At 53.5% G+C, this 57671-nt stretch carries 53 protein-coding genes, 1 other RNA gene, 1 pseudogene and 1 riboswitch (2 of these 56 cut by a window edge); of the genes and pseudogenes, 24 read left to right on the top strand and 31 right to left on the bottom strand.

Annotation, left to right across the window (positions count from 1 at the left end; genetic code table 11):
• From ccoG to KHS78_RS16625, 5 genes are all read left to right on the top strand, one after another.
• Window positions 1-887, top strand: the 3' portion of a protein-coding gene (ccoG, locus tag KHS78_RS16645) for a cytochrome c oxidase accessory protein CcoG (RefSeq protein WP_211829618.1). 538 nt of this gene lie to the left of the window's left edge; 887 of the gene's 1425 nt are visible here — the last part of the coding sequence; its start codon lies beyond the left edge, outside the window; its stop codon occupies window positions 885-887.
• An 80-nt stretch (window positions 888-967) separates the two neighbouring features.
• Window positions 968-1477: a FixH family protein gene (locus KHS78_RS16640; protein WP_211829617.1), complete on the top strand. Its 510-nt coding sequence runs from the start codon at window positions 968-970 to the stop codon at window positions 1475-1477.
• Between the two features lie 8 nt (window positions 1478-1485).
• Complete coding sequence (locus tag KHS78_RS16635; RefSeq protein WP_211829615.1) at window positions 1486-3939, top strand: heavy metal translocating P-type ATPase; 2454 nt, start codon at window positions 1486-1488, stop codon at window positions 3937-3939.
• A 4-nt stretch (window positions 3940-3943) separates the two neighbouring features.
• The gene (gene ccoS / locus KHS78_RS16630) at window positions 3944-4129 is read left to right on the top strand and encodes a cbb3-type cytochrome oxidase assembly protein CcoS (RefSeq protein WP_211829614.1); all 186 of its coding nucleotides are present in this window, start codon (window positions 3944-3946) and stop codon (window positions 4127-4129) included.
• A 76-nt stretch (window positions 4130-4205) separates the two neighbouring features.
• Window positions 4206-4961, top strand: a complete 756-nt coding sequence (locus tag KHS78_RS16625) for a sulfite exporter TauE/SafE family protein (RefSeq protein WP_211829613.1) — start codon at window positions 4206-4208, stop codon at window positions 4959-4961.
• 85 nt (window positions 4962-5046) lie between these two features.
• On the opposite strand, the pseudogene KHS78_RS22685 reads toward KHS78_RS16625, so the two are convergent.
• From KHS78_RS22685 to KHS78_RS16560, 14 genes and pseudogenes are all read right to left on the bottom strand, one after another.
• Window positions 5047-5676, bottom strand: a pseudogene (locus KHS78_RS22685) (protein kinase domain-containing protein); the annotation flags it as partial.
• Window positions 5673-9131, bottom strand: coding sequence for a type VI secretion system membrane subunit TssM (tssM, locus tag KHS78_RS16620; protein ID WP_211829612.1), 3459 nt, complete (start codon window positions 9129-9131; stop codon window positions 5673-5675). The pseudogene KHS78_RS22685 and the gene tssM, both read right to left, overlap by 4 nt.
• On the bottom strand, window positions 9128-10303 hold the full coding sequence (gene icmH / locus KHS78_RS16615) for a type IVB secretion system protein IcmH/DotU (RefSeq protein WP_211829611.1): 1176 nt from the start codon (window positions 10301-10303) through the stop codon (window positions 9128-9130). Before icmH ends, tssM begins: the two co-directional genes overlap by 4 nt.
• A gap of 37 nt (window positions 10304-10340) precedes the next feature.
• Window positions 10341-11663, bottom strand: a complete 1323-nt coding sequence (gene tssK, locus KHS78_RS16610; protein WP_211829610.1) for a type VI secretion system baseplate subunit TssK — start codon at window positions 11661-11663, stop codon at window positions 10341-10343.
• A 53-nt stretch (window positions 11664-11716) separates the two neighbouring features.
• Window positions 11717-12199 (bottom strand): type VI secretion system lipoprotein TssJ, encoded by a 483-nt coding sequence (gene tssJ / locus KHS78_RS16605; protein WP_211829609.1) that lies wholly within the window; start codon window positions 12197-12199, stop codon window positions 11717-11719.
• Window positions 12199-13239 carry a type VI secretion system-associated FHA domain protein gene (locus KHS78_RS16600; RefSeq protein ID WP_211829606.1) on the bottom strand — a complete coding sequence of 347 codons (1041 nt, stop codon included), beginning with the start codon at window positions 13237-13239 and terminating at the stop codon, window positions 12199-12201. Before KHS78_RS16600 ends, tssJ begins: the two co-directional genes overlap by 1 nt.
• A 124-nt stretch (window positions 13240-13363) precedes the next feature.
• Window positions 13364-14341 carry a type VI secretion system baseplate subunit TssG gene (locus KHS78_RS16595; protein ID WP_211829605.1) on the bottom strand — a complete coding sequence of 326 codons (978 nt, stop codon included), beginning with the start codon at window positions 14339-14341 and terminating at the stop codon, window positions 13364-13366.
• Window positions 14323-16137, bottom strand: coding sequence for a type VI secretion system baseplate subunit TssF (tssF, locus tag KHS78_RS16590; protein WP_211829604.1), 1815 nt, complete (start codon window positions 16135-16137; stop codon window positions 14323-14325). Before tssF ends, KHS78_RS16595 begins: the two co-directional genes overlap by 19 nt.
• A gap of 34 nt (window positions 16138-16171) precedes the next feature.
• A complete protein-coding gene (locus tag KHS78_RS16585) occupies window positions 16172-16579 on the bottom strand; it encodes a GPW/gp25 family protein (RefSeq protein ID WP_211829603.1) in 408 nt (135 codons plus the stop codon).
• Window positions 16580-16624: 45 nt separating this feature from the next.
• On the bottom strand, window positions 16625-18001 hold the full coding sequence (locus KHS78_RS16580; protein WP_211829602.1) for a type VI secretion system contractile sheath domain-containing protein: 1377 nt from the start codon (window positions 17999-18001) through the stop codon (window positions 16625-16627).
• Between the two features lie 23 nt (window positions 18002-18024).
• A complete protein-coding gene (gene tssC / locus KHS78_RS16575) occupies window positions 18025-19506 on the bottom strand; it encodes a type VI secretion system contractile sheath large subunit (RefSeq protein ID WP_211829601.1) in 1482 nt (493 codons plus the stop codon).
• Complete coding sequence (tssB, locus tag KHS78_RS16570; protein WP_211829600.1) at window positions 19503-20039, bottom strand: type VI secretion system contractile sheath small subunit; 537 nt, start codon at window positions 20037-20039, stop codon at window positions 19503-19505. The genes tssC and tssB overlap by 4 nt, the downstream gene beginning before the upstream one ends.
• A gap of 75 nt (window positions 20040-20114) precedes the next feature.
• A complete protein-coding gene (locus KHS78_RS16565; RefSeq protein ID WP_211829598.1) occupies window positions 20115-20639 on the bottom strand; it encodes an Hcp family type VI secretion system effector in 525 nt (174 codons plus the stop codon).
• A 44-nt stretch (window positions 20640-20683) separates the two neighbouring features.
• Window positions 20684-22084, bottom strand: coding sequence for a type VI secretion system protein TssA (locus KHS78_RS16560; RefSeq protein ID WP_211829597.1), 1401 nt, complete (start codon window positions 22082-22084; stop codon window positions 20684-20686).
• A 187-nt stretch (window positions 22085-22271) separates the two neighbouring features.
• Between KHS78_RS16560 and KHS78_RS16555 the strand changes: the two genes are divergently transcribed.
• The 3 genes from KHS78_RS16555 to KHS78_RS16545 are packed head-to-tail and all read left to right on the top strand — an operon-like array spanning window position 22272 to window position 25185.
• Window positions 22272-24302, top strand: a complete 2031-nt coding sequence (locus KHS78_RS16555; protein ID WP_211829596.1) for a type VI secretion system Vgr family protein — start codon at window positions 22272-22274, stop codon at window positions 24300-24302.
• A 2-nt stretch (window positions 24303-24304) separates the two neighbouring features.
• Window positions 24305-24892, top strand: a complete 588-nt coding sequence (locus tag KHS78_RS16550; protein ID WP_211829595.1) for a DUF6931 family protein — start codon at window positions 24305-24307, stop codon at window positions 24890-24892.
• Window positions 24889-25185: a PAAR domain-containing protein gene (locus tag KHS78_RS16545; RefSeq protein WP_211829594.1), complete on the top strand. Its 297-nt coding sequence runs from the start codon at window positions 24889-24891 to the stop codon at window positions 25183-25185. Before KHS78_RS16550 ends, KHS78_RS16545 begins: the two co-directional genes overlap by 4 nt.
• A 1-nt stretch (window position 25186) precedes the next feature.
• Here KHS78_RS16545 and KHS78_RS16540 read toward each other — a convergent pair whose 3' ends face one another.
• Window positions 25187-26887 (bottom strand): hypothetical protein, encoded by a 1701-nt coding sequence (locus tag KHS78_RS16540; protein ID WP_211829593.1) that lies wholly within the window; start codon window positions 26885-26887, stop codon window positions 25187-25189.
• An 89-nt stretch (window positions 26888-26976) separates the two neighbouring features.
• On the bottom strand, window positions 26977-27894 hold the full coding sequence (locus tag KHS78_RS16535) for a LysR family transcriptional regulator (RefSeq protein ID WP_211829591.1): 918 nt from the start codon (window positions 27892-27894) through the stop codon (window positions 26977-26979).
• Between the two features lie 217 nt (window positions 27895-28111).
• On the opposite strand from KHS78_RS16535, the gene KHS78_RS16530 reads away from it, so the two are divergent.
• The 3 genes from KHS78_RS16530 to KHS78_RS16520 all read left to right on the top strand — a co-directional run bounded on the left by KHS78_RS16530 (window position 28112) and on the right by KHS78_RS16520 (window position 31407).
• Window positions 28112-29251 (top strand): alkene reductase, encoded by a 1140-nt coding sequence (locus KHS78_RS16530; protein WP_343216929.1) that lies wholly within the window; start codon window positions 28112-28114, stop codon window positions 29249-29251.
• A gap of 267 nt (window positions 29252-29518) precedes the next feature.
• Window positions 29519-30190: an SDR family oxidoreductase gene (locus tag KHS78_RS16525; protein ID WP_211829588.1), complete on the top strand. Its 672-nt coding sequence runs from the start codon at window positions 29519-29521 to the stop codon at window positions 30188-30190.
• Window positions 30191-30213: 23 nt separating this feature from the next.
• Window positions 30214-31407 carry an MFS transporter gene (locus KHS78_RS16520; RefSeq protein ID WP_211829587.1) on the top strand — a complete coding sequence of 398 codons (1194 nt, stop codon included), beginning with the start codon at window positions 30214-30216 and terminating at the stop codon, window positions 31405-31407.
• Between the two features lie 140 nt (window positions 31408-31547).
• Here the strand turns inward: KHS78_RS16520 and add are convergent, their stop codons facing one another.
• Entirely contained in the window at window positions 31548-32570 is a 1023-nt protein-coding gene (add, locus tag KHS78_RS16515) for an adenosine deaminase (protein WP_211829586.1), read from the bottom strand.
• A gap of 446 nt (window positions 32571-33016) precedes the next feature.
• Between add and hemN the strand changes: the two genes are divergently transcribed.
• From hemN to KHS78_RS16495, 4 genes are all read left to right on the top strand, one after another.
• Window positions 33017-34399 carry an oxygen-independent coproporphyrinogen III oxidase gene (gene hemN / locus KHS78_RS16510; RefSeq protein ID WP_211829585.1) on the top strand — a complete coding sequence of 461 codons (1383 nt, stop codon included), beginning with the start codon at window positions 33017-33019 and terminating at the stop codon, window positions 34397-34399.
• 176 nt (window positions 34400-34575) lie between these two features.
• Complete coding sequence (gene fnr, locus KHS78_RS16505; RefSeq protein WP_211829584.1) at window positions 34576-35334, top strand: fumarate/nitrate reduction transcriptional regulator Fnr; 759 nt, start codon at window positions 34576-34578, stop codon at window positions 35332-35334.
• Between the two features lie 23 nt (window positions 35335-35357).
• Window positions 35358-35891: an adenine phosphoribosyltransferase gene (locus KHS78_RS16500; RefSeq protein WP_211829583.1), complete on the top strand. Its 534-nt coding sequence runs from the start codon at window positions 35358-35360 to the stop codon at window positions 35889-35891.
• Window positions 35892-35957: 66 nt separating this feature from the next.
• Window positions 35958-36458: a hypothetical protein gene (locus KHS78_RS16495; RefSeq protein ID WP_211829581.1), complete on the top strand. Its 501-nt coding sequence runs from the start codon at window positions 35958-35960 to the stop codon at window positions 36456-36458.
• Between the two features lie 23 nt (window positions 36459-36481).
• On the opposite strand, the gene KHS78_RS16490 is transcribed toward KHS78_RS16495, so the two are convergent.
• A complete protein-coding gene (locus KHS78_RS16490; protein WP_211829580.1) occupies window positions 36482-36811 on the bottom strand; it encodes a TraR/DksA family transcriptional regulator in 330 nt (109 codons plus the stop codon).
• Between the two features lie 361 nt (window positions 36812-37172).
• Here KHS78_RS16490 and ttcA point away from each other — a divergent pair, with 361 nt between their 5' ends.
• Window positions 37173-38105 (top strand): tRNA 2-thiocytidine(32) synthetase TtcA, encoded by a 933-nt coding sequence (ttcA, locus tag KHS78_RS16485; RefSeq protein ID WP_211829655.1) that lies wholly within the window; start codon window positions 37173-37175, stop codon window positions 38103-38105.
• Between the two features lie 44 nt (window positions 38106-38149).
• Here the strand turns inward: ttcA and KHS78_RS16480 are convergent, their stop codons facing one another.
• On the bottom strand, window positions 38150-38962 hold the full coding sequence (locus tag KHS78_RS16480; protein ID WP_211829579.1) for a DUF547 domain-containing protein: 813 nt from the start codon (window positions 38960-38962) through the stop codon (window positions 38150-38152).
• A gap of 44 nt (window positions 38963-39006) precedes the next feature.
• The gene (locus KHS78_RS16475) at window positions 39007-39840 is read right to left on the bottom strand and encodes a glucosaminidase domain-containing protein (protein ID WP_211829578.1); all 834 of its coding nucleotides are present in this window, start codon (window positions 39838-39840) and stop codon (window positions 39007-39009) included.
• 190 nt (window positions 39841-40030) lie between these two features.
• On the opposite strand from KHS78_RS16475, the gene KHS78_RS16470 reads away from it, so the two are divergent.
• Both KHS78_RS16470 and KHS78_RS16465 read left to right on the top strand, forming a co-directional pair.
• Window positions 40031-40633, top strand: a complete 603-nt coding sequence (locus KHS78_RS16470; RefSeq protein ID WP_246506591.1) for a Yip1 family protein — start codon at window positions 40031-40033, stop codon at window positions 40631-40633.
• Between the two features lie 142 nt (window positions 40634-40775).
• Complete coding sequence (locus tag KHS78_RS16465; RefSeq protein WP_211829577.1) at window positions 40776-41345, top strand: SprT-like domain-containing protein; 570 nt, start codon at window positions 40776-40778, stop codon at window positions 41343-41345.
• 7 nt (window positions 41346-41352) lie between these two features.
• On the opposite strand, the gene recQ is transcribed toward KHS78_RS16465, so the two are convergent.
• A complete protein-coding gene (gene recQ, locus KHS78_RS16460) occupies window positions 41353-43200 on the bottom strand; it encodes a DNA helicase RecQ (RefSeq protein ID WP_211829576.1) in 1848 nt (615 codons plus the stop codon).
• A gap of 175 nt (window positions 43201-43375) precedes the next feature.
• On the opposite strand from recQ, the gene KHS78_RS16455 reads away from it, so the two are divergent.
• Window positions 43376-43960, top strand: coding sequence for a YecA/YgfB family protein (locus KHS78_RS16455; RefSeq protein WP_211829575.1), 585 nt, complete (start codon window positions 43376-43378; stop codon window positions 43958-43960).
• 70 nt (window positions 43961-44030) lie between these two features.
• On the opposite strand, the gene KHS78_RS16450 is transcribed toward KHS78_RS16455, so the two are convergent.
• Window positions 44031-45401 carry a substrate-binding domain-containing protein gene (locus KHS78_RS16450; RefSeq protein WP_211829574.1) on the bottom strand — a complete coding sequence of 457 codons (1371 nt, stop codon included), beginning with the start codon at window positions 45399-45401 and terminating at the stop codon, window positions 44031-44033.
• A gap of 132 nt (window positions 45402-45533) precedes the next feature.
• On the opposite strand from KHS78_RS16450, the gene KHS78_RS16445 reads away from it, so the two are divergent.
• The 3 genes from KHS78_RS16445 (at window position 45534) to KHS78_RS16435 (ending at window position 47892) form a co-directional block, all read left to right on the top strand.
• Window positions 45534-46061 carry a hypothetical protein gene (locus tag KHS78_RS16445; protein ID WP_211829572.1) on the top strand — a complete coding sequence of 176 codons (528 nt, stop codon included), beginning with the start codon at window positions 45534-45536 and terminating at the stop codon, window positions 46059-46061.
• Between the two features lie 182 nt (window positions 46062-46243).
• Complete coding sequence (locus KHS78_RS16440; protein ID WP_425513972.1) at window positions 46244-46732, top strand: peptidylprolyl isomerase; 489 nt, start codon at window positions 46244-46246, stop codon at window positions 46730-46732.
• A gap of 158 nt (window positions 46733-46890) precedes the next feature.
• Window positions 46891-47892 carry a hypothetical protein gene (locus KHS78_RS16435; protein ID WP_211829570.1) on the top strand — a complete coding sequence of 334 codons (1002 nt, stop codon included), beginning with the start codon at window positions 46891-46893 and terminating at the stop codon, window positions 47890-47892.
• A 51-nt stretch (window positions 47893-47943) separates the two neighbouring features.
• Here KHS78_RS16435 and recR read toward each other — a convergent pair whose 3' ends face one another.
• The 7 genes from recR to KHS78_RS16400 all read right to left on the bottom strand — a co-directional run bounded on the left by recR (window position 47944) and on the right by KHS78_RS16400 (window position 54003).
• The gene (gene recR, locus KHS78_RS16430; protein ID WP_211829569.1) at window positions 47944-48546 is read right to left on the bottom strand and encodes a recombination mediator RecR; all 603 of its coding nucleotides are present in this window, start codon (window positions 48544-48546) and stop codon (window positions 47944-47946) included.
• Between the two features lie 13 nt (window positions 48547-48559).
• Window positions 48560-48886: a YbaB/EbfC family nucleoid-associated protein gene (locus KHS78_RS16425; protein ID WP_211829568.1), complete on the bottom strand. Its 327-nt coding sequence runs from the start codon at window positions 48884-48886 to the stop codon at window positions 48560-48562.
• Between the two features lie 71 nt (window positions 48887-48957).
• Window positions 48958-50892, bottom strand: coding sequence for a DNA polymerase III subunit gamma/tau (gene dnaX, locus KHS78_RS16420; protein WP_211829567.1), 1935 nt, complete (start codon window positions 50890-50892; stop codon window positions 48958-48960).
• 248 nt (window positions 50893-51140) lie between these two features.
• Window positions 51141-51237, bottom strand: an RNA gene (gene ffs / locus KHS78_RS16415) — signal recognition particle sRNA small type.
• Between the two features lie 85 nt (window positions 51238-51322).
• Window positions 51323-51877: a TMEM165/GDT1 family protein gene (locus KHS78_RS16410; protein ID WP_211829566.1), complete on the bottom strand. Its 555-nt coding sequence runs from the start codon at window positions 51875-51877 to the stop codon at window positions 51323-51325.
• Between the two features lie 96 nt (window positions 51878-51973).
• Window positions 51974-52100, bottom strand: a riboswitch (yybP-ykoY riboswitch).
• Window positions 52101-52132: 32 nt separating this feature from the next.
• Entirely contained in the window at window positions 52133-53311 is a 1179-nt protein-coding gene (pncB, locus tag KHS78_RS16405) for a nicotinate phosphoribosyltransferase (protein WP_211829564.1), read from the bottom strand.
• A 41-nt stretch (window positions 53312-53352) separates the two neighbouring features.
• Window positions 53353-54003 carry an isochorismatase family protein gene (locus tag KHS78_RS16400; protein ID WP_246506589.1) on the bottom strand — a complete coding sequence of 217 codons (651 nt, stop codon included), beginning with the start codon at window positions 54001-54003 and terminating at the stop codon, window positions 53353-53355.
• 148 nt (window positions 54004-54151) lie between these two features.
• On the opposite strand from KHS78_RS16400, the gene KHS78_RS16395 reads away from it, so the two are divergent.
• Window positions 54152-54862 (top strand): NUDIX hydrolase, encoded by a 711-nt coding sequence (locus KHS78_RS16395; protein WP_211829563.1) that lies wholly within the window; start codon window positions 54152-54154, stop codon window positions 54860-54862.
• A 4-nt stretch (window positions 54863-54866) separates the two neighbouring features.
• Here the strand turns inward: KHS78_RS16395 and KHS78_RS16390 are convergent, their stop codons facing one another.
• Window positions 54867-55811 (bottom strand): TIGR01777 family oxidoreductase, encoded by a 945-nt coding sequence (locus tag KHS78_RS16390; protein WP_211829562.1) that lies wholly within the window; start codon window positions 55809-55811, stop codon window positions 54867-54869.
• Window positions 55812-55911: 100 nt separating this feature from the next.
• Here KHS78_RS16390 and KHS78_RS16385 point away from each other — a divergent pair, with 100 nt between their 5' ends.
• On the top strand, window positions 55912-56247 hold the full coding sequence (locus tag KHS78_RS16385; protein ID WP_211829561.1) for a c-type cytochrome: 336 nt from the start codon (window positions 55912-55914) through the stop codon (window positions 56245-56247).
• A gap of 17 nt (window positions 56248-56264) precedes the next feature.
• On the opposite strand, the gene KHS78_RS16380 is transcribed toward KHS78_RS16385, so the two are convergent.
• Window positions 56265-57671: the 3' portion of a carboxypeptidase M32 gene (locus KHS78_RS16380; protein WP_211829560.1), read on the bottom strand. 90 nt of this gene lie beyond the right edge of the window; the window shows 1407 of its 1497 coding nt (coding positions 91-1497); its start codon lies off the right edge, out of view; it ends in the stop codon at window positions 56265-56267.

Genomic DNA, 57671 nt, shown 5'->3' with positions numbered 1-57671 from the left:
TCACCCCTATCCGTGAGCTTATACCGAATCTTTTGAGCCTGGATGTGCATCCCTGGGCATTGTTCTGGATCGGTTTCTTCACCCTGGCGACATACGGTAATGCGGGCTGGCTGCGTGAACAGGTCTGTATCTATATGTGCCCTTATGCCCGTTTCCAGAGCGTCATGTATGACCAGAATACGGCTACCGTCTGGTACGACCCAGCCCGGGGCGAGCCTCGTGGCCCAAGAAAAAAATCATCGGATCCAAAAACCCTGGGGCTCGGTGACTGTATTGACTGCAAGATGTGTGTTCATGTCTGCCCGACCGGCATTGATATCCGCGATGGTCTGCAATACGAATGTATTGGCTGTGCTGCCTGTATCGACGCCTGTGACAGTATCATGGACAAGATGGGATACGATAAGGGGCTGATCCGCTATAGCAGCGAAAACGAGATCGTCGAAGGCAAACCCGGCAAAATCATGCGCCCTCGCCTGATCGGTTACCTTCTGGCACTGATCATTATGACGGTCATGTTCCTGGTTACTGTCAGCAACCGCTCCATGATTGAGCTGGAAATCCTCAGGGATCGACAAAGTCTGTACACTGAGACCGTCGATGGCCTGATAGAGAACGTCTACACCCTCAAACTGGTCAACAAGGATCAGCAAACACACCGTTATCGAATCACTACCAGCGGTCTTGACGGACTACGTTATGAAGGTGACAAAACGGTTAAAGTCGCCTCTGGCGAATTGCTGAACATCCCGGTACGGCTGGTTGCTCCACCTGAAATATTAAAGGGTAAGAGAAACACAATCGTCATATTCACCGTCACTGCCGAGACTGCTACGATGCCCCCTGTCTCGACAGAAAGCCGTTTCCTTGCTCCGGCTCCCCGGTAATACCCAATAGAGGCCATGCTGTAATGCATCATCACCCGAACCAGACTGACACCTTCACCCCATGGCATAAGGAGCCATGGGTGTGGTTTATTATCACTATCCTGCTGGTGACCTTCACTTGGGGTGCCATCACATTGACCGTTGCATTGAATAACCGCGACACCGTGGTTGTGGATGACTATTACAAGGTCGGCAAGGTTATCAATGAAGACCTGTCACGGGAAAACCGTGCGGTAGAATGGGACGTCAGCGCGCTTATCAGTGTGGATGACCTGACCGGTGAAGTCCGCGCCAAAGTCACAGGCAAGCTGCCCGAGCGCCCTGAGGCCTTGCGTCTTCGCTTCTCCTCCCCTGTTTTCAAAAGCAATGACCGGGATATCATGCTGCGCCTCACCCCCTCTGGTGATTATATTGGCAACCTGACAAGCAGTGTCGGTGGACGCTATTACGTGCAACTGGAAACACTGGATGAACAAATTCCCGAGCAGGCCTACCAGACGGGCTGGCGCCTCAACGATGAGTTAGTACTTGAGCCTGGCGCGCCCGTCACACTGTCCGCTGGCACACCCGTTTCCGGTAGTGAGCAATAGAGATTTTCATGACTGTAAGCTGTTTTCACTGTCATTTACCCATTACCGATACACCGCGTTACTTCGCCATCATTGAAGCCGAGGAGCAGCCCATGTGTTGCCCGGGCTGCAAGGCTGTCGCAGAAGCCATCGTGGCCGGTGGCCTGGATAATTATTATCGTTTTCGCACCGAACCCGCGGAACGGGCTGAATCTGCCAACCAGGCCCTGCAAGCAGAATTGGCGCTTTATGACCGTGAAGATATGCAGGCAGATTTTGTCCGGACCCATCCGGATGGCACCCGGGAAGCGCGCCTGCTGATTGAAGGGATTACCTGCTCAGCCTGCGTCTGGCTGATTGAAAAACACCTGTCACACCTGACAGGCATCTCTAACGTTACCGTTAACCTGAGCCAGCATAGCGCAACTGTCAGCTGGGATCCTGAGAGCGTCAAACTCAGTGACATTCTGCTGGAACTGCACCATATCGGCTACAAGGGACACCCCTGGCGGGCAGAGCGTCAGGAAGCGCTGATGCAGCAGGAGCACCGGGTCTTCATCCGGCGGCTCGCCGTTGCAGGGATTGGCACCATGCAGGTGATGATGTATGCCGTCGCCCTGTATGCTGGCGCCATGCAGGATATGGAAGCTGAATATCGGGATTTTATCCGCTGGATCAGTGCCTTTGTGGCAACACCCGTCGTTTTTTATGCCGCCCGTCCATTCTTCACTGCGGCCTGGCGTGATCTGAAAACCCGACACCTGGGCATGGATGTCCCTGTCTCCATTGCCATTGGCGGGGCGTATGTTGCCAGCCTATGGGCGACCTGGCACGGCCATGGCGAAGTCTATTTTGATTCCGTCAGCATGTTTACCTTTTTTCTGCTGCTGGGACGCTATCTGGAATTACGGGCCAGACATCGAACCGCCAAGGCAGGTCGTGCTTTGCGTAACCTGCTGCCAGCCAGCTGCCTTAAACTCAGCGGAAACCAGACTGAACGGGTTCCCGTTACCGATCTTCAGCCCGGCGATCGAGTCCGCGTATTACCGGGCGACAGCGTCCCAACCGATGGCATGATCATCAGCGGCCATTCCAGTCTGAACGAATCAGCCCTGACCGGTGAATACATGCCGGTTGCCCGCAGTGCCGGGGAACGGGTGATCGCTGGCAGCCTGAATACCGAGAACGCCTTGGATATTGAGGTTACCCGCATTGGTGACGACACTCGGCTCTCAGCGATTGTCCGGCTGCTGGAACGTGCACAGAGTGACAAGCCTGCTATCGCCCGTATTGCAGACCGGGTCGCCGGATTCTTTGTTGCCGCCGTGCTGGTGACGTCTGTCGTCGTGTTCACCCTCTGGAGCCAGATCGATCCGGGACATGCATTCTGGGTGACGCTGTCCGTCCTGGTGGTCACCTGCCCCTGCGCCCTGTCACTTGCCACGCCTGCCGCCTTGACTGCCGCGACCGGCACCCTGCAAAAGCTGGGCATTCTCATCAGCCGCGGTCATGTTCTCGAAGGCCTCAACCAGGTGACCCATGTTATCTTTGACAAGACGGGCACACTCACCAAAGGCAAGCTGATTCTGCGGCAAGTCATTCTTGCGGAAGGTTGTACGCTAAAACAGGATGATGTGATTCACCTGGCAAGCGCCCTTGAAAGTCATTCCGAGCACCCCATCGCCCAGGCTTTCTCAGGCGCATCACCCTATACAGCCACTGATGTGACCAACACCACAGGCAAAGGCCTCAGCGGCTACATAGACAACAGCCTTTACCGGATAGGTACAGCAACCTTCAGCGCGCCAGACGTGAACCTGTCTCCCCCCGATACGTCAGGACAATGGTTATTACTCAGTTGTAACGAACAACCCATAGCTTGGTTCGAGCTCGATGATGAACTGCGCCCGGAAGCGGCCACGGTCATCGACGCCCTGCAGCGCCGGGGCCTGACCGTTGAACTTCTCAGCGGAGACACCCCTGGCGTTGTTTCAAGGGTGGCGGGCGAACTGGGTATCGACCAATGGCTGGCCGCCGCCGTTCCTGACGATAAACTCAAGCATGTCCGTACCCGGCAGGCACACGGCGCCAAGGTCCTGATGGTGGGGGATGGCATCAATGATGTCCCCGTGCTGGCTCAGGCTGATCTCTCACTGGCTCTGAACAACGCCACGGACCTGGCTCGCACCACCGCTGATGCCGTCCTGTTAACCGGTGACCTGCAGCGTCTGCTCACCGCATTCGATCTCGCCCGGCAAACACGCCGTATCATCTGGCAGAACCTGTTCTGGTCACTGGGTTACAATATCACTGCCCTGCCATTGGCGGCGACCGGCCTGATTGCCCCCTGGATGGCAGCTATCGGCATGTCACTGAGTTCATTGATTGTGGTTGGCAACGCCATGCGACTGACCCGCCTGGCACCTGAGACACCGGTATTGGATAAGGGTAAACTGTCTGCAACCTCTTTCCAGGGAGCCTGATGCCATGGCCAGTTTATACCTGCTGATCCCCCTGGCGGTGATCTTTGTGATCATTGCTGTCGCCCTGTTTTTCTGGGCCGTTGATAACGGGCAGTTTGATGACATGGAAGGGCCGGCACACAGCATCCTGTTTGATGACAAACCCCGAAAAAAGCCAACACCCACCGATAAACAGGATAAAAAGGAATAGATAGTGATCTCTATCACGACAATCGTTGCAGTCTGGCGGTATACAGACTGTCAATCTTATTCGTTCACACCCTTTTATGCCTGAAACACTGCAGTATACGACCGCTATCATTCTCGGCCTACTCGGCGGTGCACATTGTATTGGGATGTGTGGGGGCATTATGTCGGCCCTGACACTGTCGACGCCTGCCAGCAATACCCTCCCACGTCGTCTGTCATTACTTCTGGCGTATAATTCCGGCCGGATTATCAGTTACGCCATTGCAGGCTTCCTGATGGGAACACTGGGCTGGTTTCTGGGCGGATTCAGCCGTGAAACCAGTCTGGCTATTCGCTGGTTGGCAGGATTGATGTTGATTGCCATGGGACTGTATCTTTCCGGATGGTGGCTTGGCCTCACCAAACTGGAACAGGTCGGCCATCGGCTCTGGCGCCATATTCAACCACGGGCTGCAGCTATGCTGCCAATCACCACCCCTCCCCAAGCCTTTGCTGTGGGCATGCTCTGGGGCTGGTTACCCTGCGGACTCGTTTACAGTACGCTGATCTGGGCAGCATCCAGCGCCAGCAGCTGGAACGCAGCGCTGCTGATGCTCTGCTTTGGCATTGGCACCATCCCGGTGTTGCTGGCAACCGGTCTACTCGCAGACCAGATGAAAGGGGTGCTGCAACACCGGGGGGTCAGAGCCAGTGCCGGCATGCTGGTCATGCTGTTCGGACTCTGGACCATTCCCGGACCACATCAGCACTGGGTAATGACGCATCTTCAGTTGGGTGGATCTCAGCACAGCGCTGCTCAACCGCATGGTAACAGTGATCCAGTACATCCATGAATTCCGTCTGCGTGATTTCATGTCCCCGGCAGCAGGCTTTCCAGTCAAAACAATGATGCCCTGACCACCAGGCATGTTCCGATATATCGAGGATGGTTTTGCCTGAGAATGGGTGCTGCCGGCGTATTAGCAATTCCAGAGATACCGCCAGTGAAAACCAGTCAAAGGACCCACGCATCATCCCCTGGCTTCGCAATATCCCTGGTGCAGCAAAGGCCGGGGATAGATGGCACGGGACAACTTGGGAAACGGGTATTCCAATATCAGATGCGTCCGTAAAATCAATCAGCACACCGCCCCATGCTGGCATGATGTTAGCTGGCTTTATATCACCATGAATAAATCCTTGTCGATGACAATGACACACGGCTTCCCCGACTTGCCTTAAGAGTCCTAATCCTTCTAATAGTGAAATGTCATCGCCCCGCAACCGTAGGGCCAAATTGCCTGCTTTTAACCAGGGGAACACCATCAACCCCATAGCATGAAACAATAGCGTCGGCTGTAAAATGCCCTTCGCTGAAAGGGTGCTTAATCTTGCCCATTCCCTTCCCAGTCGATCTGGTGATCCTTGCTTGAGTGCAACCCGCTTCCCACTCTCATGATCATAGGCCTGTACGACACATCGCCGCCCACCCAATGGGCGTTCTAGCGTGAAGCGCCCTGCCAGTCGATACTTCGTCTGCCGTGTAAGAAATGCGTGACTGAATTTCATAGCAACGTTTCCGGCAGGTTGAAATTCAGAAACAGTTCCTGTGCCCGGGGACCCGGGTATTCATCAATCGCAGATCCATGCAATTTGACGGATCGCTCACCCAGTTGATATTCGAAGATCACGCCCATGGTGTCGGATTTCATCCGCGCATCCCAGAAAAAACGCAGTAACGCCCAGGGACCGTTATATTGTTTTTCTGCCAGCAATACGCCACTTCGGTAAAATTGCGCTGTCACGCCGGTATCCGGCGTATCATCAGTAGGCCAGTGCACAGAATTCCAGACCCGGGGACCATGCTGGTATTTGAATACCGGCCGTGCAGCAGACAGGACGAAATCCGTCACATCCGGACTCATATCCAGCGCCCGGACGGTCAAGTCCAGGGATACCTGCTGACCATTGGCGTCCAGGTAAACATAACGAATGCGTTTTGCCTTGATCATCAAATCCAGTATTTTGGGTTTGAGTGGCAACCGAAAACCATCAATCGATTTCACCACCGGCTTCGCCCCCTGCCAGTCGATGAACGGGGCCAGATAGGTTGTCATGAACCCATCCCACACGCCTTCCGGACGGAAAAACGTGACAAATGACGAGAGGGAGGACTCCCATCCTTCACTGGCGGCAAAAGGAAAACGTCCCGCTAATGTCGCCTTGTAGACCGGCAATACATTCTGGCGCCATTGCTTGTCGATATGCCGATACGCCTCCATAAGGACCAGCTTCCAGATCTGCTGAGACAGGGCCTGGCCGATACTGGCCACCACCGGCGGTGCCAGTGTGGACACCGTATCAATGCAACGGATAGGGTCATTGTTTCCAGCGGCATGGGCAAGTGCATACGTAAAAAAGACTTCACCCGGATCAGGTGCTGTCAGCGCATCCTGCAGATAAACGTCAAGATTTGACACGCACTGTTCCAGCCGTTCGAACGCTGAACCCTGCTCATGACGGGTTTCCACAAAATCCGCGTATTGCTGAAACTGCTCATCCACCACATAGGCAGGGTGCAGGCGATATTGTTGATCCGCTGCCAACCACTTTGCCCCTTGCCGCCCCGCCTTGCCTGCCGCTTTTTCGACGACCGATGTCTCTAACGGCTCCCTGGCTTGCACAAGCTGGGTATTCGCCACGAGAAAATTCAGCGCATCCAGAAGAGGGCTGATAGAGGGTGCCCGCAAGACTTCCAGCGAAGCGCCCAGCTGGATCAGCGTATCAAAGCGGGCAACCTCAATATTGTCATACAGGGTTTTCCAGCGATAAATATAATCTGAGAAATACAGATTCTGGATATTGGTGCTGAGCGCCAACAGGTCAACGTTAAATGGCCCCTGTAAATCGCCCATAATCAACCGGTATTCCGTCAATAACTGTCGCAAAAGCGGAGATTTCACAGAGAGATCCAGGTTGGCATACCCCATGGCGGTATACATCACTGGCAAGGTAAAAGCCTTGAATCCGGGTCGGAAACGGGCCATCAGTGGAAAGTATTTTCCCATGAAATGACGGACATCCAGTGTTTCACGGTTATTCGGCAGCGCCTTGAGCCGGCCATAAATAAGCTGATCGACAGGCACACCAGCGAGACTCTGACGCGCCATTTCAACCAGTTGTTCTCTGGGCCTGTAGACGGCAGCATACTCAGAATCCAGCAGATCGCTGACCAGTTGCTCTGTCTGGTGCCCATTGAGTTGCGGGACAACAATAGCCATGCGTCCAAGTAGAAAACGCTCCAGGCCACTGGTATTTAGAAGGCGCTTGTTAAACAGCATCAAGTAAAAACGAAGATGTTCGAACACCTGTCCAGTATCATCGTCATCAAGGCTTTGCTGTAAGGCTGTCGCCGTCAGGTCTATCAGCCTGGGTAACAGCAGTTGCTGGAGATGATTATGGTATGCCTGGGTCACAGCCTTCGACAAGTTCCCCTCAAACAGGCTGCTGCGCAGATACCAGGGTTTCTTACGGTTCCCTTCCAGGTAAAGCTGCCTCAGGTCAGTCAGAACAGGGAGCACATAGCCAAGGTCGGTGGTTCTCTCCTGACGCTCAAGACGAAATATTTCTGAATGGTAAAGCGCCAGGCGCGATTGCATACTGTGAAAGTAGGACTCATCCCTGATCCAGTTCGCACGCATCTGGTAAATAAACACACCCAGCGACAACACCAATACCAGTATCACTAAAAGATGAGCAAACAGGTAGCGGCTCTCCTGTTGCCGGTTCCTTCCGGCAATCCCCGATTCCGGCAATATGACCTGTTGCAATAGTCGGCTGGCAAACAGCGTCATCCGGCCTGGCACCTGTTCGTGAACCGTCGTGCCGGTACAGCCACCAAAATTAGAGACCGCCTGCGTTAATAAGTCATACTGAACTCCTTGCTGTTCGGAGGTAAACAGAAAATACCCCCGCAACCAGACATACTCCCGCAGCAAGGACTCCGTACAGAGATCCTTGCAAAAGTTTTCCATGACCCGTCCGAAGAGTTGCAATTGGAAGGGCAAGCCAATAAGCGATTGCCAGCTGTCCGGTCGTCGTCCCTGCTGCATGGACCTTAACTGTTTGTCGACCAGTCCCAACAGTAAGGTCTGCAGTGAATGCCGGAACCATTCCACATCAAAATGCCGGTTGTCATACTGCTCAACCAGATCGCCAAACGGTGTATCTGCCCCGCCCTCCCGCCGACTGCTGAACGCGGGCAAAAAATCACAGATAGCATCCACACAGCTGAATGTCGCATAAACCGGCAACTGAATGCCGATACGGTTATTCAGCGTCAAAATGGCCTCACGTATGCGGCTGGCGAGATTACGTCGGGCATCGCGACTCCCATGCAGCAGATCAGCGCAACTGATTACCATGATCAGACCATTCAATGCCTGTCTTGGCCGATATTTCATTAACAGGTCAGAAAAATAGTGCCACAGCGCCTCATTCACACCGGCTCCAACCAATCCCGGCCCGGTTTCAATCACCACGACCCGCTTCCCAACCCAGAACCGGCACAACCAGTTGGCGGACGTTTCCTCATCCTCGGAATACAGAAACAGTGGCTCAAGATTATTGCTGGACAATAGGGTGCTTTTACCACTACGACCGTCCCCCAATGCCACGTACCATGCTTGCTCGTAAAGACTTCGTGTCGCGAGTCGCTGACGGTTTTTTAACTGTTTGATGGCATCCCCAAACAGGCTGGCCAAAGCCGTTTTATCGCGTTCCAGATCGGTGAGTGCTGTCTTTTTTTCCTGAACCGTACGCCGGCTGGTCTTGCGACGGTGATACCACCAGGCAACGCTGGCGATACCGGTCAGCAGCAACGGAATCAGCAGTAAACGCAGCAACATGCTCGATCCTGGCGCCACAAAACCGCTCAGAAGCCAGACAACACTGGTAACCGACAGCATGCTGATCCCGGTTACCAGCAACAACGGCCTCAATGCCGCCAGTAATACGCGTTTCATTCGCCCGGTACCCGCTCAGCGCCGGATTCCGGTAATAGGTCCAACTCTACCGTTCCCGTCAGGTTATAGCGTATGCCCAGCTCGTTTTTGAGCAACTCCGCTTTCTGGCGGCTGGTCGCAGGAATTTTAACCACCCATTTATCCCTAACCTGTGTGACTGTTGCCAGGTAGCCGGCATGGGTCAGTTCATTACTGATCGCCCGGGCACGACTCTCACGCTCGAACGGAGTCAGTGTGACTGACCAGACACGTTCAAACAGCTGACCGGTCAGGACACCGGCAGAGCGCAGCAAACGTGATGTCTCATCATCCGACACGGTACTGGCCGCCTCCTCCTGCCCGGTATCGGTATAGAAGACTTCCATGGCCAGACGTTCATATTGCGACAACAGAACAGCTGACTGACTGCCATACCAGAGTTCGGAAATCATCACTGTAATCGCGACCAGAATGGTGGCGCCCAGCAATAGCCACGAGAATGGGATAAAACGGAACGGCTTGCCGTGCATTACAGGTTTCTCGCGAGACCTTTCGGGGGGCATCGTGTCCTTATGATGACGGAACAGCAGTTTCAGAATACTGGCACTGAGTTCACTGACCGGGCTATTGGCCATATCCCGGTACCGTCCCCTGAACCCCAGTTGTAACAGGCAGTACTGCACTTCAAGAAAATCCACCAGACGCATTTGCTGCCGTAAGGCCTGGTCAAGCAAGTCAAAGAACACTTCCCCACCATTACGCTGGTTAAACACACTGCTGACCAACGTGTTATTACCCCAGTTCGCAACCTCCCCCCAGTCTGTATTCATGATCATTTCATCCAGGGCGGCACAGAGGACAAAACAGGTTTTGTCGATCACACTGGCGTGGTAATCCAGAAACAGGCCTCGATTACGCACCTCTGCGATCAGGTCGAGCAATAACAGGCGGAACTGCCGGATATCCTGCGGGTATCCAAGGCGCGGCAAGGCAACGAGCACCGCGATCACTTCATGGGAAATATTGATCAGGGGGTTGGGGTGAAGATCAAAACGCTCAGGCAGACTCGACAATTCCCAGAGATCAGCCCCATCAGACACGCCCGGGGTGGGCTCCTGATCGGGAGCCGATGATGGTTCTTTATCCACGGCCCGGATGTCTACCGTTTCTTCATCAACAAACAGCGAAGTCACTCATCATCTCCGAAACACCCCTGATGACACTACCCAATCAGCGAAGAGCGAACAGCTCTACCGCCACATCCCCCAATTGCTCATCCATATGCAAGGCAAGCGACTCTTCCTTCTGCAACATTTCCAGCCACAGGGGAGAACGGGTATCCAGCTCAAAATAGGCGGCATCCGTCTTGACCTTCAGCTCAACCGGCGGTACCGGCAATACCTGAAGCGGAATACCCGACAATGCATTACGCACCAGCTCTGCAATACGGCTGTTGCCACCGAGTTTGCACAACAGAGGGAACTGGCGGCTGATTTCCTGAGTCCCCATAGAAGCTGTCACAGACAGAATAAATCGGCTGGCAGAGTACAGGGAACGATCCTGGATACTGGTGCGCAGTAAACGCCGCCGGATCAACAATGAATCATCCCAGGGCAATTGCACGACAGCATCAACACGCACCTGTTGTAACTGGGTGCGTAATGTAGCGAACAAGCCTGAAAACAAGACGTACAACCTGTTCACCTGGAAGTTGTCCGGCTCATCCTGCAATCGGCCCTCCAGCGCACTAAAATCCCCCTGTATCACTAACAACCAACGATAGAGTTCTTCCGGATGTACCCGCCGGTCATTCAGCCATGACTGCAGTAACGGTAACCACCGACCCAGCGTTTGCAGCCATAAATGGTCCTCCATTAACGCCTGCGGGCTCTTGTTACTTTTGTCTGCACGGATTCGGTGTGAGATATCCCGGGCACGGGACAGCATCTGCGTATACAGGTCACTGACATGATCCACCAGGTAATCCGAGACACCAAAGTGCAGACACACCGGTATGAATGCCTTGTTTAATTCAACGACCCCATCCGGTTTACGTTCATGGACGCGGGCGACGGGAATCACGGTCAAATCCTGGATATCCTCACCTTCCAGCTTGAGCCGAATATTCAGTTCCGCCACATCAAGCTGAATGCTGTCACTGTCTTCACGACAGGCATCAAATGCCTGATAACTGATCAGATGATAGCGTCGGTTGTCCGACGTGTTATCCCCGACTTCGACACTGCCCGTCTTATAGACGGGCAGTACCAGATAGACCATTTTGTCACGGGTATCCTCCGGCACCTCCGTCGCCACGGCCGTTCTCAGGTTAAACGGTGTACCATCCGGAAACAGGCCACTGGCTTGCCTGACACCCACCTTTCCGATCGCCAGCAAATGTTCATCCAGTGCCAGATCCGTCAAACCATAACGCCCTGGCTGTAACTGTTCGAGATAGCGGCGGGCATAGTCTTCAAGATACCGCTCCTGCTGCTGGAAATGTTGCGGACAGAGAAACATCCCTTCACTCCAGACCACTTTTTTCCTGTCCATAGCTATGCCCTATACCCTGTCCAACCCATGCACAGAACCCTGCCCTGAAGCGTTCATTTCACTGTCGTGAGTCTGGCCGAGATATTCTCAATATCAAGGCGAACCCGGTTATCATGATCAGGCCGGAGAACAACAACACCTTTGTTCGTCGCATCCGGATAGTTGGCAAAGGCCACCATCACTGCCAGATACTGCGCCCCCTGAGCCAGGGGCAGTGTGACGGTCTCCTGACTGCCAGGCAGAACACTGCCCGGTAGCCGACGGTTCAGCAGACTGCCCTTCAAAACAGAGAGATCATCATCAAAGAGCAAAAGAAAGTCGGCCTGATCAAAAAAATCCCGGCGCGATAGCTGGTAGATACGCCATTCAACAGGTGTCGCCTGTTCCTGTGCGTTTGGATTGATCTGCTGTGAGACATGTACGTCAATGGTTACTGTCGGTTGATGATGCCCAAACCAGCCGCTGAAAAAGCTGCAACCGCCTAACAGGAACATCAGCCCCAGAGCCATCCTTACTGCAACGGGGTAACGATGCATTACCCTTTACCCTGCCAGCTCTGGCGCTGATACAGCTCATCAAAACAGCCTCGAAACTTCAACAAAAGTTCTCGGCTACTGACCGACTTGTGAAAATGCCGACAATACATCCGCCAATAGAACGCCTTTCTGCCCGGCCACCAGCGACTATGTGGTGCATATTCATCAAACGTTGCCGCCAACAGGGCTGGATCAAGTTCTTCAATCACCTGATTAAAGGCCGTTTCCAGGCAATCATAAAGATCGATGTCCCTCGCCCGGTTACGTTGTTCAAACCATTGCATCTGGCCAAGGACAAAGGCTAAATCCTGATGCTCGGCGCCTCTATGAGAGGTTGAACCCAGCATCCCACCATCAAACAACAACGGGGCAGGCTCATTGAATTCAGTCAGAGAACGCTTGCTGTCTGCCTCGCAGAAAGATGCTTCAGTTTCTGCAATAGCGTCACATTCCTCGTTCAGGTTCATCCCTGTTGACGGCGGCTGATGAGTATCAAATTCGGTGAAAGGGTCAGGCTCCAGCGAAGAACCGAGATCATCGTTCTGAAGGGTCGTATACCTGTCTGGCTGCCTATCAGCCCTTTCAGGCACTTCTGTGGTACGAGACTCTGGCGTTAGTACCTGCCGATTGTCCATCGTCTTACCCAGAGGATCATCAACGGCATCGCCAGCCGCCATTGCCCCAATGCGTTGAGAATCCTGAAGCGTCGATTGCCCGGGGCTGAAACAACTGACCTGAAGGCGGTATTCACCCACATCAATAATATCGCCATCGCTCAAAGGCTGGTGACAGTCACGCCCCAATGGTCGTGTACTGCCATTGACATAAAGACCATTCGTGCTCACATCGGTAATGCGATAACCCTGCTGATCTCTGCTGATAATCGCATGAGTACCCGAAACAATGCGTCGACTGTCTGATAGCTGCAGGGTAACACCCGGTACTCTCCCGATACTGCCTCCACCTTCGGGAAACGTCACACTCCAGTCCATCACGGATTCACCTTCCGGTGATGCGATAATTCTGATAACCAATCCCATACATCACGCCATTACCGGATGTTCAGAGAAACGCTGAGACTCTCATGAAGCAAACCGCTCACAGCGGCAATTATAGTCTCTGCATTCAACCACAGAGAGAATAGTTGACCTGGATAGGGTTGCTTTAGATTTCTCGCTTCATCTGCCGCTTCAATGGCAGGATCACCTTTCGGTCGACCTCGCCCTGCACCGGCATATAGGTATTGAGCCCGAGTTGAAACCCGTCTGTCAGCTGTAGCGGTGGCAGATAATCGTTATCAATCTCAAGTCGAAGGTGCACCTTGACCTGTTGACCAACAAACCGTTTTGCCAGTTCAAGAATGGCGTCAAACAAACCCTGATCCCGTATATGACGCAACGCACAGGGTTTATCCGCTACCATCCGTATGTCCAGATGAGCAAAAGGCACAGTGGCACTATGACCGATCAGGGCATCCCTCCCCAATTGCTGATTCTTTCCCCCTAATCCCAGCGATGTCAGGCTATGACCGGAGAGGGGTTCATAGCCCTGATCAGAGGGAATGACACGAAATTGCCAACCAAAATAGTCTTCCAGAATACCCGCCAAGGCATCCGGATTAGTAACGTGCATTCCCAACAATGCACCATACTGAAACAGGTGTGTTGACTTCAGGCAGCGCATGCCTGAAGTCCCGGCTATAGCGGAAAGATACTGATAAAGAGAACCAAGGGACTGATGGTATTGACATTCTGCGTTCTCAGCCAACTGCGCAAAGTCATACTTGTACCCCACCCGGTAGCTCAGTTGGTGACTGCGTTGATTGAAAATCTCCAGAAACGCAATCCCCGCGCCCTGCCCCTGCTCCAGCCAGAGACGCAACAGGTCATCCCAGAGATAACGGGGCATCACCCCCAGCGCGCCTCCCAGCGCTGCCTGATGCAGTGTCACCTGCCAATGGGTCCGGTTGGTGCGTTGCAGGCTGACAACCTCCATAGCTTTATAGCCTGCCAAAAGATCGGTTTTGTAGTGTATTTCGGATTCGGTAGCCAGACGGTTCTTCAACAGCAACCTGGCAATTTGACACGGTGAAAAGTGGCCAGGCGTATTGACCAGTGAATGGATCAGATCATGACCTTGCATCCTGCCCTCTTCGGAAAAACCTGGTAATGCTCCTCCATCCCATCCAGTTGAATGACCACCTGGGTAAAACTGTTGAAACCGGCAAAGCTCGCAAAAAAGCGATCCAGGAATCCCGTCAGCAGACAAATCCCTCCATCGACGGGGCGGATGTTTAGCGTGACCTGGATGCGCGTCCCCGTTACCAGACAACTTCGTCGATTGAGCCGGAAGGGTTCCACTACCTGACGGGCGTTCAGTCCGATGATCGCATCAATGTAGAACTGATTTTTTCGGCTGGCGCCAAAATTATACAGCGACAGTAATGAACGCAACGTGGCAGGCGGATCCTCCGCCTCAAACAGGGCGTTGAAGTTAAAGTGCAGATGCGCCAGTAACTGCCAAGGTGCTTCTTTTCGATCAAAGTTTCTTACGGGGACATGCGGCCGCTGTAATAATCGGACGGTACCCGACAGAGACAGGGTATCAAGGCTGGTCAGGGAAACAGCCGGGGGAAGATGGTTCACCCGTCGGCCATTACTGCACAACGTCTCCGCCATCCAGACAGACTCCTGCCGAATGGGTTCACTCCCCATATCCGCCACAGACACGGTAGAGAACAAGGTGCCGTCATCCTGTTGCGTTTGATGGAGGCACCAGCGCATGGAAGACTGTGTTGGGCGGTAATTTTCCCCAAACAATGGCGGAACATACCGGCTTTCCCCACCGGTCACATCCAGCATTCGCTCGATCGAAAACACCTCCAGACCGTCTTTGCCCGCCGCGTTCCCATCGAACGTTCCAGATTCACTGTCAGCAGAGGCACTGGTCATCATCACAGGATAGCGACGGCGCTTATGGTCAATGTTTATCGGTTCAGACGTCACTGGAAACAGGTTGACGGCAGGGATACAAAACAACCTGAAATTGTCTTCTGACAAAAGGCGAACAATATTGGCCGGTAAATCATCCAGAAACAGGACAATCTCCATCACCGATCCGGTGCCAGTAATATTCGAACAATCCAGCGTGACGGTATTGAACTTTTCCTGATACAGGAAAAGTTCACTCAAGAGACGAAAACCGGCAAAGGTTTTGGCATTGCAAGGCAACAGATTGCACTCATCTTCAAAGCCTGTTCCGTAAAGACTGGCCGGCGACAACCGATTAACGACATCGCCTAACGTCACCGTTATCTGCTGCAGGCCGTGGATCAGCGCATCATACAACTGCAAAACAAACTTACCTTCACCGCACAAGTGCACATCAAGAGAATCCAGTCCCAACTCATTCAGGTTAATGTCCGGGTCGTTCGCCTCAATAGTGAGGATAATGGCAGCGCGGGCCTCTTCCGCCCCCATGGGACGCTGACAGTCAAATGGCGCCAGCTGAGCTTCTGCACGTTTTATTTGAAAGGGGTAAACCGTCTGCTCACGGCAGGTCTGAAAGAGACAACGCTCATTATTTCGGGTTAACGCTTCAAACGTGGAATGACAGGGAATTTTCTGTGGTGCACCAAGATCCTCCTCCGGTTCACAGACCATCATAATCCACGCCGGAACCGGTCGGAGAAAATGCGGAAACAGCAGTTGCAGTAATTGATGGACCAGTTCCGGATAACGGTCATCCAGACGCTGCTGTAACCTCGCATTTAATAACGCCACACTTTCAGTCAGACGAATAAGATCCGGATCCTCAATACTCCCAACACTGATATCCAGATTCCGTGCCGCCTTGGGGTGTAACCGGGCAAAATCAGACGCCGTATGCCGGAGGAACACCAGCTCACGCTCAAAATAGCTTAACAGTGACTCAGGCACCTTAGCGTCCTCCCGGCGGGGCAAATCCTGATCGTCAAAACCCTTTCACTTCAAGGCGGGTATCAAATAATTCACCGTCATGCCCCATCGGGCGTTTCATGGACGACGTACCAAGGCTAGCTTCAATGTGGAGTTGAACCCGATTACTGGTTCGGTTGGCCTCAATGACCCCGACACGGATATGACTCAGGCGATATTCAAAGCGCTGGAGAAGATCACTGGCATCCTCGGCCAGTTGACGCCCCTGCCAGTCCGAGACACGTCGTGGAGGATCCACCAGCCCCAAACCGGCAATGGACGTCCTGAGAATTTCATTCTCTAGTACACGCCCCCAGACAGGGCATCGACTCGATAACAGTGTTATCAGGTGGTGAATAATTTCCGCCTGCAGAGCCTCATCACTCTCTTGCCGCTCGTGCTCAAAGCGTGCTGCCAACCCCATACCACGCTCCTGGCTAACGCCGTCAATATCTACATCGTATTCCCATCACTGTGACTTGCCCGACACCACATCGGTCGCAAGCTGGATATAGCTGTCAAGGTAATCATATTGATACTGTGGTAGCAGACTGATTTCACAGCGATAACGTGTTTGATCATCAGGATCTGCCGTCAACACCACGTTGGCCGCCTTCAGCGGGTATCGAGCCATGACGACATCCTCACCATAATCAACCTCGCTGACATAATCCTGTATCCAGTTCTGCAATAACTGGCGGCATTCATCGGCACTGTCCCAGCTACCCACGAGGTCGCGCGCCAGGACCTTGACGTAGTGCGCAAACCGGCAGGCCATCAGTGTCGTCTGAATCATGGTCTTGACCTGTTCATTGTGATGACAGTCTGCCCGGTAGACGGATTGGTTACTGAAAAAACCAAGCTGCCCACTCAGATAAATACTGCACAGAGGAATAAAACCCAACTCAGCCCAAAACGTATCCTGCTCGGCAGGCAAGTCTATGTCGGCAACCGGCGAAAAAAGGTAGTTTGGGATCCCTTGCCTGTTACTCCCGGTCTCGCCGGGATGGTTGACAATCGCCCCTGACACACCGGCTTCATCACAGCTCCGGAGAAAACCAAACCAGCTGATTCGATTAAATTCCCCCATCACATTCGCAACAAAGGCCCAAGACGCACTTCCCCATAACTCACCCTCATTATCCGCCGGTTCACTGAACACAAACCCGGGAAAACAGTCCTGCCAGCGAGTACGGAGTCGTATACCAGGCAATACCAAGCCCAGGAAACGAGCTGACTCAATCGTACGCAGTAATTGCCAGGACGCCATATCCTCACTGTCCAGTATTCTGCTAACCCGGGATCGATCATGCAGTATGCGCAACGGATCATCCCCAAAGAACTGCCGGTCTACCCCACTGACGACCGGGCACAGCGACCTGGCACCCAGGTCAGCCAGCAACTGGAGCGTATAAAGATCATCAAACCCTGTCGCGGATGAAGCCCCCGCTGATACCCGGTGATCCACCAGCAGCAGTCCAAAAGGTTCTCCACCTGCCGTATCCAGTTCACGGGAATACACTTTGCGAAACAGTCCGCTCCGCCGTATGTCAGAGGCAAGATTGAGATCCGCTGATAATTCTGCCCAGGTGCAATCCAGTAGTTTCAGGCGCTGGCCGCCTTTGCTGCCCTGGGCCAACACCGTACCCTCCAGGCTTCGCCAGGAGGCCTCCAGCGCCTGAAACTGTCCATGACGAACAACGAGCGTCAGCTGTTCACTGAGCACAGCATCCAGTTCAGCAATCAGGCAAGCAATGATGGCTCTTGCATGATCCTCGGAACCGAGATCGTCCTGACAGGCCTCACAGACAAACGCATTTCCAGTGGCAGGGTCAGCAGACGGCATGGGCGCAACTAATTAGGCATGTATTAACCGGGAATCCGCGCCACCATGCGCAGTGACGTTGTCAGCTCTTCCATCTGCAGCCAGGGCCGCATATAGGCGACGGCGGAATAGCAACCGGGCCGCCCCGTTTGCTCCTGCACGTTGATGGAGGCTTCACGCAGGGGATGCTTTGCCTTGGCCTCATTACCGATGGCATTGGGGTTAACGTACTGTCCAATCCATTCGTTCAGCTGTTTCTCGACATCCTCTGGCTCCATATGGGAACCAATGCGATCACGCCCGATCATTTTGAGATAGTGGGCAATGCGACTGCTGGCCATGATATAGGGTAAACGTGCTGAGATAGCGGCGTTGGATGTTGCGTCAGGGTCGGTGTAGGTTTTCGGTCGTTGAGCCGTTTGCCCGCCCATGAAAACGGCAAAATTCGTATTCTTGTAATGCACCAGTGGTAGAAAGCCGAGATCACTCAACTCTTTCTCCCGCTCATCCGTAAAATTGATTTCAGTCGGACTCCAGACCACCCGTTCTCCCGCAGGGGTCGTATAGCTGTACAAGGGCAGGTTCTCCACCTTGCCGCCGTTTTCCATCCCACGAACAGCCGTACACCAGCCAAACCGAGTAAATGCCTGGGTCAATAACAGGCCGTATTCATAGCAGGCATTACTCCAGACAAAGCTTTTTCCACTGTCCGGATGGCGATGGCCGTCAGCATCTGTGACAAATTCCTCAAACGCGAACGCCTTCACCGGTATCGTCTCAGCACCGTAGGGCAAGCGAGCCATGGTTCTCGGCAGAGTCAAGGCAACATAACGGGAGTCGTCACTGTCACGAAAGGCATTCCAGGCGCCATAAGCCGGCGCATCAAAACCTGCCGCAACGGGTTTGCCTTCGTAGAACGTCTCGAAACCGGCAAAATCGAACATGGAGGGACTGATAGCGGCAATAAACGGCGCATGCGCTGCTGCAGCAACTTCCCCCATGTAACGGAGCAGGGCGACATCTTCATCACCGTATGAAAAGGCATAATCGCCCAACAGGGCACCAAAGGGTTCCCCCCCTGCCGTACCGAATTCTTCCTGGTAAACCATGTTGAAGAAACGACTCCGGTCAATGGCTGGCGCATCCTCAAATTGTTCCAGCAGTTCATCCCGTGTGTAGTCGCTGATTCGAATTTTCAGGTCTGGCCCCAGCTCACTGTTCCTGATCAGTTTCTGCAATCCCCGCCAGCTCCCTTCCAGTTTCTGGAAAGCGGCTTCATGCAATACCGTCGACAGTTGCTCCGAAATTTTCGCATCAATGGCGGTAATGGCTTTTTCCATGGTGAGGGTCAGGTTCTTGTCCCACGTCACAGTGCCTTCCAGCGCCTGACGGGTCAGTTCCGCCATCAGCTCTTTGGTCGTGTTGGGTGACGTCTGACTGGTCGCACCAATGGCGCGATCCAGAATACTGACGGATTCTGTCGTGGTTTCCGCGCCCTGTTCCTGGACGTCTGCTTCAGTACTCATGAGGTTTCATCTCCGCTACCAGCATCATCGCCTGAAACATCCACACCCAGCTCAGCGGCGAGAGACTGAATAGACTCCGTATTCTGCAACACCTCTTTCAACAACCGTTCCAGGTCACGGGAGCGGTCAGCCTTACTCAGCAGCACTTTGAGCTGATTACGCGCCTCGACCAGTTTTTTCAGGGGTTCAATCTGTTCGACCAGGCTTTCAGGATGGAAGTCTTTCATCGCATTAAAGCGAAGGTTTACCTCAAACTGGGAATCGTCACCGGGATTGAGGCGATTATCGACCTTGAATGAGAGCCTCGGCCCAACCTGTCTCATGACACCGTCGAAATTATCCTTGTCAATCTGGATAAATTCCCGTTCTTCGAGATCCGTTTTTTCACTCGCCGGTTTGTGGCCGGAAAAATCACCGATCACCCCCACGACAAACGGCAGTTCACGGGTTTCAACCGCGCCGTTCGTCTCAACATCATAGGTAATACTGACGCGGTTTTTACGAACCCGCTTGTGCTGGGAGTGCAATGCCATGACAACTCACCTCGCTTCGGCGCTCGCTCAGAGCAAACACGATTGACCAACCACTATCACTGATCACATATCCGTTTATTTCTTGCCGGAAATGACTTTACCGGTCGCAAGGTCATACGACACAAGACCACCGGCCTCCAGCTTGCCTCCCGCCGATTCATGCCAGTGTTTCTGGTGCAACGCAATATAGGAAAAGGCCAGACTTTCATACGGCTCACCACCATCCGTGCCACTGACGTTATAGGTCACCAGCCGAGCCTTATCCATTTTGATCTGGAAATAGATTTCCGCCCCCTGGCCAGACCGGTGCGGTTTGGTAAACACCACTTCCACCACCTTGCCTTCATCGCCGGGCATATACAGAAACGACAGCAGCCCCTCAGAAGCGCCATCCACCTGTTTGGTCGTATTGACTTCACTCATGGCCACCATACCGGAATCCGCATTATTGGCATTACCGATATCCATGGTTACAGACCGGACGCCGCCCCAGTTAAATGACTTGACGGCAAACCATCCCTTACCGAGGTTTTCAAGTCCTTCAATGGTGGCAACACCCTGTACATCCAGACCGTCGACTCGCATATAAATACTGGCCATATCGAATACCTGTCAGAAACATCACATTCACATCAGTCCTGGTGCTACCAGGACAGACCACCGCTGCCATCAGTTGGCTCTACCGGTTTTTCTGTATTTTTTTCAGGCGATTGCTCTGACGACACATGACTGTCAACAACCTCTGGGGTTATCAGCGACTCGTTTTCCTGTTCCGCGGGGGACTCACTCATGCCCGCTTCCCTTTGCCCCCTCGTTTCCTCTACCGGGCTGGACACGGGGGCGACCGTCTCAGGCTCAGGTAGCGGCGCAAGCGCATCTAAATCCAGCCCAGTCTGAACAAAAATCTGCTGCTTCAAATTTTGATGCCCCAGCAGTAATTCATCCAATAACTCTGGCAAAGGGGTATAGCCCCAACGAATGGCTTTTTCCAGCAGGTAAGGCACAACACTATGCGGTTCTGTACGACGAAAATAATCAGCCAATTCCCGCAACTGCCGGAAAGCATGGTCTCGGGTGTAAGTTCCCGGCTCACCCAGTGACGTTTGTACGCTGTCCATTTTTTTGTCCGATGTCGTGATCTCCGGCACCTGTCCCTCATCGCCCCGTGGTGTTGACGCCTGATCAGGTATCTCAACTTGCTCTGGTGCTGCCACCGTAGCCGCTGGCAGGGTGATCCCTGTTATCACGGAAACAGCACGGGCATAACCTTCCAGTAAATCCGTCATGAAGCGAAACCCGGGAAACCGGATACCCAATGTATGCACCTGCGTCATCAGCGCCGTATCCAGTGCAGCCAGCACATTGAGTGACGACCGAATATTCGCCAGTCTTAACCGAGCAATGTCACGCTCCACCTCCTGATAAGAAGACACTTGCTGCTTCATGGCGGATAATTTGCCGGTACGCTCATCACTCAGATAGCGTGCATAGGTGATATCGCCAATCAGTGGTGTCAAACAGAGCGGCATATAGAGCAAGCCACTGCCTTCCGTCTCGCCGAGCAACGGAATCAAGGCATCCAGACGACAGCTGAATTGTGCTTTTGCGACTTCCTCTTCAGCCATCCCTGTCAGTTTTTCCTCCGGGAGTTGAGGAAAAAGCCGGTCACTAAACTGCTCAAACAAACCAGACAACAGCGACAACGCATTCGCCATACCTGACAGTGAGGGATCAAGCACGACCTGCGCAGCCACCAACCAGCCGACGAGTTCAATATCTTTGGATTGCGTGCCAAGTGCTTGAATAATCTGTTCAGCCAACTGTTGCCAGTTCTGCAGGCATTCATCCTGGCGGGTTTCAAGCTCAGCAGGATCCGGTTCCTGACTCAACTGGCGCAGTGCCGTCTGTGCAAGATTGAAACTATTTCTCAACGGACGAAACAAGCGACGATCTGATTTCAGAGACGTACCACACGGTGCCGCATCACTGATCGATTGCAATAACTGCTCGACCGAAACTTCATCAAGTACAACTGTTCCCGACACAAAGGCTTCCGCCACATGATTCAACGATCTATGTTTTATAGCTGTTTTACGCCCGATCGGCCGGTTGGATGCACAAAAACCTCTCGCGCGGCTCTGCCTCTTTTTACCCCATGCGCTATAGTTGAGGCTTGATCATTGCGTGCCATCGTACGTTCTGCCTGAGACATCACAGGAATCGAGATTGGCTATGCCTGGTGTTTACAGTGATGTTCGTCCTGTCTCTACACAGATAGACGGCATTGACGTCGTCATATCCGCACTGACTGTCTACGACACAGTCTCCGGCGCCTGTCGCCTTGAGGCGACACTGGAGTGCCCTTCCCGCCTGCCTTCAGACCTGTTGGGGCAGGACATTACGATCGTCTATCGGCCGGGATCCGGCAAACACCGTAAAGAGGCATGCCGCTATGTCACCACGATAGCTGGCCTGGAAGAACTGGATTATCACAGTCACAGCAAGATCTGGGTTTATCAGCTCTTTGGTGAACACTGGCTTGATCTGCTCCGTTTTCGCATGCAGTGCCGTGTATTCCAAAACAGCAACAGTCGGGCCATTATCAGCAAGGTGCTGGACGACGCAGGATTTCGTGGTGCCTATCGGTTCAATCTCAGCGGGCAGGCTCGCCAGCGAGAGTATTGCGTCCAATTTAATGAATCGGACGCTGACTTCACCCGTCGTTTAATTGCCGATGAAGGCTGGCACTTCCATCCAGTCGTGCAGGGCAATAGAGCCATGCTGCTGATCGGTGACACCAATCAAGCTTTTCCGAAATCGTCTGACTATGAACTGCCTTTTGTCCGGGAAAGCGGCCAAAGGCAGTTCGCGATTACCGAGTGGCGTGAAGTCAACCAGATCAACAGCACACGGGTATACCTCAGGGACTACAATGAAACCCTTGCGCAGCCCATTGATGGTGGCCACCACGACACCCGTCTCTGCCGTGGCAAGGGTATGCGATCACAGCTGGAGCGGTATCGCTATCCAGCGCATCGCGTTGAGCGTTCCCTGATGCGTTCGACTGGCCACCAGCTCACTGAAAGGCTGGATGGCCAGTTCCACTATTATCATGGCGCCTCGCATGTGACCTCTCTAGCCGTTGGCCAGCGCTTCAAACTGGCTGACCACCCGGAAGGTTGTATGAATGATGACTACCTCATTGTCAGCATTGAGCATCATTTACGTGCCACCGAAGCATTGCGGGAACAGGAATACCAATGTTGTTTCACCTGTATTCCCGCCAATATCCCTTACCACTGTGCCACCCAGCCGAAGCCCAACATTCAGGGCCTGCAAAGCGCCACGGTCACCGGACCGGCTAACACCCGCATTCATCACGACAAGCAGGGCCGCATCAAGGTGCTATTCCATTGGGATAGAACCGGGAAAAATGACGATACCAGCAGCTGCTGGCTGCGGGTTGCCCAGTCGCTGGCAGGCAATGAATTTGGCACGCAGTTTATTCCCCGTGTGGGGGATGAAGTGCTGGTCAGTTTTCTGGATGGCGATCCAGACCGTCCTGTGGTTCTCGCCTCTGTTTACAACGGGCGGCATGTACCACCGTATCCTGCGACAACACAGTTTGGCATTCGCACCCACTCAACACCGAACGGTAACACCAGCAACTGTAATGAACTGCGCTTTAACGATCACACCGGCAAGGAAGAACTCTGGGTACAGGCAGAACGGGACTGGAACAGCCTGGTCAAGAATGACTGGAACCAGACTATTAAGGGCAAGCAAACCACAACAGTCGAAAAAACCGCAGACTGGTTGTCATGGGAAGGTATGACGTGCAAGACAGAAGACGCATTAAACGTTGACGCAAAAAAAACCGCACACTTCAACAGTACCGATACGATGACACTGTCCAGCGACCAGACCATTCATGGAAAAGCCGGTGTGGACATAGCCCTGGAAGCCCCGTCGGCCATCACAGTGGATGGCAATACCGTGACAGTCACGGGAAAATCGTCCATTGAGCTGAAGGTCGGCGCCAGCAAGATTGTGGTTTCTCCTTCCAGCATATCGCTGTCTGCCCCCACCATTGAGATCAAAGCATCAGCCACTGCCACCCTGAAAGGCACGACCACGACCGTCCAGGGACAGGCAAAAGCCGACCTGAAAGGTCCCATCGTCAACGTCAGCGGGGATGCCATGACCAAAATCAGCGCCGGCGCCATGGTGCAGGTCCAGGGCGCCATTACCAAAATCAATTGACCATGGCTGCTTACCTGAAAATCCCCCATAGTCTGGCGGACGATATCCTCGATCGCTACCAGCCATCCGATAACGCGCTTGACTGTCGTGAGGATGGGCAGTCACCTGCGACCTTCATCGAAGCACTGGAGAATGCCGGTCATTACCCGGACCTCGTTATCTTCCTGGCCCATGCACTGCCCGTCCGGGAAGCCATCTGGTGGGCCTGCTGCTGCACAGAAAACCGTTCAGACTGGAATGAGGCAGAAACACAGGCTATTCAGGCTGCCTGCGCCTGGGTGACAGTGCCCGATGAAACGAACAGGCGCCATGCGGAAACCATGGCCAATGCCGCTGGCCTGGAAACAGCCCCCGGATGGGTGTCCCAGGCCGCGTTCTGGAGCGGTGGCAGCCTCACCGAAAAAGGACAACCTGCCGTACAACCGCCCCCCAATCTTTACGCGCATGCCGTTGCCGGCGCCATAAATCTCTGTGCGGTATTACCTGATGGTGCTGATGCAGAGCACCGTTATCCAGATTTTATCCGTATTGGCTTGAATATCGCATCAGGCGGCAATGGCCGTCTGCCCGATGAGGACCCTACATCATGAGACCTGCAGCCCGAGCTGGAGACATGCATGTCTGCCCCATGCAGACCCCCGCCGTTCCACCGATACCCCATGTCGGCGGCCCCTTACTCCCCATGCCCTGTACCGTATTAATTGGGAACTTACCGGCTGCAACGCTGGGACAACTGTGCGTCTGTGTAGGTCCACCGGATTCGGTGATCATGGGCAGTTGTACCGTGCTGATTAATAACAAACCAGCCGCACGCATGGGTGACCCTACAGCCCACGGAGGCACGATTGTCATGGGGATGCCGGCGGTACTGATCGGCGGTTAAGCTACAGCGGTGTCGTCATTACAAACACGCCAGACCGCTGGGCAAACGCGGGATGCTGCCGGGTATTTTGATCCGCTTCCCGCATTTTTGTCGCTTCCAGCGCCTGTTCTGACAGCTTGATTTTCTGCTCTTCCGACAGTGTTGGCTTATCCAGGCTGAACTGGCTGCGACCGGCAATATGGAGGTCCTCCACCTTACTGAAGTCATATTTGCCATACTGAACGCCAGGCTGCCTTAGAGTAGCCCTCTGCAGTGTTTCACGGTCTACCTCCACCTGGCCGAGCAATGCGGCGAGCTGTCCCTTGATAGTCCCGTAATTGGCCCAGGAGGCAATATACTCATGACGACGATCCGCTTCCGCCAGTAATCCCGGGTGTGCGGATGCCAGCTGGACAATGACATGGCGATAGATGTTGTCATAACACACCAGGTGCAGACCGACCGGATTCAATCCCATACTGAAATCGACACCACCACCGATGGCCGCTGTCGCCGAGGCTGCGGACTGGAATTTAAAGCCTTCATAGCGGCTGAATGCAACACAGACATTGGCACTGGCGCCAACCCCTAATCGACCTTCCCCCGTAAACGAACAACTGGCGACACTGACCCCCTTGTGCTTGATTTTCACCTCCTGAGTGAAGCTGCCCTTGAGCCCAACAAAGGCACTGGCATTCAAATCCAGGTTGACGCCGTCCAGGTTCGCGGTTAGCTTGCCGCTGCCAGAGGCCAGCGCACCCGCCAGTCCCTCAAACTCCAGTTTGCTTTCAACAATGTCCTTGTAGGCAAGCGCGACGGTACCCGATACCATCAATCCGACTTTCACTTCCGCTTCAGCCGACAATTCGGCCCCGGGCGCCGGTTTATAGTCCTCCGCCTTGCCAATCGCAGACTTGATGCTCTCTCCTACGTTTTCCCCCTTAACAATGGATTTCGCGGCTTCCTTTGCCTTACCCGTATAGAATTCCTTTTTCGTCAGTTCCATCGGGTTAAAGCCGGTATTGCCAATACTCCCCTTTGCCCCAAGCTTGATACCGGCCAGCGCCTGGAGTCGTGCCTTGGCTTCACCGGTCAAGACACCTTTCAGATTAATCTGGTACTCATACTCAACGGTTTTTTGGATATGAGCCTCCAGACCGGCACTGAAACTGGCGGTCTGCTCATCACGGGTTGGTGCTGTTCGGGAAAAATTCGTATCCAGCTTAACGGTGTGGTACCAGACCGGGCGAGTCACCCGGTTAAAATAATCATTCGCCACCTGTTGGGCCGAGGCCTGCAGCAACGTCATCCGTGCTCTGACCAGGGGCGAGTAAAGATCGAACCTCTCGTTATCACCATGCTTCCAGTATTTGAGCAGGTCCAGTTTATTGCGTAGCGCGGCTTCCGTTCTTCCATTCATCAATAACCTTTCGATGCGCTGCGGCATGACATCGGTCGGCTGGTAGATCGCCATATTCTCACGAAAATGTCGGGAACCGATGGCCGCAATGGCGGCATATTCCGGTGTCCCCAGAAGCAATGAAGGATTGGTACTGTTGTATTTCGTTTCGCAAAAGGTGTACACCATATCCAGCGCCTGTTGAAAGTGCTGGATGCGGGTTTCCTTGCGGTAGCGCCAACTGGCCAGCGCTCGAACCCACTCATTCAGTTTGGCCCGGTAAGCCGGCAGGGGTAACGCCAACCACTCGTTCTGGAACTGCATGGCATAATCTCCAGACAATAAGAACACAATTTCAAGCAGAACATATTGAAAGGCAGTTGTTCTATATAGTACGGAGTCAGAATCAGCCGCTAATCCTCTAATGCTTTTTTTATCCAATCTTCCAGATATTCAATAAATGCTTTTACCTGTCTGGGTTGATACTTACGACTGGGATAGATTATTTGCAGACCAATAGTGTCAATATCATTAGGGTTAAAATCTCTGATTTTTCCCTCCAGTACCGGGATGAGTTTTCCCATTTTGATGTCACGCATGACGTCGACATACGATTTCAAAGCAATCCCACAGCCATCCAGCGCCCACTGCCGAATCATCTCACCATCGGAACATACCATCGCAGGCTGAACCTTGAGGGAAAAGTCTGTTTCATCATGAAAAAACCATTCATTGAGCAACTGCCCCATACGCTCCATTACCAGACAACGGTGATTCAACAAATCCGAAGGATGCTCTGGTAAACCGCAACGGGACAGGTAGTCTGGTGATGCACATAACACACGATAATTATCAATCAATGGTTTCGCGATCAGGTTACTGTCAGGCAGGTTGCCAAAACGAATGGCAAGATCCAGCCTGTCTTCAACCAGCTTGACCAACCCATCGGTTAAATACAAACAAGGCGTCACATCAGGATGCAGCTTCACAAAATCAGCCACGGCAGGAGCAACATAATGCCTGCCAAAATCCGATGCTGCCGTAATACGTAATGACCCCGTCAGCTGATCATCAGTTCCCTTAAGACTTGCTTCTATAGCGGCCATTTCCTCCACTATGCGTAAACAACCCTGATAAAAACGTTCGCCTTCTTCCGTCAGGGCAATACTGCGGGTGTTTCGACTGAGCAGCCGAGTCTGATAGCGTAGTTCAAGCTTGTTAATCCGTGCGGTCATGCTGGCAGGGGACAAACCCAACTTACGTCCTGCAGCGGCGAGTCCATCGGACTTGACCACCTGTACAAACAAGGCCATATCATCAATCTGCGCCATATTATTCACTATTTCTGAATGAAACCTTCACCAAACCATCAATTATAAAACGCTCAACAACATCTCATACTGATAAAAACCACTTGCAGGAAATGCTGGTTGGCTATGGATCTTGGTTTAATGCGCATTATTCAGTGTTTGATCAGAATGAAAGCCAATAGATATTCCCAGCTATACCTGTGAGTCCAAGCAATAGAGCTAGTTTTCATTGGGCTCTATGGATCATTACTGTCAAGCATCGAGTAGAACAATGCCTAGCGATCTATTAATGCGGCCTGCCCGAGTGGGGTCACTCTCACTTCCCAATCGTGTGATCATGGCGACTATGACCCGTTCCCGTACCCAGCAGCCGGGTGATATACCAACCGCGCTAATGGCAACCTATTACGCCCAACGGGCCAGTGCAGGACTGATTGTCAGTGAAGCCACCCAGATATCGCCGCAGGGCAAAGGTTATTCGTTCACTCCTGGTATTTATTCCCAGGAACAGATTGAAGGATGGAAGCTTACGACCAAGGCTGTACATCAGGCAGGCGGCAGAATCTTTATGCAACTCTGGCATGTAGGACGTATGTCACACTCCTCTTTTCATGCTGATGGTCAGACCGTCGCTCCCTCAGCCCTGGCGCCCGATGCCCAGGTATGGATGGTGGGAGAAGACGGTATCGGACGCATGGTAGACTGCCCTACACCTCGCGCGTTATCCGTTGATGAGATCCAGAGTATTGTTCAGGATTACCGACAGGCTGCGCTGAATGCCGTGGAAGCGGGCTTCGACGGGGTTGAGATTCATGCGGGTAACGGCTATCTGATTGATCAGTTCCTACGCCGGACCTCAAACAAACGAACAGATATCTATGGGGGTTCGGCTGAAAACCGTATTCGTTTTGCGAGTGAAATTGTCAAGACTGTCAGTGATGCCATCGGATCCAAAAAAGTGGGTATCCGACTTGCTCCATTCATTACACAACGCGGGATGGACGACAGTGAAGCCATCACTACCATACTACTGGCTGCAAAACAGTTTAACCGGGCAGGTATTGCCTATATTCACCTGGCAGAAGCTGACTGGGACGATGCACCGGTTGTTACAACAACCTTCAGGGAAACACTCCGTACATACTTTGATGGCAGCATTATTGTAGCCGGTAATTATAACAAAGCTTCAGGTCTTGACCTGATTCAGAAAGGCTTGGTCGATTGCATCGCATTCGGCCGTAAATTCATTGCCAACCCAGACCTGCCTTACCGGTTGTCACATGACTTGCCCCTCCATGGCATCACCGATCCGACAACCTTGTTTGGGGGTAATGAGCAAGGCTACACCGACTATCCTGTCTACTCAAAAAGCGCCTAGGCCGTGCCTATATAAGACAACACTCACCAACATCAGCAATACGATGTCGATTAGTAAAAATCGTCATTTATAGCGTTAGCCGCCTAATTCACAGGGCGTGAACACGCTTATACACATTTTTATCATGCGCTTTCTATAGGAGGCGCATTTCCATAATGCACGGTTCAATTATTCATATATTTCAAAATATCATTTTATTTTTGCAGTTATTGTTTGATAGAACCACCCCCTCTATTGTTTCTGGCAAGTCAAAATTGGAGAAATGTCATGTCAGAACAACACAAACTTAAGTACCTGGTGGTTGGTGGTACATCAGGCATAGGAAAAGCGATTACTAAAGCACTGGAAGCTCGCGGCGCATCGGTCACCGCTGCCAGTCGTGCTACAGGACTCAACATCACTGACAGTTCAAGCATTACACATTATCTGGAAGCCTTTGGTCCATTTGACCACCTGGTCATTACAGCGGGCTCATCGGCCCCCTCAGGATTTGTCAGCGAAGTTGCGCTGTCTCGTGCCAAAAGTGCTTTTGACACAAAATTCTGGGGCAGTATCGCAATCGCCAGAGAGTCAACAAAATATCTCCGTCCGGGTGGCTCGATAACCTTTACATCAGGCTTCCTATCACGTCGGACTGTCGCAGGCACCTACGTCAAAACAGCAATGAATGCAGCCATTGAGGGTGCTGCAAAAGTTCTTGCCAAAGAATTATCCCCAATACGCGTCAATACCGTAAGCCCGGGATTAACCAACACTGAAGCCTATGCAGAAATGGATAGCGATGCTCGTCAGACCATGTTCTCCAATGCTGCACAGACACTACCAGCAGGCAAGGTAGGCAGCCCTGAAGAGCTGGCTCAAGGCTATTTGTTCGCCATGGACAATGCATTCATGACCGGAACCGTCATTGATCTGGACGGCGGTGCATTAATCAATTAATCATTTATGGAATAAGGTATTTCATGTCTCGTTCACAACAGATGCCGTTGCAGGTATGGATATTAACCCTCTCAGCCTTTGCGATTGGCACCGCAGAATTTGTCATTGCCGGCATATTAACCGACGTGGCAGACAGCCTCTCAATTACTGCCGGCCAAGCCGGTAACCTGATCACAGCCTACGCCATGGCCATTGTCATCGGTGGTCCCATTCTATCGTTATGGCTCGCACGTTTTGAAAAACGTAATGTACTGCTCGGCTTAATGGGGTTATTTATTGCCGGCAACCTGCTGGCGGCATTCAGTTCCAACTATGCCATGCTCATGGTTAGTCGTATCGTGTCCGGTTTAACCCAGGGTCCTTTTTACGGTATCGGTGCCGTTGTCGCCACACGCCTGGTGGATGACACCCTTGCGGGGCGAGCCGTCGGCCAGATGTTTGCGGGCCTGACGCTGGCCAATGTCCTCGGAGTCCCAGCCGGCGCCTTTATCGGCCATCAGTTTGGCTGGAACACCACATTCATTATCGTGGCAATGCTCGGCGTGCTCGCAACCTTTGCAATGTGGCTTGCGATTCCACGACAGCCACGACCTGAGACTCACGCCGACATACGTAGCCAACTGACCCTTTTCAGGGACAAAAACCTTCTGGCAAGCCTGGCGATCACAGTATTGGGCTGGGTCGGGTTCATGACATTCTACGGCTATGTAGCGCCTGTCGCAGAACAGGTCGCCGGGTATGATCGCTCATCATTGACCTGGCTGCTGGTGCTGATAGGTTTCGGCCTCGTACTGGGTAACAGCCTGGGGGGTAAATCTGCTGACACGAATCTCAGCCAGGCCCTGAAAGGCTGGCCTGCGGCAATGATCCTGTCACTCCTTGTACTGGGCGTTGTATCGCCGATCCAATGGGCATTCCCCATCGCCGCCTTTGTGTTTGGTGTTGTCTCATTCGCCAATGTGCCACCGATGCAAATGCGTGTCATGAAATACGGTCAGGCAGCACCAGAACTGGCCGCGACGGCCAATATTTCTGCCTTTAATCTGGCCAATGCACTGGGAGGTATTATTGGTGGCGTCGTGGTCGACAGCACACTGGGAGCAGCGTTTATTCCCTACGCTGCGGCACTGATCCCTACCCTGGGTCTTATGTTTATATTTATGCAGGAACGTAAAAGCGGCCGATCCGTCACGCAGACAGCATCTGCGACACACTGAGAGAACAGTACCCTATTTATGGTGAATAGCCATCTTATAGCAAGCCCCTGTGCGCTACCCTAGTCAGCACTTGATTCAACGTACCGCATTCTGAGTTCCGTGAAGGTCTCAGAATGCCTCGTTAGCACTGAATCAACCCATCAACAAAAATCGGTTATCGCATATTTGGCAGCATATTGCTCAAGCTGCTGCAGATATCTGGCTTTACGCGCGTCTGGTAACCACGCAATCTCAAAAGCATTCGTCATCAACTGCTTGATCTCTTCTTTTGTGAAACCGGCTTCATCAATCAACGCCATTAAATTCTCATTGATATAAGCACGAAAATAGGCTGGATCATCAGAATTAACCGTAACCTTTATCCCTTTGCGCAACATGGTTCTGATTGCATCACTGGTCAATGATTGCACGACAAACCGATTTGACACCGGACAAATCGTTAAGCCAATCCCGCGTTCAACGAGTGCATTGCAAAGTTGCTCGTCTTCCAGGCAATTTAATCCATGATCAATTCGATCGACCTTGATCAGATCCAGACATTCCCGGATATGGTCGAGTGTATTCATCTGATTGACATCGCAGTGCATCGTTAACTTATATCCCTGAGCATGCGCATCCGCAAAGACCGTTACAAATTTCGATGGCGGGTTGTTTTTTTCATCCGAATCCAATCCAACGCCCACAATCCACTCTCGGAATGGCACACTCATCGCCAGGTGTTCAGCGGCACTTTCTGCGCTCTGATCCCGGAGAAAACACAAGATCAGATTGGATTCAAGACCTAACACCGCTCTTGCCTCGCATTGCGCCCGGTGAATGCCGTTCATCATCACCTCAAAAGGAATACCACGCACAGTGTGAGCCTGGGGATCAAAAAATGCTTCAACATAGACAACCCCGTCGGAGGCTGCCCGTTGAAAATAGCGGAATGCCAGCTCAAAAAAATCCAACTCGGTGACAAGGACGCGTATCCCCGAATAATAAACCTTGAGGAAAGAGGGTAAATCACAGAAATCATAGGATCGAATCAACGCTTCCGGCGTTTTGTGCTCTAGAGGAATACCGTTCCGCTGCGCTAATGCAAGGCAATGCTCAGGTTCCAGCGTCCCTTCCAGATGCACATGCAGTTCTGCTTTGGGTAAGCCAGCAATGAATTCATGCATAAACAATCACTCTACGACGCGCTTAGTGAACGAAATCAGTGCGAATGCCACTCATACAGTGGTCATGATACAACCTTGGCACAGAAGCGTAGCAGTTAACTATTTGATTAATCGGTCTTTTACAGCTTTACTCAGCGACAATCTGACAGGTTTTCCCGCATAGACGATACTGTTTATCCAACCGTAAACTATGGGAAAAGATGTTATTTGTATGAATAAAAGGCATTTGACAGGATTATTTTCGCCCTCCACTCGCACTAACGAAACATTATTTAATGCCTTCTTGATACATATCAACTCGAAATCTCAGCATCCGACTAAAATTGTCAATCAGTATTTTGTGCAATACAGCTGCGCAAAATAACCGGCGACCGTCAGCCACACGCCTATTCTATACGACAACCAGAGGATAGGGCCGGAACCATTACAAGATCAGGGTAAAGAGCATGGCAACCGAACTGATATGGGATCTCGAACTGATCAAACGTTACGATCAGACGGGACCTCGCTACACATCCTATCCGACTGCTTTGCAGTTTGCGGACAATTTCGGCGTTGATGCCTACCATGCTGCAGCCGCCGACAGCGCCACCGCCCGGCGCCCACTGTCACTCTACTTCCATATTCCGTTTTGCGCCCGGGTCTGCTACTACTGCGGGTGCAACAAGGTCGTCACCAAACGCCGCGAGCATGCCGAACCTTATTTGCAGTCACTGTTCCATGAAATTGAAATGCAGTCTGCCCTGATGGGACACGACCAGGCTGTTGAACAACTCCACTGGGGCGGCGGCACGCCTACCTTCCTGAATCCGACCCAGATGCAGGCACTGATGGACAAAACCGCCAAGCACTTCAATCTGGTCAGCGGTGATTTTGGTGATTACTCCATAGAAATTGATCCCCGGGAAGCGGACTGGAGCACCATTGGCCACCTGCGCTCGCTCGGCTTCAACCGGATCAGTATCGGTGTACAGGATTTCAATCCCACCGTTCAGCAGGCCGTCAACCGGGTTCAAAGCGAAGAAGAAACCCGGGATGTCATTGATGCTGCCCGGGCGCTGACATTCAAGTCTATCAACATTGATCTCATCTACGGTCTGCCCTTCCAGAGCTGCGCCAGCTTCATGGAAACCGTTGATAAAGTGATTGAAATCCGCCCGGACCGGTTGTCTGTTTTCAACTATGCCCACATGCCCGACCGTTTTATGCCTCAACGGCGCATCAACAGTGAAGACTTGCCCAGCCCGCAGGAAAAACTGGCCATTCTTGAAAACACGATTACGCGCCTGCTTGATGCCGGTTACGTCTATATCGGCATGGATCACTTCGCACTACCTGATGACAACCTTGCCCTGGCACAGGAAAAAGGTTCCCTGCACAGAAACTTCCAGGGATACACGACACACAGCCAGTGCGATCTGATTGGCATGGGCGTGTCTTCCATCAGCCGCGTCGGCAATGTCTATGCCCAGAACCATGCGAACATGGAGGAATACACCAGCCGGATCAACAATGGCAAGCTGGCCATTCGCCGCGGTTTATTGATGAACGAGGACGACCGTATCCGCAGCGCGGTTATCAATCAGCTAATTTGTCACTTCCGACTGGATACCAAGCCCATTGAAGAAAAGTTCGGCATCCGCTTCCATGACTATTTCGCGGATGCCATCAACAAACTGAGCACCATGGCCACAGATGGCCTTATACGAATGGATAAGCAGAGCATTGTCGTCGAACCCCGCGGGAGACTGTTGATCCGCAATATCTGTATGCAATTTGACACCTATCAACAGGTGGCGGAGGTCCAGCGCTTCTCACGGGTCATCTAATTCCTGCTTAACCACTTGCATACAAGCCGGTTTCACGTTTTTACTGACGTTGAAACCGGCTTTTTTTCATGAAACATTCAGATACGTATCCTCACAGTCTTAAACTTGTCAGGAGAATCCCCTACAATACGGCCGCAACGACTTTTACACCCACCGGTTCACAGGGGTTCTTCTGTATGGTGTCCAAGCTGAATGTGCGGCAAGTGACTCATGTGGCCTGCAGAGACTGCAGCCTGAGTCAGCTCTGCCTGCCACTGGCGCTGAAAATTGAAGATATTGATGAACTTGACAGGATCATCAAGCGAGGACGTCCGCTGAAAAAAGGCGAGCACCTGTTCCTCGAAGGCGATCCCTTTCACAGTGTCTATGCAGTACGCTCCGGCGCACTGAAAACCTACACAGCCACCAACGAAGGCGAAGAGCAGATCACGGGCTTCTACCTGCCCAGTGAATTGGTGGGTCTCAGCGGTCTTGACACGGAGGCTTACCCGGTGTCTGCCCAAGCCATTGAAACCACCATGGTCTGCGAGATTCCGTTTGATCGCCTGGAAAAGCTGTCCGACGACTACCCTGAGTTGCGTCGTCAGCTGATGCGCATCATGTGTCGTAAAATCCGCGAAGACCAGCAGATGAAATTGCTGCTATCGAAGAAAAACGCGGACGAACGGATCGCCACATTCCTGATCAACCTGGCCAGCCGGTTCCGTCGCCGCGGCTTTTCATCGCAGTCTTTCCGCCTGTCGATGTCCCGCAACGAAATGGGCAACTACCTGGGCCTGGCGGTAGAAACTGTCAGCCGTGTGTTCACCCGTTTCCAGAAAAACGGCCTGATCAACGCCAACGGCAAAGAGATTGAGATCACCAACGCCATGGAACTGTGTGCCCTGGCCGGTGGCAAGCTTGTTGAACACCAGGACATTGTCAACATTCAGTAACCCACCGCAGGATTCAAGCTCTGATGGTTTTTGACCAGCAACTGCTCCACTCCCTGATTCGGGCCATACCCAACTGGCCTGAACCCGGCGTGACATTTCGCGATATCACGCCACTGTTTCAGTCCCCAAAAGGGACACAAATGATCATCGACACCCTGGCCGAACGCTACCAGGGCCAGGCTATCACGCATATCGGTGCACTGGACGCACGTGGCTTTCTGGTTGGCTCACCACTGGCCTGCAAACTGGGTCTGCCACTCGTCATTTTCAGAAAGCCCGGAAAACTACCCTATGATGTGATTCGCGAAGAGTATGAACTGGAGTACGGTTCAGCCGCACTCGAAATTCACACGGACGCACTGAAAAAGGGTGATCGCCTGCTTTTAGCGGATGACCTGATTGCCACGGGCGGGACCCTTTGCGCTGCAGCCCGACTCTGTCGCCGACTGGGTGCTGAGCCGGTCGAAGCGGCTGCCATCATTGATCTTCCGGCACTCGGTGGGTCAAAACGCCTCGACGCGGAAGGCATTCCCAGCTTCAGCCTCTGTAGCTATTGATCAAGCTATTGGCATTACCGCCGATTCCCCGTTTATAGAACCTTAAGGCAGGGAAGCCTGAAGACCATGGGAATCTGCGCAGACGAATTCAGGGAGTATGTCGTCCAACCCACGTTAGACCATCTCGATATGCGGTCACCGTTAGCAGAAAACCTGCTTCTGGGCACAGCAGCCGTGGAATCGGGCCTTGGCTCCCACCTCCATCTTGCCAATCAAGCCTCACTCGGCATTTATCAGATCAGCCCGGAGACCCATCGCAGAATCTGGGACACCTTTCTCTACAATCAGCATGAACTGGCCAGCAAGGTCAGGGGGCTGGCCAGTCAACGGGAATTTCTGCTACACCCGCACGCAGAACTCGCCACCAACCTCTCCTATGCGACCGCCATTGCCTGGATGGTGTACCTGAGCGCCGCCCCAATGAATGACGACCCGGCAGCCGCCAACGACCCACAGCAGCTAGCCCCCCTCTGGCAGCAACATTACCAGAGCGAAAACAGCCACTCACCGGAAGCGTTCATCGAACACTACAACCAGCTGATCCTGGGCAAGACAGTCGCAGCCTGACGCCAGCAAGCGCCTGCTTCTGCTTATTCCTGATTTTCCGCGCATTTCACGCAGAGATCGGTATAGGGCATGATTTCGAGGCGCGCCATGGGAATGTCACCACCGCACCCGGTACAAATTCCGTAGTCGCCTTCCTCTATTCGCTCCAGCGCTTTCTGGATCAGGCGCAATTCAGCCACCGCCTCATTACCCAATGCATCCAGCACCTCGTCATTTTCACGCTCCTGGGCCTGCTCGGACCAGTCTGCACTGGCCTTACGGGTCACATCCCGGGTAATGTTGGCGACACGCCGCTCCAGCTCATCCTGCCGGGTTTTCAGCCGCTGGCAAAACACCTCGTATTCTTTGTTCATTCGACTCCCTCTGTAGCTAACAAGATCCCGCCCATGCCCTATTCTAGTCAGACTGCCGGTCAGCGCGGTTGATCTGAATCATGACCGGAATGATCAATACTGCGGACTCATCACCCCACCAAATCAGCCAAATAGTCTAGCAAAGCCCTATCCTGCCACAGGGTTTCCTGCCAGAAAATCTCCAGGGGTATTTCTGCCAAGAAAAATCTATGTATTAACCGCGCATGCCTGCGGTCATGAATACCTGATTATTTGCGCCCGGGTCTTTATAATGCTGCGAACTTTCATCACTGTGGTTAACAAGAACGGTATTCCTGTTCATCACGGTGTGTCCACTGACACAACCAAGTATCCTGACTGTATGCAGATTGAGACCCGAAGCGAAAAAGTCAATTTCAACAAGCTGCAGAAGCGCCTGCGCCGCCTGACCGGTCAGGCTATTGCTGCCTACAACATGATTGAGGATGGCGACCGCATCATGTGCTGCCTGTCCGGTGGCAAGGACAGCTACGCCATGCTCGACATCCTGCTCAACCTGCAGAGATATGCCCCGGTCAGGTTTGAACTGGTCGCCGTCAACCTGGATCAGAAGCAGCCAGGCTTCCCTGAGCACGTACTGCCGGAATACCTGGCCAGCCTGGGTGTGGAATACCGAATTATCGAAGAAGACACGTACAGCATCGTCAAGGACAAGGTCCCTGAAGGCAAAACCACCTGCGCACTCTGCTCACGCCTGCGCCGAGGCATCCTTTACCGCACAGCTACTGAACTCGGTGCCACCAAGATTGCCCTGGGTCACCACCGGGAGGACATCCTGGAAACCCTGTTCCTGAACATGTTCTATGGTGGCAAACTCAAGGCCATGCCGCCCAAACTGATCAGCGATGACGGCAAACACATTGTCATTCGCCCCCTGGCGTTCTGCCGGGAAAAAGATATCGCCAAATTTGCCGAACTGAAAGAATTCCCTATCATCCCCTGCAATCTGTGCGGCTCCCAGCCTAACCTCCAGCGCCAGACGATCAAGGGCATGATGACCGAGTGGGACAAACGCTTCCCCGGCCGGATTGAAAGCATGTTCAGGGCGGTGACCAATGTCGCGCCCTCTCACCTGGCAGATACCAGGCTCTACGATTTCAGCAATCTGGCGCCACGAGGCACCCCTGTTGAGGATGGTGACACGGCATTTGACCGGGAAACATTCCCGCTCCAGTTTACTGCGGATAATGATGAAGAGGCGGAGACTGAAGACACCGTCATAAAACCGGTTAATATCATGGATAGACCGGCTTAATAAGAAAAAAGGGGCAATACTGCCCCTTTTTTCTTTACTCTAAACTATTGACCACGGGTATCATTCAGATCCCAGTCATAATCGTAACGAACACGTCCCTTGAAAGCCGCCAGCTTGTCCCGGAATTCCACCGTCGCGTATTGCTGCAAATGCTTCATCAATGACTGATAATCACCGAAATCAACGGCATACCAATCGTAAATCTTGGAAAGAGACAGCACTCCCCCTTCCAGCCTTACGCCTTTCGCTTGGTTGATGTACCGGCTGGCAGCCTTTTCCAGCTGTGTATCGAGATTTGCACCGGTGTAAGCCGAGAGCGCCAGATCAGGGCATCCCATGCTGGCACAGTTCACCGCATAATGAATCCGTTTGTCTTTCCAGATCGGACGCAAAATACGATGTTCGATATCATTCAGGGTCAACCGCTGCCCCGCCACAGTGATGAGGTCGTCATCCCAGGGACCAAAGCTGAAAAAACCTTCACCCAGTTTTCGGATGGATTTCACCGGATGATGATCAAGAATAAGCCGAACCGTCACTGCATTGTAGAGATTAATCCAGTACGCCATCTGCTCTCGACGGTTATAGCCGCGGGGATCAAGACCCGCCAGATACGCCAGATAATGATCAAGACTGGCGCGATCTTCCGCAGAAACACGACCATAATCAAACAGGCGCACGTCAGGCCTTTCAACCAGATAGGCATCCAGCAAGCGCTGCCATTCCACATGTGAAATCGCTTCAGCGCTATTCTCATGACTACGGTCCCACAGCGCCCAATACTCACTCTTTGGGGCCGCGACAGCCAAACCTGCCAGACACCAGATGATTACCCCTGATAGCCAATTGCGCCACATGGGCTTCCCTCCCCCCTGGATTCAAATCAATCGTGTCTATTGGATTAGCCAGCCCCCGGACTGGCTGGTGCCGTAAGCGCGACATCGTACTTTTCAAGACCGTTGCCCGTGATCATCGCCATCAACTCATGAACATAGGCTTCGCCCCGTTGGGAATAGCGTACAAGACCTGGAGACAGGTAAAGCCCGGTAACCGGTTGATCGTCCCGACGGGCCCCGGCACGCAAGGCCCGCAGATCCGCATACTGAGCATGGGTATTGATATTCAGGAGATAGGCAGCCACAGAGCCAGCGACGGAGTCAAATTTTCTGACTTCATGGTCGGCCCCTTCACTGCGCTGCGTGGGCACCAGACCACACCCCTTGCTGAAACACCACTGCCCAAACAGGTTATTCCCTGCTCGAGCAAAGCGGGATGTTCCCCAGGCCGATTCATTCGCAGCCTGGGCAAGCGCCAGCGAGACAGGCAGTGTATCAACACGCTCAAGCAGAGCAGCATACCACTGCGGCGTTAATTCATCCGCCAGTGTCAGACGGTATTTTTTCGCTACAGAAGCCAGCCACGTCTTATCTTTTTCACTCAACGAGGACTGACTGGATAGCTGCTGGATACGGGTACGCTCGGCCGCTATTTTCTGGTTTTCAGCATCAACAATGGGCTTCATATACCCAAAAAAGGCAGCCTTTTTCGCCCTAACATCCTGGATACTGCCAAAATCGGGCATTTCACTTTCAATCACAGGCTCGCTAGTCACAACCGGTTCCGTCACGGTGCTTTCCGCCTTTCGATCAAGAACAGAATTGACCAGCAAAACCGTCAATACCAGTAACAGCAGCAATACCGCTGCCATCTTGCCTAATCCCTGCTTCGCCGACATAGCACCTCAAGCTTTTATGTAAATTAACGAGATAAAACAGTTTTTCATACAATGCTGACTATTGCCATCCGGAGCGCCGCCTGTTCTACTGTTTATTAGCAGTATTGACAATAGACCCACAACCAAAACAGACAAGCCAGCTCATGAGCAGTCCAGGAGTTTCCTGATCGACTGGCAAGGAGGCAGAATCATGGCGCTTCATGTTTGGGGATTATTCACGCATCCTGACCAGGAATGGCGCAGTATCCGTGAAGAAAAATCCTCTATCATCAAAACCTATATGGCCAATGTGGTTATCCTGGCGGCGATTCCAGCCATATGTACCTATATTGGCACAACAGTGACCGGGTGGTCCCTGGCGGGCAGCAAAGAGGTTGTCAGACTGACGACTGACAGTGCTGCCTCCATGGCTCTGCTGGCTTATCTGGCCATGCTGTCAGGTGTCTACGTGATGGGTCGGGCAATCCACTGGATGGCACAAACGTATGAGTGCTTTCCCACCATCAGCCAGTGCGTTACCTTTGCCTCCTACACCACCACCCCCCTGTTTCTCGCCGGATTGATCGGCCTATACCCGTCCCTCTGGCTGATGATGCTGGTTGGGCTGGCGGCCGCCAGCTGGTCGACCTACCTGCTCTATACAGGCCTGCCGGTCTTTATGAATATCAGCAAAGAGCAGGGCTTTGTCTTTTCCAGCTCAATACTCTGTATTGCCCTGGTGGTACTGGTGGCGATTCTTGCCATCACCGTCGTTCTGTGGAGTATCGGGGTTGGCCCCATCTACACCAGCTGAGCCTGTCGGGAGGCTGGCTGCAAAGCTGCCTCCCTAACCCGCCATTAATCCGCATTTCTGCTACGTACAGTTCCCCCAACCGGACGATACGTCCAATTACGGCTAGTATCCATGGCCTTACGCAAGGCATGATCTAATCAACATGAGAAAGGTTTATCGTATACCGGTACTAAGGGCAGTCGCCGTGAGCCAGATAGAGCAGGACATCAACAGACGCATTCACCAGCTTATCCGCAAAGCGTCCCATTATTACGATATCCCTTTCCCTCCCCCGATAATCCTGATGGATTTACTGGGTAGCGACGCCGGGCAGGCACTCCCTGGCAAGAATCGGCTAAGATTCAACCCTGCCCTCTACCGGCAAAACCCCACCCATTTTGTCCATCATATCGTTGCCCATGAAGTGGCACATCTGATCGCTGCCAAAGTCTACGGCCACCGGATAAAACCCCACGGCAAGGAGTGGCAAGCCGTCATGACGCTGTTTCAGGTACCACCGGAGCGCTGCCACAACTACGATATACGCCATGCCGGGCGTCACCATTTCATCTATGGCTGCGACTGTCCGGAGCGGGAAATTCCACTAACAGCTATTCGCCACAACCGGATTCAGCGAGGCGTTAAATATCACTGCCAACACTGCGGATCTGCGCTGGCATTCCGTTTTGACGCCCGAAATCCCAGGCAACAGCCAATCCCAAAGACAGCCTGAGCGAACCTCAGGCCAAGGCATCCTCGGCTTCGCCAGCGCTAACGGAAGAGGCCTCAAACACTCTTAACACTGTCAGGAATTCATCCCCGTAAGCCAGCAACTTGCGTTGACCAACACCGGACACCTGCTCCATCTCGCTAAGACTTGCGGGACGACGGCGAATCATTTCCCGCAGCGTCGAATCATGGAAAATCATATAGGGAGGAATACCCTGTTCCTTGGCAAGTTCCCGGCGCGCCTCCCGCAACGCATCCCAGAGCGGCTCATCTTCCGGATGGACTTCAACCACTTTTCCGATGCTATCTCGGGTTTCACGCGCCTCCTGCACCTCGTACCGGTCACGCCGCAGCATCAACACTTCATCGCCGCGCAGGAGCGGACGGCTTGTTTCCGACAACTGCAAACCGCCATGCTCTTCAATAACACTGAGAAAACCACGCGCCACCAGCTGGCGATACACGGAACGCCACTGCTTCTGACTGAGGTCACGACCAATACCAAAGGTCGACAACTGGTCATGCCCAAGCTGCTTCACCCGGGCATTCTCTCTGCCCATCAGCACATCCACCAGATGGGTAACCCCATAACGCTGACCGGTTCGATAGACATTCGACAGGGCTTTTCTGGCCGCATCGGTGGCATCCCAGGTCACAACCGGCTCTGCACAGAGGTCACAATGCCCACAGGGTTCATCCAGCGCCTCATCAAAATAGGCCAGCAGTGCCTGCCGACGACAACCACTGATTTCGCAGAACGCCAGCATGGACTCCAGCTTCTGCTTCTCAACATTCCGGACGGAGACATCTGCACTGGACTGGGACAGCATCTGCCCCAGAATAATGACATCCTGCAACCCATAAGCCAGCCACGCGGTTGCCGGCAAGCCGTCCCGCCCGGCACGACCGGTTTCCTGGTAATAGGCCTCAATACTGCGCGGTAGATCCATGTGCGCGACAAAACGGACATCCGGCTTATCCACCCCCATACCAAACGCTACTGTTGCCACCATAATCAGCCCTTCCTCATTATGGAAAAGATGCTGGTTGCGAGAACGCGTTTCCGGGGACATACCGGCATGGTAAGGCAGTGCACGAATACCGTGATTATTCAGCCACTCAGACAGTTCTTCGACCTTCTTCCGGGAAATACAGTAAACAATGCCTGATTCCCCCGGGTGATCTTTCAAAATAAACGCATGCAACTGCTGCTTGGCCTGACGCTTCTGGGAAATGCGATAAAAGATATTGGGACGATCAAAGCTGCCAACGAATGACTCTGCCTGATTCAACGCCAGGCGCTCAATGATTTCCCGCCGGGTACGGCTGTCCGCCGTGGCGGTCAATGCCACCCGTGGCACACCGGGGAAACGCTGCCCCAGTACAGCGAGTTTCAGATATTCCGGTCGGAAGTCATGCCCCCATTGGGAGACACAATGGGCTTCGTCAATGGCAAATAGCGCAACCGTAATCTGCTCCAGAATCGCCAGCATACGTGGCAACAGCAGGCGCTCAGGCGCTACGTAGAGCAGATCCAGTTCCCCACGCACCAGATCTTCTTCGGTCTGCATCTGCTCCTGCACAGACATCGCCGAGTTAAGGCATCCAACCCGAACACCCAACTGGTTCAGGCTTCTCACCTGGTCTTCCATCAGGGCGATCAGGGGCGAAACCACAACAGCGGTTCCTGGCCGTATTAATGCCGGTACCTGGTAGCAGAGACTTTTGCCACCACCGGTCGGCATCAGTACGAGCGCATCCCCACCGGCCAGCACACGCCGGATCACCGGCTCCTGCTGTCCGCGAAATGCCGTAAAACCAAAGGTATTATGGAGAACTTCAAGCGCCTTGTCGGACATTCAGTACCTTACACCAGGATCAGAATCACGACCGTAAGACGGCTGCGATGCAATCTGTCAGACGGTTTAACAAGCCAGGCAGTATACACTTTGCTTGAGCGCCGCGCTGCCCTAGAATGCGCCCATCTGGCAGACCGATTGCCATCTTATTCTTTTTGAGGTTATTCCTTTGGATATGCACCATCAGCACCTTGCCGATTTCCTGACCGAGCTGGCCGGCGACCGCGAAACCGAACAGCAGGAAGATGTCATGGATTACTGCTCCGCCCACGGATTTCTCACTGGCCTGGTTGTCGGCCCGGTGACCGTGGACGATACAACCGCGCTGGATTACATGGCAGCCGGACTGACAGACCAGGCCTCCCCGGAAGCAAGGAACAACGCCCTCAAGGGCATCCGGACTATCCGTGCGGAGATTGACCGCCAACTCAACAGCGATGAAGATGAACTGGAGATTCCCGCTGAAGTCGCAGCCAACCAGTCCCCGATGGACTCCCCGCTGGCTGACTGGAGTACCGGTTTTATTGAAGCCCATTTTGAACATGAAGAACACTGGCTGGATACCCATGAACAGGAAGTGGCTGAGTTACTGCTCCCTGTGATGACCATTTCCGGCGTATTCAGTGACGAGCCGGAGTTCCGCGAGATCAGCGCCAATGCCGATCTGGTCATCGATATGTGCGAACAGCTCCCTGACATCCTGGTCGAAATGTACCTGCTATTCCATAGCGCCGACGAGAAGAAAAGCGGCAGACAGTAATGAAAGCGGGTATTGGTTACGTGCCAGCACGCGACCAATACCCTCCCAACCAGTGCATAGAAGCTCCTGCTTACAAAGTCTCCACGACCGACTTGGCATCAGGACGATACCAGACCTCCACCCGACGGTTTTTCACCTTCCCTGTATTGTTTTGTTGATCCGTCAATGCCAGATAGGCGCCAAACCCCAAAACATCGACCTGAGCACGGGGAACCCCCTCACGGATCAAGGCCTGACGCACTACGCGCCCCCGCAGTCGTGACAGCAGCTTGGCATTGGGGTTATAGCCTTTGGTTTCCGCAAAACCGACCAGAAGCAGTCGACCGGGCTGCTCCTTAAGGAACGATGCGAGCCGCTCAACATCCTTCAGCGCCTTGTTATCGAGCATGGCTTTGCCTTCATAAAAACGGAAATTCACCGACAACCGATAATGGTTGTCGACCTGTTCACGGTAGTAGATCGGCTCATCATCCAATACCGGCGACAACGGCTTCACATTCTGGGAGATATACCCCACGTGATCGACCACCTTCTGCCCCTGCCGGCTCACCGCAAAGCCCATGAAATCCTGCGCATAGCCATTAGGGCGGATCGAAGGAAGATAGAAGAAAAGACGGCGAGCCAAAGCGTAATCTTCTGTCGCCACCGTCAGCCGGCCAGGCCACAATGCACGGGCCTCGCCACTGGCAATGGCCAGCGCCTTGGCCTGCCCGATCGTATTCAGGCTCACAAAACCGATGGCACCACGATCGGCCGTCACGCGTCCGGACAGCACGGCGTTGGATTCAAACCGGATAGCGGCCGGTGTCAGCGGGTAATCCTTACCCAACACCAATTTTCGAAACGTATCCCAGGTGCCTGACCGCTCGTCCCGGGCATGGACTACTATGGGACGATCCTCGCCACCGAGTTCTGACCAGTTCGACACTTCGCCGGAAAAAATCCGTGCCACCTGATCGATATTCAGCTGTTGCAACGGATTGTCCGGGTGCACAACGACCGCAATACCATCAATACCAACCACAGACTCGGATGAGGCCGACATCAAGTCACCATACCGCACCAGCGCCAGCCGCTCTTTTTTGCGAATCTGACGTGATGACGCCGCCATATCCGCCTCATTATTCAGTAAAGCCCTGAATCCGCTGGAACTGCCATGCGCCTTGACGTTAACCGTCACATGACGCCCACTGGAATGTATGGCCACGATCCGCTGCTCATTCTCCACGGCAGCTGGCTGTATTTGCGCCTGCTGAAAGCCACGTGCCATCAACCAGTCCCGCACCAGCGCTGGAGCCAGGCGTGCACCAATGGTATTAGACCCCTGCATCGTGAACAGCACGTCAGGCGGGTCAACAAACAGGCTCGACGCGATTTGCTCACTGGCCCGCAGCGATGCAACTCCTGCCATCAGCACGACAACCAGCAGTAAACGTACCATGTATCCGTACTCCCCTCTCGTCCGTTTTATTGCAATCATTGGTTTTAGCTGGTAAGAAAATTAGCAGTACAATATTGCGAAAACATGACACGGGGTCTGCGGTATCAGCCGCACCAAACAACGGATATCTGTATGACAGCCACTTACGACCTGATCTTCTCCGGTGAGACCAACGACGACGTGGGAGAGGCGCAGGTGCGAAAAAACGTCGCCGCCCTGTTTAAAGCGAGTCCGGCACAGGTTGAAAAACTGTTTTCCGGAAAAACCGTGGTTTTGAAAAACGGACTGGATGAAGCGACAGCCAAAAAATACCAGGCCGCCTTAAAAAAGGCGGGTGCCGTCTGCCAGCTGAGACCAAAACAGTCAGAAAAGGCTCCCGCACCGCAACCCGAACCCTCCCCGGCTGTGGCACCTGAACCCAAACCGTCACCAGAACCTTCGGCCAGTGACAAGACCCAAATTAGCACTCCCGAGGCAGGGATCTCCGTTGAGCCTGCAGGCACCGACGTCCAGGACAAGAAACCGGAACCACAATACGATGTCCCTGACACCAGCAACATCAGCCTGCGTCCACAATCGGGCTACCTGGTTGATCCTGCCCAGGATGAGCCACCGCCGGCACCGGATACCAGTCACATTACGCTCGACTCACAGGATTAATCCGTTACTGTCCCTGACCAATCAGGCAGGGACAAACACTATTCACTCAACAGCGATGGGATCCTATCATGCATAGCCGTTTACTCACTTTCGTTGGCGCATTACTGTTACTGGCCACCGGTATCAGCCATGCCAGCTCACCGGAATCGGCCACCAGCACACCTGAAGCCCAAACGAACAGCGTGATCGTTGATATCAACACCAACCAGGGTACGATCACCCTCAACCTGGATAAAAAACACGCCCCTGAAACCGTTCACAATTTCCTCAACTATGCCAACGAAGGATTTTACGACGGCACCATCTTCCACCGTGTCATAGCTAACTTTATGATCCAGGGTGGCGGCATGACGCCGGAGATGAGCCGTAAGCAGACACACAAACCCATTCAGAATGAGTCTGGTAACGGCCTGTCCAACCAGAGGGGCACCATCGCCATGGCCAGAACCAACAACCCTGACAGCGCAACCAGCCAGTTCTTTATCAACCTGGTTGACAATAACTACCTTGATGGCTCCCAGTCTCAACCCGGCTACACCGTTTTTGGCGAGGTCATCGACGGTATGAATGTGGTGGAGAAGATCGGCAAAGTGCGCACGACCCGTAAAGGACCACATGCTGATGTTCCAGCAGACACCATCACCATCAACAGCGTCACTGTACGCCAATAACGGTCAATCGCTCTGTATTCGCCATGACCGGTCATCGGTCATGGCCTGTCAGGGAAGTCAACCCAAACCTCTGACGCTTTGTTACTATCCCCTCAATAAACAAGGCAAAACCAGCTGTTTTGGCATAACAATACTTTTCAAAAGACAAAGGACGGGTAATGCGCAAATTACCACTCATCCTGCTGATACTTCTCCTGGCCACACTGTCGCACTTCACGCAGGCAAGCGATGTATGGGCCGTTTATCCTAAATCACTCCCCCAATATGATTACAGTGGCGATAAACTGAAACATCATTGGGATCGTCTCACCACCGGTATTAATGAACCTTTTCCTGATGTCGTCTATTTGAAAAGCATGGTGAACAGCTATCCCGAGCTGGCCAGAATCATTACTGATGCACTCAGCAAAGCCAACACCTCTGACACTCAGACTCTCAACCCCAAGGCTATCAGTGATGCGCAATACCAACATTACGCATTACAGCTACAGGAGGCCTGGCGCGCCCTGTTCGAAGGCCGGTTTCAGGAAGCTAAACAGCTCGGGATACGGCTGGGACCCGCTGGCTATATCCCAGCGCTCTATGCACAATGCATTTATGCCCAGCATTTAGCTCGATCGCCTCAGGAAAAGCATGACCTTCTACGGGAAGTGATTACACTCTCTGACAGCATGCGTGATTACCAGCCAGCAACCCATTATGTCCTGTTCAGCAATGCTTACGCCAAAGCCCGCATTGCCGAGGATCTCAGCCTCAGCGAAGCCCTGGCAACCGGTTACACCGGGCCTATGAAATCAGATCTTGAACATTTAATGTCACTGCAACCCGACCACCTTTTCGGTGCCGCAGCACTGGGTGGTGTACACGCGGGAATAATCGAAAAAGCCGGAAAATTGGTTGGCAGAATGACCTACGGCGCCAATGAAAACACCATGCGGAAATGGTTTGAACAGGCGATGACTCATACCCCACTGCCACCGGTCATCCCATTAGAATACAGCGTCGCCCTGCAGCGACTCTACGGCAACAAAGAAACGGACAAAATCAGGAAACTGCTGACAACAGCGAATCAAATCACGCCTGTCAATGCCGAAGAAAGCCTGGAAATGGTTAAGGTGGGTGCAATGCTGGAAATGATAAAGAGAAACACTAACCAGTGACGACAACAATCAGTCCGGCCAGCCATTATCATCGGCTCGCCGGACTCACAATCAGGCAGTGACCTCCCGGCGCCCGGCAAAGGCATGGGCCAGCGTACCGCCATCGACGTACTCCAGCTCCCCCCCCAATGGCACACCATGGGCAATACGCGAGACCGTCAATCCATGACGACGCACCTGATCCGCCAGATAATGGGCCGTCGCCTCCCCTTCCACTGTGGGGTTGGTCGCCAGAATCACTTCCTCAACCTCAATCTCATCCAGCAGACGCAGCAACTCAGGCGCACCGATATCATCCGGACCAATACCATCAATAGGCGACAGATGCCCCATAAGGACAAAGTAGTAACCGCGATAACTCCCCGCCTGCTCAATGGCCAGGACATCCGCAGGCGTCTCAACGACACAGAGCAAACGCTGATCACGCGTATGGCTGGAGCAGATTGCGCAGAGTTCAGTCTCTGCTAGCGTACGACACCGCTTGCAGTGCCCTACCCCTTCCATGGCGGCCTGAAGCGTTTCGGCAAGCGCCAGCGCCCCTCCCCGGTCACGCTCCAGCAGATGCATAGCCATACGCTGAGCACTCTTGGGACCGACACCCGGCAAGCAGCGCAGCGTCTCCATCAGGCGAACAATTAACGGGCTGAATGACATAGTTTGGCGTGTCTCAGAAAGGCATCTTGAAGCCGGCTGGCAGCCCCATGCCACCTGTCAGCTCAGACATACGGTCCTGCTGGTTCTTTTCCAGCTTGCGTACAGCGTCGTTCACTGCTGCAGCCAACAGATCTTCCAGCATTTCCTTCTCTTCAGTCATCAGGCTGGGATCAATAGTGACACGGCGAACATCGTGACGCCCGTTCATGACCACCTGTACCAGCCCGGCACCAGACTCACCCTGCACTTCGGCGTTGGCCAGCTCTTCCTGCATTTTCTGCATCTGCTCCTGCATCTGCTGAGCCTGCTTCATCAGGTTGCCCATTCCACCTTTCAACATATCCACCTCATATTGACCGACCCGCCCGGCAAGACAGATCTGATATTGCTATTTCGTCGTTCAACGGTCGACTATCCGTCAACCGGCTCAATCGTATGATCAAGAATGGTGCCGGAGAATGTGCTGACCAATGTCTTCACCCCCTCATCGGCATAAATACTGTTTACCGCTTCCTGCTGCCGCTCCTGTCGACGCCGTTCACGCCACGCCGCCGGGGTTTCCCGGTCAGCCACGCCTGGCGCTACCGCCAACGTAACCGCCGCGTCAAAATAGTCACTGAGCGCCGCTTCCATACGTAGACGATGAGTGTCGTTGTATAAGGTATCGTGGTTCTGGTCAAGTACCATGGTGATACGATGACCGTCGACGGTTTCCAGCAGGCAATAGGATGCAATCGTACGGGTAACCCCGGCCAATGGCAGCTCCTGGAATACCGCGATCCAGCTATCAGGCGTCAACGCAGACAACGGCAATCGCTCCGTTGGCGACGGTAATACCTCTTCATCCATCGACGCTGGCGATTCATCCACTGCATCAGCGCCAACAGGAAGATCCAGTGGCGCTGGCCCTAGCACCTCAGGCAACGTCACCACCGAGGGTTCCGGCCGTGATGACTCTAGCGCCGAGTCAGGAATAACAGCCGCCGGCTCATCAAGAACAACGGACTGCGACATGCCCCGATCCTGCACCATCGATTCGGTTGCCAGGGCATTGAACACATCCGCATCGGCATCGTCCATCGGTAAAGGCGCTGTATCCGGCTGCACCAGCTCCGGCTCCGATACCTCTTGAGTGATGCCACCTGCAGGCTCAGGCTCTTCACGCTCACTCTGTTCCGGCGGGGAAGTCGCAGGGCTACTTTCCCCCGGCCCAGTCGGCGATCGCCCCTGCTGCAGCGGTTGAACCGGCGCCACAGGGACACCATCGGGACGGAAAGCCAGCATACGCAGCACCACCATCTCAAACCCTGTGCGGGGATCAGGCGAGAGCGGCAGGTCACGTCGACCAATCAGGCCAGACTGATAGTAAAGCTGCACATCCTCAGCCGTCATCTGCCGCGCAAGGGACAGTACATTACCCCGGTCCCCCTGGCTGTTATCCACGGCGTCAGGGACCGCCTGCGCAATGGCTACCCGGTGCAGGACAGACAACATATCACCCAGGACCGAGGCATAGTCCGGCCCATGCTCCGCCAACCCGGCCACGGTATTCAATACGTTTGAAGCATCACCGGTGGCCAGTGCCGAGACCACATTCAACACCAAGCTTCGATCAATGGTCCCGAGCATGGCGCTGACACCCTGCTCGGTAATCGTATTATCACAGAAAGCAATCGCCTGGTCGGTCAGGCTGAGCGCATCACGCATACTGCCGTCAGCCGCTCGCCCAAGCTGCCAGAGAGCGCTGGGGTCATAGTGAACGCCCTCCTTATCCAACACATCCTGCAGATGCCCCACGACCTTTTCAGGGGACATATTCTTCAGACTGAACTGCAGGCAGCGAGACAGGATGGTGATAGGCAGTTTCTGCGGATCAGTAGTGGCAAGCAGGAACTTCACATGGGGCGGCGGCTCTTCCAGCGTTTTCAGCAGCGCATTGAAACTATGCTGCGAAAGCATGTGTACTTCGTCGATCAGGTAGATCTTGAAGCGGCCACGGGTGGGCGCATACTGCACGTTATCGAGCAGTTCACGGGTATCTTCCACCTTGGTCCGGGATGCGGCGTCGACCTCAATCAGATCAACAAAACGACCTTCATCGATCTCCCTGCAGGCTGAACACTGCCCACACGGCTCCGAAGTGACACCTGTCTCGCAGTTCAGGCACTTGGCCAGGATACGGGCAATGGTCGTTTTACCGACTCCCCGGGTACCCGTGAAAAGATAGGCGTGGTGAAGCCGGCCACTGTCAAGGGCATTGATCAGCGCCTGCAGGACATGCACCTGTCCTACCAGCTCCTTGAAGGTACGGGGGCGCCACTTTCGGGCAAGTACCTGATAACTCATTGGCGATTCATTACTCCAGGGACAATTCCGGACACGAATTTAAATGCCAGCCAACCTGCAGCACCACTCAAACCGGGAAACCGCAACAGACGACAGATCATTCCACAACGGTGACAGGAAGACACTCAGGCAATTACAACGTTATATGCTAACTGAAATCACCCCGGCAATGCACGAAACCACAGCACGAAATCGTTTTCAGGGATACAAATGAGGTAATAGATAAGACAGTATAGAATGGAGGCGTCCCCTACCAGCCACACCCCGGCACATGTGCGCACTGCTACCGTTGCTCCCTTCCGGGCCTGGCGGAGTTCACAGCTGCTCATTGCGGGGGGACCGGCAAGGTCCGCCATAAAGATGCCGACTGAGAGCTCGTCGGCAGCGGGTGCATTCTCTCTGAAAGCACACCCGTTTGCAACCCCGTTTCTCAGCCAAACAGACTGAAAATACCGAGCCCAATGAAGAGTACTGCCGCCACAAAGCGTACCCACCGCAGCTTGAAACGATCACCGGCACGACAACCTACCCATACTGCCGGAATATTGGCCAGCATCATGCCCAGCGTCGAACCGGCCACCACCATCAGCAGCGCATCATAGCGCGCCGCCAGGATCACCGTTGCCACCTGCGTTTTGTCACCGATTTCCGCCAGAAAGAAAGCCACCAGCGTGGCCAGAAACGGTCCCAGCTGCCGCCGGTTATCGCTATCGTCATCCACGTTGTCAGGAATCAGCGTCCACAGCCCCACCCCGATAAAGGAAAGCGCCACCAGCAGTTGCAGCGTGTCCGGCGAGAAGACACCGGCCAACCACTGTCCAGCCAACCCGGCTAGCCCATGATTCGCCAGCGTAGCAATCAGAATCCCCCAGAACAGCGGCCAGAAGCGTCGATAGCGGCAGGCCAGCAGCAAAGCCAGCAACTGGGTTTTATCACCAATTTCTGCGATAGCGACACTCAGCGTCGAGACAAACAATGCGTCCAAGAAAACATCCAGAAGGGCGGGTCTGACAACGTCGGAACACACTACCCTGCCCGCCCTAGGACTCAGGATACTGTGTTCCGGTCTTGCCAAACCAGGGAACCCGTGACAGGTTCCGGCAGGTCGCGATCGCCATGGCCATGAGGGCCAAGTATGTTGACGATCACACTACAAAGGGAGCCGACAGATGACTCCCGGGAGCAGGCTACTCCCCGGTAACAGGTGCGTAGCCTAGCGGGATACGCTGAAAGTTACAAATCAGCACAATCCGTAGACGTGACGCAGCTGAGCAATGTAACCCTGATCAAGGCACAGGGTCTTACCCGGCGCATCGGAAATCTTTGCCACGGGCTGACCGTTACAGCTCACCAGTTTCAACACGATACTCAGGGGAGATACGCCGACATCATTAGTCAGCCAGGTACCAATTCCAAAACTGACGCGGATTCGATCACGAAAATAGCGGAATATGTTCAGCGCCATATCGAGGTTCAACCCATCGCTGAAAACCAGCGTTCGCGTTAAGGGATCAATACCCAGCGACTCATAGTGGGCAATCGCCTTCTCCCCCCAAACAATGGGGTCACCTGAATCATGACGCACCCCCTGATAAGCCTGAGCGAGGCCCCGATTAAAATCATTCAGGAAAGCATCCATATTGATGGTATCCGTCAAGGCGATACCCAGCTCACTACCATACTCCTCCAGCCAGACTTTTAGCGCCTGCTTCTGACTGGAACCCAGATCAGGCGTGAGTGCCTGGTGCGCCTGCAGCCATTCATGCGCCATGGTCCCCACTGGCCGCAATCCGAACTCGCGGGCCAGCATGACATTACTGGTTCCGGTAAACTGGGCCGGCACCGACTCCGCCAGACAGGCGATCAACTCGCGCTGCCAGGCGCCACTGAAACGGCGACGGGTACCAAAATCCACAAAACTAAAGCCATCGTACATCCGCTGCCTGGCAGCTCCACGAAGCTGGTCCAGTTTATCAGACAGCCGGCGGCGCCCTTCATCCAGATTCATGACCGGCTCGAGGTAACGGCCATACAACTCACTGACGATCGCCAGAATGTAGATTTCAAACAAGGTGATTTCCAGCCAGCTTCCCTGGATATCAATCTCCAGCCCCTGCGCACCGGTACCGATAGTGACGCAGTCCGGATCCAGGCGCGTAGCCTGCAGATAATCAAGGTAATCCGCCTGAAACAACCCAGTCGCTTCCATCCATTGTCGCTCATCCGGAGACAGACGCAGGCCTGCCAATGCGACCACCTCCTCACGAATACGTTCTGCCAGTGGCGCCAGGTTCGTGTTCGTACGGCAATGAAAGCGGGCTTCCACCAACGCATCAGGATAATGATGAAAAATCGCCTGCTGCATGGTGAATTTGTAAAAATCCGTATCCAGTAACGACGAAATAACCGGTCCGGTCATACAACGATCTGCTCTTTTATAATCACAAAAACCCGATACCGTCAGTCATCAATACCATCAAAATCACTGACAGAATCAATAAATTCAGCGCCCGCTGCGATCATTTCCCGACAGGCAGACTCCGACGAATGCGGCGCCAGACCTCGACAGGCCGTACGGTTCACAATAACCCGAAAGTCAGCCCTCAACAGCTGCTGCACAGTGGTCCGGACACAGTAATCCAGCGCCAGCCCACCGACCAACACCGTATCGACGCCCTGCTGCCGAAGGTATTCTATGACGCCCGTACTACGCTGTTCTGCCAGGTCGTGGTAACAGGCACCATACGGGTGCATATCTGGTTCAATGCCTTTCCAGACAAAGAAGTCATACCCCGTGGTCTCGGGCAAGCCATCAAGCAACTCAAAGCCCCGTGTACCCGGCACCGCATGCACCGGCCAGCGGACATCCACATTATCCCCTGCGACAGGTGACAATACTGGCCGCTCTGCATCCGCAATCCATACCGCCGATGGCGGATGCGCATCTTTAGAACCAATCCGATGGCCAGCACAGGCTGCCTGCCTGTTCAACTCCTCCACAATAAGGTGGCCTTCCGGAACCGGCAATTCCTGCGGACAAAGCGGGGTAAAACACTTCTGTGCGTCCACATCAAAAGCGGCCGTCCGCTCTTTACTGCCTAGCTTCGGCATAACCACCTGATCACATAATGAACTATATTCACTAACATAGTGAATATAGTTCATTAACCTGTCAAGATAACACTGTACAGGTATACTGACGAAAGGGTTTCAACCGGTTCTGGCCAAGCGGCGCAAACAGCGGTTTATAGAGATATTCATGCCAACAGAAAGGACAACCACTGCCATGTCAGTGTCGACTGCATTGATTTCCGTTGACGTGGCGGCATTCCGGATACACGAAGGAGCACTCCAGGTATTGACTCGCCTGCCCGATGCGCAAACAACAACCGTCCAAGCGGCACTGCCGGCAGGCAGAATCCAACCCGAACTGGACCGTGAATTGGATGACGCAGCTCGCCGGCAGATACACACATTAATCAATGCCGAACCGGGCTATCTTGAACAGGTCATCTCCATTGGCAATCATCACCGGGATTCCCGGGGCTGGTCGTTGACCGTCGTTTACTGCGCCCTGCTCAGTGCAGATTTAACCATGACCGATAGTCCATTGGCACGCTGGTACGATATCCAGGATGGAAGCCCACTATGCGCTTTATCTTACGATCATGCCGAATTGGTGGAAGAAGCGATAAGGCGACTGCAAAGCAAGATCCAGTACACGACAATTCCTCTTTACCTGCTGCCTGAACTCTTCACCCTGGCGGATATCAGGGATGTCTTTCGTATCATTCTGGGCAAGGCGCCGCCCATGCGCTCCATCCGTAACCGCTTTCTGGCTGGCAATCTATTAGAAGACAGCGGCCAGAAGCGCCGCGGCAGTAATCGCCCCGCGAGCCTCTACCGCCTTGCCGACCGAAACTGCACACGCCTCTTCAACCGGCTCTACCATACAACACAGACCGGGTAACGCTTCAACGAGCCGACAGCAGATCCTTGAGTGCATCTTCCAGCGCTGGAAATGCAAAGGAGAAACCATGCTCCATCACCCTCGCCGGGATCACCCGCTGCCCCCCTAGCAGCAGTGAGGCGGACTCTCCCAACAGCACGTGTAATGCAGGACCCGGCATCGGCAAAAGACAGGGACGATGGAGTATCGATGCCAGCGTCTGTGCAAGCTGGTCGTTCGTCACAGCATGAGGCGCCGTGGCATTGAAAGCCCCTGACAACGACGAATCCCTGAGTAGAAACAGGATAATACTGACCATATCGTGGACATGAATCCAGGAGACGACCTGTCTGCCATCCCCCATTCGTCCCCCCAGCCCAAAACGAAACGGCGGCAACATCCGGGACAACGCACCGTATTCCGGATGCAGGACAATCCCGGTGCGTAGCAGACAGACCCGTATGCCCAGCGATTCCATCTGCCTGGCCTCTTTTTCCCAAAGACGACAGAGGTCAGCCGCAAAGTCATCACCTGGCCGATCCTGCTCCGCAAGGTTAACATCGCCGCCATGCATCCCGTAATAACCGATGGCAGAGCCACTGATCAACACCCCAGGCCTTGCCCCCAGTCGCTCAAAGCATTCCCGTAACTGCCGGGTGACACCGATACGGCTGTCTATCAATACCTGTTTACGCCCAACCGTCCAACGTTTATTGAAAATCCCTTCACCTGCCAGGTTAATACAGGCATCAACCCTGGGCTGCTCCTGTAGCTCTTCCAGCGACAAGACAACAATCACCGATGGTCCCAGTATGTTGATGACACGATCAAACGGAGGGCGTGCATACACAATGACCCGCCAGCCATCCGCCAGTAGCTCAGGTATCAGAAACCGTCCTATAAACCCCGTTGCCCCGGTCACCAGAACCGTCTTTTCAGCTCCACCCGTCCCTGCAACACTGTTGCTCATAGCATCCACCCTTGTGGGGATTAGTCGATCATGTTCTTCCAGTATAATGTCAGCAAATGATTATCCCTTTGCAATAGCAAGGACTGCACTCGGAGACATTATGAAACTCAGCCGATACGCCGTAACCAGCCTTTTGCTCATCAACCTGACAGGCCCGGCCATCGCAGATAACGCCTCCACCACAAACATACCATTGGAAAAGTTACAGGCTGTGGTACAAGCGAAGGGCTGCGCCAGCTGCCACGGAACCCGCGGCCAGGGTAATCCCGCCATGAAAGGGCCCAAGCTGGCCGGCCAGACAGCTGACGCACTGGCCAGCAAGCTCCGGGACTATCGCAAAGGCGAGATTAAAAACCCTACCATGAATGTTATGGCCTATCGGCTTTCCGATCAGGAGATCGCCGAGCTGTCAGAATACTTCAGCCGATTTCAATGACAGTCGTAAACAGGTTTTTATGCACCCTTCAAATAACGCTGTTCAAGATGCTGACGGAAATAGGCCGGATTGAGCGCCTCACCGGTGGCAGACTGAATCAGTGCATCCGTTTCCAATCGAGAACCCTGCTGCCATATGCTGTTTCGCAGCCAATCAAAAACACCCTGAAGATTTCCTTCACGAATCTGCGCATCAACATCCGGCTGCTGCCTGCGTAACACGGCAAATAGCTGCGCGGCCACCATGGCACCAAGGGTATAACTGGGGAAATAACCAAAAGAGCCGTCGGTCCAGTGAATATCCTGCATACAACCATCGCGGTGATTGCCCTGTGTATCCAAACCCAGAGAAGCCTGCATCTTCTCATCCCAGAGTCCAGGAATATCACCCACTTCAATGCGCCCTTCTACCAGATCCCGCTCAATCTCATAGCGAAGAATAATGTGTGCAGGATAGGTGACCTCATCAGCATCCACCCGAATAAAGCCCGGACTGACCCGATTATATATACGACAAAGGTTATCTAGATCCAGCGCAGGGTCATCACCCAGCGCCAGAGATTCAACAATCCATGGTGCAATCAACGACAGAAACGCCGGACTCCGCCCCAACTGCATTTCGAAAAACAGGCTCTGGCTTTCATGAACGCCCATGGAGCGGGACTCACTCACAGGTAAGCCCAACGTTGCTGCCGGCCGGTTCTGCTCATAACGGGCATGACCCGTTTCATGAATAACCCCCATTAACGCCTGGGTAAAGTCATCCTCGTTGTAACGGGTGGTAATACGTACATCTTCCGGCACGCCACCACAAAATGGGTGAACACTGACATCCAGGCGACCATGGTCAAAGTCAAACCCCAGCAATGTCATGATTTTGCGCCCCAGCACCGCCTGCTTTTCGATAGCGAAAGGGCCTTTGGGCGTAAGAACCACATCCTGCTTCTGCTGTTCACACACGCTCTGGATCAGTGATGGCAACCAGGATTTCACGTCAGAAAAAATGCGATCCAACGTTACACAGCTCATACCTGGCTCATAGAGATCGAGCAAGGCATCATAGGGCGAACAGCCCATGCTCTCAGCACGGATTTGCGCCTCTTCCCTGGAGAGTTTGACGACAGTTTCCAGATTCACAGCAAAACCCTGCCAGTCATTTTCCTTGCGCTGCGTGCGCCAAGCATGTTCACAGGCACTGCCAGCCAGGCTCCTGGCCTGCACCAGCGCCTCAGGAATTACCGTAGCCTGCTGCCAGACACGCCGCATTTCACGCAGTGACGCTTTACTGTCAGTATCCAATGCACCGCTGTCTGCCTGATCCAGCCATTCCCCAACCTGAGGGTGTGTTTTTTCCCGGTGAATGATCACAGCCAGCTCAGCCAGCGCTTCACTGCGCGCCTGATTGCCACCCGGCGGCATCATGGC

Origin of the sequence: Kistimonas asteriae (assembly GCF_018263925.1) — a bacterium.
Classification (GTDB): Bacteria; Pseudomonadota; Gammaproteobacteria; order Pseudomonadales; family Endozoicomonadaceae; genus Kistimonas; species Kistimonas asteriae.
This window is presented reverse-complemented; position numbering and strand designations above follow the sequence as displayed.

Coding starts and splice junctions, on each gene's coding strand:
- KHS78_RS16635 (WP_211829615.1), top strand. CDS start 1,486: ATGACTGTAAGCTGTTTTCACTGTCATTTACCCATTACCGATACACCG.
- ccoS (WP_211829614.1), top strand. CDS start 3,944: ATGGCCAGTTTATACCTGCTGATCCCCCTGGCGGTGATCTTTGTGATC.
- KHS78_RS16625 (WP_211829613.1), top strand. CDS start 4,206: ATGCCTGAAACACTGCAGTATACGACCGCTATCATTCTCGGCCTACTC.
- tssM (WP_211829612.1), bottom strand. CDS start 9,131: ATGAAACGCGTATTACTGGCGGCATTGAGGCCGTTGTTGCTGGTAACC.
- tssK (WP_211829610.1), bottom strand. CDS start 11,663: ATGGACAGGAAAAAAGTGGTCTGGAGTGAAGGGATGTTTCTCTGTCCG.
- tssJ (WP_211829609.1), bottom strand. CDS start 12,199: ATGCATCGTTACCCCGTTGCAGTAAGGATGGCTCTGGGGCTGATGTTC.
- KHS78_RS16600 (WP_211829606.1), bottom strand. CDS start 13,239: ATGGGATTGGTTATCAGAATTATCGCATCACCGGAAGGTGAATCCGTG.
- KHS78_RS16595 (WP_211829605.1), bottom strand. CDS start 14,341: ATGCAAGGTCATGATCTGATCCATTCACTGGTCAATACGCCTGGCCAC.
- KHS78_RS16585 (WP_211829603.1), bottom strand. CDS start 16,579: ATGGGGTTGGCAGCACGCTTTGAGCACGAGCGGCAAGAGAGTGATGAG.
- KHS78_RS16580 (WP_211829602.1), bottom strand. CDS start 18,001: ATGCCGTCTGCTGACCCTGCCACTGGAAATGCGTTTGTCTGTGAGGCC.
- tssC (WP_211829601.1), bottom strand. CDS start 19,506: ATGAGTACTGAAGCAGACGTCCAGGAACAGGGCGCGGAAACCACGACA.
- tssB (WP_211829600.1), bottom strand. CDS start 20,039: ATGGCATTGCACTCCCAGCACAAGCGGGTTCGTAAAAACCGCGTCAGT.
- KHS78_RS16565 (WP_211829598.1), bottom strand. CDS start 20,639: ATGGCCAGTATTTATATGCGAGTCGACGGTCTGGATGTACAGGGTGTT.
- KHS78_RS16555 (WP_211829596.1), top strand. CDS start 22,272: ATGCCTGGTGTTTACAGTGATGTTCGTCCTGTCTCTACACAGATAGAC.
- KHS78_RS16550 (WP_211829595.1), top strand. CDS start 24,305: ATGGCTGCTTACCTGAAAATCCCCCATAGTCTGGCGGACGATATCCTC.
- KHS78_RS16545 (WP_211829594.1), top strand. CDS start 24,889: ATGAGACCTGCAGCCCGAGCTGGAGACATGCATGTCTGCCCCATGCAG.
- KHS78_RS16540 (WP_211829593.1), bottom strand. CDS start 26,887: ATGCAGTTCCAGAACGAGTGGTTGGCGTTACCCCTGCCGGCTTACCGG.
- KHS78_RS16535 (WP_211829591.1), bottom strand. CDS start 27,894: ATGGCGCAGATTGATGATATGGCCTTGTTTGTACAGGTGGTCAAGTCC.
- KHS78_RS16530 (WP_343216929.1), top strand. CDS start 28,112: ATGGATCATTACTGTCAAGCATCGAGTAGAACAATGCCTAGCGATCTA.
- KHS78_RS16525 (WP_211829588.1), top strand. CDS start 29,519: ATGTCAGAACAACACAAACTTAAGTACCTGGTGGTTGGTGGTACATCA.
- KHS78_RS16520 (WP_211829587.1), top strand. CDS start 30,214: ATGTCTCGTTCACAACAGATGCCGTTGCAGGTATGGATATTAACCCTC.
- add (WP_211829586.1), bottom strand. CDS start 32,570: ATGCATGAATTCATTGCTGGCTTACCCAAAGCAGAACTGCATGTGCAT.
- hemN (WP_211829585.1), top strand. CDS start 33,017: ATGGCAACCGAACTGATATGGGATCTCGAACTGATCAAACGTTACGAT.
- fnr (WP_211829584.1), top strand. CDS start 34,576: ATGGTGTCCAAGCTGAATGTGCGGCAAGTGACTCATGTGGCCTGCAGA.
- KHS78_RS16500 (WP_211829583.1), top strand. CDS start 35,358: ATGGTTTTTGACCAGCAACTGCTCCACTCCCTGATTCGGGCCATACCC.
- KHS78_RS16495 (WP_211829581.1), top strand. CDS start 35,958: ATGGGAATCTGCGCAGACGAATTCAGGGAGTATGTCGTCCAACCCACG.
- KHS78_RS16490 (WP_211829580.1), bottom strand. CDS start 36,811: ATGAACAAAGAATACGAGGTGTTTTGCCAGCGGCTGAAAACCCGGCAG.
- ttcA (WP_211829655.1), top strand. CDS start 37,173: ATGCAGATTGAGACCCGAAGCGAAAAAGTCAATTTCAACAAGCTGCAG.
- KHS78_RS16480 (WP_211829579.1), bottom strand. CDS start 38,962: ATGTGGCGCAATTGGCTATCAGGGGTAATCATCTGGTGTCTGGCAGGT.
- KHS78_RS16475 (WP_211829578.1), bottom strand. CDS start 39,840: ATGTCGGCGAAGCAGGGATTAGGCAAGATGGCAGCGGTATTGCTGCTG.
- KHS78_RS16470 (WP_246506591.1), top strand. CDS start 40,031: ATGGCGCTTCATGTTTGGGGATTATTCACGCATCCTGACCAGGAATGG.
- KHS78_RS16465 (WP_211829577.1), top strand. CDS start 40,776: ATGAGAAAGGTTTATCGTATACCGGTACTAAGGGCAGTCGCCGTGAGC.
- recQ (WP_211829576.1), bottom strand. CDS start 43,200: ATGTCCGACAAGGCGCTTGAAGTTCTCCATAATACCTTTGGTTTTACG.
- KHS78_RS16455 (WP_211829575.1), top strand. CDS start 43,376: ATGCACCATCAGCACCTTGCCGATTTCCTGACCGAGCTGGCCGGCGAC.
- KHS78_RS16450 (WP_211829574.1), bottom strand. CDS start 45,401: ATGGTACGTTTACTGCTGGTTGTCGTGCTGATGGCAGGAGTTGCATCG.
- KHS78_RS16445 (WP_211829572.1), top strand. CDS start 45,534: ATGACAGCCACTTACGACCTGATCTTCTCCGGTGAGACCAACGACGAC.
- KHS78_RS16435 (WP_211829570.1), top strand. CDS start 46,891: ATGCGCAAATTACCACTCATCCTGCTGATACTTCTCCTGGCCACACTG.
- recR (WP_211829569.1), bottom strand. CDS start 48,546: ATGTCATTCAGCCCGTTAATTGTTCGCCTGATGGAGACGCTGCGCTGC.
- KHS78_RS16425 (WP_211829568.1), bottom strand. CDS start 48,886: ATGTTGAAAGGTGGAATGGGCAACCTGATGAAGCAGGCTCAGCAGATG.
- dnaX (WP_211829567.1), bottom strand. CDS start 50,892: ATGAGTTATCAGGTACTTGCCCGAAAGTGGCGCCCCCGTACCTTCAAG.
- pncB (WP_211829564.1), bottom strand. CDS start 53,311: ATGACCGGACCGGTTATTTCGTCGTTACTGGATACGGATTTTTACAAA.
- KHS78_RS16400 (WP_246506589.1), bottom strand. CDS start 54,003: ATGCCGAAGCTAGGCAGTAAAGAGCGGACGGCCGCTTTTGATGTGGAC.
- KHS78_RS16395 (WP_211829563.1), top strand. CDS start 54,152: ATGCCAACAGAAAGGACAACCACTGCCATGTCAGTGTCGACTGCATTG.
- KHS78_RS16390 (WP_211829562.1), bottom strand. CDS start 55,811: ATGAGCAACAGTGTTGCAGGGACGGGTGGAGCTGAAAAGACGGTTCTG.
- KHS78_RS16385 (WP_211829561.1), top strand. CDS start 55,912: ATGAAACTCAGCCGATACGCCGTAACCAGCCTTTTGCTCATCAACCTG.